This is a genomic window from Pseudomonas sp. G5(2012) (assembly GCF_000408945.1).
GTDB lineage: Bacteria > Pseudomonadota > Gammaproteobacteria > Pseudomonadales > Pseudomonadaceae > Aquipseudomonas > Aquipseudomonas umsongensis.
Map to the genome: position 1 here is coordinate 1 of NZ_APIO01000096.1, position 56,345 is coordinate 56,345.

Here is a 56,345-nt window from a genome sequence, read left to right on the forward strand (position 1 = left end):
AAGGGCGAAACCATAAGCAGTCGTTACCGCAGCAACGGATATGCACACGATCAACCGGCCTCTCACATCCGACTTTGCTTACGCCGCCGCCACTGCCGCGCCACCCACCAGCGCCAATACATCATCACCAGGCAATAAGCCAACGCCCCAAGCACAACGCCTACCACTACCGACCCCAACAAAAATGGCTGCCACAGGGTCGATAGTTCACCGCTGATCCATTCCCAGGTCAGCTCGTCCGGCAGATGCCGTGCGGGAACATCCATCAACCAGGCACCGGTCTGATAAGTACAGAAGAACACCGCCGGCATGGTGATCGGGTTGGTCAACCAGACCAGGCTGACCGCAATCGGCATGTTGCCGCGCACGATGATCGCGAGAACCGCAGCGACCAGCATCTGCATCGGAATCGGCAGGAATGCCGCGAACAAGCCGACTGCCATGGCCCGGGCGACGGAATGGCGATTGAGGTGCCAGAGGTTCGGGTCATGCAGCAGGGTGCCGAGAAAGCGTAAGGACTTGTGTTCCCTGATGCTGGTCGGGTCTGGCATGTAGCGTTTGAATAAGCGCCGGGGCATAAGGCTTCTCGGTCGATCAAGGTGGCAAGTATGTCTGGATTCCATGAGGCACCCATTCAGACTTTGTGACAATTGTTAACGACGGACGTGCGTCGGGCCGACTATGCCTAGGGACTGGACTCTCAAGGACGGGCTTATGCGCACAGGGATGATGGCGCTGGCGTTGGGCTTGCTGGCCTTGCGTTTTTTACCGGTGTTACCGCCGGTCTGGTTGTGGTTGTTGATGCCGGTGGCAGGCTTGATGTTGCTGCCGTTCAGGACGTATCCGGCTGCGTTTTTCCTGTTCGGCTTGAGTTGGGCCTGTGCCCATGCCCAATGGGCCCTGGATGATCGGCTGTCGCCGGCCCTCGACGGGGAAACGCGTTGGGTCGAAGGGCGTGTCAGCGGGCTGCCACAGAATGGTGAGGGGGTGGTGCGTTTCGAACTGACTGACAGTCGGTCACGCCGTACCGACCTGCCGCGACAGTTGCGTCTGGCCTGGTATGACGGTCCGCCGGTAAACAGCGGCGAACGCTGGCGGCTCGCGGTCAAGCTGAAGCGACCCGTGGGGTTGCTCAATCCGCATGCCTTCGACTATGAGGCCTGGCTGTTGGCGCAACGCATCGGTGCGACCGGGACGGTCAAGGCCGGGGAGCGGCTTGCACCAGCCCGGTGGGCCTGGCGCGACGGTATCCGCCAGAGGCTGCAGGCCGTGGATGCGCAAGGTCGAACTGGCGTGCTGGTTGCGCTGGTGCTGGGAGACGGCGCGGGGCTCAGCCGCGAAGACTGGCAGGTGTTGCAAGACACTGGCACCGTGCACCTGTTGGTGATTTCCGGGCAGCACGTCGGCTTGTTGGCGGGACTGGTTTATCTGTTGATCGCCGGGCTTGCCCGTTACGGCTTGTGGCCAGCCCGTCTACCATGGTTGCCTTGGGCCTGCAGCCTGGCTTTCGTGGCCGCCCTTGGCTATGGGCTGCTGGCTGGCTTCGAAGTGCCGGTCCGCCGAGCCTGCCTGATGATCGGCCTGGTGCTGCTATGGCGCCTGCGTTTTCGCCACCTGGGTGCCTGGTGGCCACTGTTGCTGGCGCTCAATGGCGTCTTGCTGATGGACCCGTTGGCGAGTCTGCAACCGGGGTTCTGGCTGTCCTTCGCGGCGGTGGCGGTGCTTATCTTCACGTTCGGTGGGCGCCTGGGGCCTTGGCCATGGTGGCAAACCTGGACCCGTGCCCAGTGGCTGATCGCTATTGGCCTTGGACCGTTTTTGCTGGTCCTGGGATTGCCGATCAGCCTTAGCGGGCCGCTGGTCAATCTGCTGGCGGTACCCTGGATCAGCCTGGTGGTGCTGCCCCCTGCATTGCTCGGGACACTTTTGCTGCCGGTGCCCTACGTCGGCGAGTGGCTGCTGTGGCTGGCGGGCGGCTTGATAGACTGGCTGTTCACCGGGTTGGCATTGGTCGCCGGCAAGGTTCCCGCCTGGGTGCCCGCGGCCATCCCGCTATGGGTCTGGGCCATCGGCACGTTGGGCGCCTTTTTGTTGCTGCTGCCGCGTGGCGTACCGATGCGACCGTTAGGCTGGCCTTTGCTGTTACTACTGGTTTTTCCTCCGCGGCCGGTGCTGCCCGAAGGCATTGCCGAGGTCTGGCAGCTGGATGTGGGCCAAGGGCTGGCGATCATGGTGCGCACGCGCCATCACACACTGTTGTATGACGCCGGTCCGCGTTTGCGTGGTCTTGACCAGGGTGAACGGGTGGTCCTGCCCGCACTGCGCAAGCTGGGTGTGAAGGCGCTCGACCTGATGTTGATCAGCCATGCCCATGCCGATCATGCCGGTGGCGCCCGGGCAGTGGCCAATGGATTGCCGGTGAAACGGGTGCTCAGTGGCGAACCTGCCGACCTGCCTGGCGAGTTGCAGGCCGAGGGCTGTGAGAGCGGTCGGCAGTGGACGTGGGACGGGGTCAACTTTCAACTGTGGCACTGGCCGCAGGCCAGGGACAGCAACCAGAACTCCTGTGTGTTGCAGATCGAAGCCAATGGCGAGCGATTGCTGCTCAGCGGTGACATCGACACCCACGCCGAGCGCGCGTTGCTCGCCAGCCCATTGGCCGTGCCTACCGATTGGTTGCAGTCACCGCACCACGGTAGTCGCAGTTCGTCGTCGATGGCGCTGCTCAACGTTCTACAGCCCAAGGCAGCACTGATTTCCCGTGGACAGGGCAACTCCTTCGGTCATCCTCATCCGGTGGTGATTGAGCGCTATCGACATCGCGCGATGGACATCTACGACAGTGCGCAGCAAGGCGCCGTTCATCTGCAACTGGGGCGTTTCGAACCACCGCGCTCGATGCGTCAAGAACGGCGCTTCTGGCGCGATCCGCCACCCTCGGGCAAATAACCTTGGGTGATCAAAGGCCGACCGGATGCGACATCACAGTCTTCGGTGAGCCCACCCCCTATGTTAGAGTGGCGCACTTTTTCGAGGGGACTGTCACTGTGTGGGAATTGGTCAAATCCGGCGGCTGGATGATGCTGCCGATCATCCTGAGTTCCATCGCGGCAATGGCTATCGTTGCCGAACGTCTGTGGACCCTGCGGGCCAGTCGCGTGACCCCGGAGCATTTGCTCGGGCAGGTCTGGGTCTGGATCAAGGACAAGCAACTTAACAAGGAGAAGCTCAAGGAACTGCGCGCCAATTCGCCGTTGGGCGAGATCCTGGCCGCTGGCCTGGCGAACTCCCGGCATGGTCGCGAGATCATGAAGGAGTGCATCGAAGAGGCCGCCGCGCGGGTCATCCATGAGCTGGAACGCTACATCAATGCCCTCGGTACCATCGCTGCCATGGCGCCATTGCTGGGGCTGCTGGGTACGGTGCTGGGCATGATCGATATTTTCAGTGCGTTCATGGGCACGGGCATGACCACCAATGCGGCGGTACTGGCCGGGGGTATCTCCAAAGCGCTGATCACCACGGCCGCCGGCTTGATGGTCGGTATCCCGTCGGTATTCTTCCACCGTTTCCTGCAACGCCGGATCGATGAACTGGTGGTCGGCATGGAGCAGGAAGCGATCAAGCTGGTCGAAGTCGTGCAGGGTGACCGTGACGTGGACCTGGCGGGGGGCAAAGCGTGAAATTCCGCCGCAAGCAACGGGAGAATGTGGACATCAACCTCGCGTCACTGATCGACGTGGTGTTTATCCTGCTGCTGTTTTTCGTCGTGACCACGACGTTCACCCGTGAAACCCAGTTGCGCGTCGATCTGCCCGAAGCGGTCAGCGGAGCGCCTTCCGATGACCAGCCCCGGCAACTGGACATCGCGATCAGTGCCGATGGCATATTCTCGGTGAACAACCAGGTATTGCCCAAGAGTGACCTGGCAACGCTGATGGATGCCCTGCAGAAACAGTCCAATGGCGATACCAGTCGACCGCTGTCCATCAGCGCCGACGGAAAATCCCAGCATCAGTCGGTCATCACCGCCATGGACGCTGCCGGCAAGCTCGGCTTCAGCCATCTGCGCATGACCACAGTCGAGGCGGCGCCGCCCGCGCCTTGAAAAGCATGTCCGAACGCTTGCTCGCTGCCTGGTACCGGGGGCATCCGGCCCTGAAGCTATTACAGCCGCTGGAGTGGTTGTACCGCCGCGTGGTCAACAACAAGCGCAAGCGCTTTCTGGCGGGCGAGGGCGAGATCTATCAACCACCGGTACCGCTGATCGTGGTGGGTAACATCACCGTGGGCGGCACCGGCAAGACACCGCTGATCCTGTGGATGATCCAGCACTGTCAACGCAGTGGCCTGCGGGTCGGCGTGGTCAGCCGGGGTTACGGTGCCAAGCCAGCGCAATTGCCGTGGCGGGTCGAGGCGGATCAAAGCGCCGACATCGCTGGCGATGAGCCGCTGTTGATCGTGCAGCGCACCGGCGTGCCGTTGATGATCGATCCGGATCGCAGTCGCGCGGTCAAAGCCCTACTTGACAGTGAGTCGCTGGACCTGATCCTGTCCGATGATGGCATGCAGCATTACCGCCTGGCGCGGGATCTGGAGCTGGTACTGATCGACGCGGCCCGCGGATTGGGCAACCGCCGCTGCTTGCCGGCCGGGCCGCTGCGTGAACCGGTCGAGCGTCTGCAAAGTGTCGATGCGGTGCTCTACAACGGCGCAACGGCTGACAGCGGCGACGGCTTTGCCTTCCAGTTGCAACCGACGGCGCTGGTCAACCTGCAAAGCGGCGAACGGCGCCCGCTCGATCACTTTCCCGCGGGCCAGGCGTTGCATGCGGTGGCCGGGATCGGTAACCCGCAGCGTTTCTTCAGGACCCTCGAAACGCTACACTGGCAGCCAGTCCCGCATGCATTCGCCGACCACGCCGAATACAGTGCGCAGGCCTTGAATTTCAACCCGTCATTGCCATTGGTGATGACCGAAAAGGATGCGGTGAAGTGCCGTGCCTTCGCCGCCCCCGACTGGTGGTACCTGGCGGTCGACGCCGTGCCGTCGCCAGCCTTCACGGCCTGGTTCGATACCCAGTTGATGCGCCTGTTGCCGGCGCGTCTTTTGCCTTAACTCCGTTTCTATCCAGGGAATGATCATGGACACAAAATTGCTCGATATCCTCGCTTGCCCGGTCTGCAAAGGTCCGCTCAAGCTCAGCGCTGACAAGACCGAGCTGATCAGCAAGGGCGCTGGCCTTGCGTACCCGATTCGCGACGGCATCCCGGTGATGCTCGAATCCGAAGCCCGTACCCTGACCACCGACGAGCGTCTGGATAAATGACTTCAGCCTTTACCGTTGTTATTCCTGCGCGCTACGCCTCCACCCGCTTGCCGGGCAAGCCGCTGCTGTCGATCGCTGGCAAGCCGATGATCCAGCACGTTTGGGAACAGGCGTGCAAAAGTAGCGCAGAGCGCGTGGTGGTTGCCACGGACGATGCGCGCATCGCCCAGGCCTGTGAAGGTTTTGGTGCCGAAGTGGTGATGACTCGCGAAGACCACAACTCCGGAACCGATCGCCTGGCTGAAGTCGCGGCAAAGCTGGGCCTGGCGCCAGACGCGATCGTGGTTAACGTCCAGGGTGACGAGCCGTTGATACCGCCGAGTGTCATTGACCAGGTGGCCGTCAACCTGGCTGCCCACACCGAAGCGCGCATGGCCACGTTGGCCGAGCCGATCGAAGACGTGGAGAGCCTGTTCAACTCCAACGTGGTCAAGGTCGTCAGTGACCTCAATGGCCTGGCGCTGACCTTCAGTCGCGCCACGTTGCCGTGGGCACGGGACACGTTCGCCAAGAGCCTCGAGCAAATGCCCGAAGGCGTGCCGTATCGCCGCCACATCGGCATCTATGCCTACCGCGCCGGTTTCCTGCATGACTTCGTCAGCTGGGGCCCTTGCTGGCTGGAAAACACCGAGTGCCTGGAACAACTGCGTGCCTTGTGGCACGGGGTACGGATCCACGTCGCCGATGCACTGATCGCGCCGCCTGCCGGCGTCGATACCGTTGAAGACCTTGAGCGCGTTCGTCGCCTGCTGGAGGCCTGATGCGGGTTCTGTTTGTCTGTCTGGGCAATATCTGTCGTTCACCCACGGCCGAAGGCGTTCTGCGGCATAAACTGCGTGAAGCGGGGCTGGCCGATCAAGTCGAAGTGGCCTCTGCCGGCACCGGCGACTGGCACGTGGGCAGCGCGCCGGACAAGCGCAGCCAGGCGGCGGCAAAACGCCGTGGTTACGATTTGTCCGCCCAACGCGCCCAACAGGTCACCCGTGCCGATTTCGCCACGTACGACCTGATCCTGGCGATGGACAACAGTAACCTGCGCAACCTCATGGATCTGCAACCGCCCAAGTGCAAGGCGGAGCTGGACCTGTTCCTGCGCCGCTACCCGTCGCAGGTCGAGGAAGTCCCGGACCCGTACAACGACAGTGAACATGGCTTCGAGCACGTGCTGGACTTGATCGAGCGCGCCAGTGACCTGCTGGTGATCGAACTGAAGGAACGGTTATGAGTTTGCAACTGCGATCCCAGGTTTCGCTCAAGCCGTTCAACAGCTTTGGAGTGGATGTCCAGGCCCGTCTTTTTGCCGAGGCCCATAGCGACGCCGATGTGCGTGAGGCCCTGGCCTATGCGCGGGAACACCAGGTGCCCTTGCTGGTGATCGGCGGTGGCAGCAACTTGCTGCTGACCGCTGACATTGAGTCGATGGTACTGCGCATGGTCACCCGCGGAATACGCGTGATCAGCGACGATGGCAGCAAAGTCGTGATCGAGGCCGAGGCGGGCGAGCCCTGGCATCCATTCGTGCAACACACCTTGGTGCAGGGCTTGTCAGGCCTGGAAAACCTCAGCCTGATTCCTGGCACCGTTGGCGCGGCCCCCATGCAGAACATCGGCGCCTATGGCGTCGAAATCAAGGATGTGTTCGCCGGCCTGACCGCCCTGGATCGCCAGACCGGCGAACTGCGCGACTTCAGTCTGCAAGAGTGCAACTTCGCTTACCGCGACAGCGTGTTCAAACAGGAGCCTGGGCGCTGGTTGATCCTGCGCGTGCGTTTCACCCTCGATCGCACCGCCCACCTGCATCTGGAGTACGGTCCTGTACGTCAGCGCCTGACCGAGCAGGGCATCGATCATCCGACGGCCACGGACGTCAGTCAGGCCATTTGCAGCATTCGCAACGAGAAGCTTCCGGACCCGGCGGTGCTCGGCAATGCCGGCAGCTTTTTCAAAAACCCCTTGGTCCCAGCGGCACTGGTCGCACAGCTCAAGGGTGAATACCCGGACCTGGTGGCCTACGCGCAACCCGACGGGCAGATGAAGCTGGCTGCCGGCTGGTTGATCGAGCGGGCAGGGTGGAAAGGCTTCCGCGATGCCGATGCAGGCGTGCATAAAATGCAGGCACTGGTGCTGGTCAATTACGGCAGTGCGACGGGGCTGCAATTGCTGCACCTGGCGCAGCGGATCCAGAAAGACATTTCAGAACGTTTCCATGTCGACCTGGAAATGGAGCCGAACCGCTATTGAGGCTACGCTTTCAAGGTGGACTTCAAAGCCCTGCACTGATGAAAAGTGCAGGGCTTTTTTGTTAATGCTGGGTTAACTGAGCGAGCTAACGATACATTGCATTTGTTCCATCAAAGGCCCGGTGCAGACGTCTCCGTCCGGCATAAGAGAGCCCTATTAGCCTGAGTAGATCTGCGTTATGCCAACCGCCGACCTCCCGGTGGCAGATTGCTCGACCCCATGACCTTTATAACTATGCGGGCGTGCCCATGATTACCCTGAAACTCAACGGTCAAGACCATCCACTCGATGTCACCGAGGATATGCCCTTGCTCTGGGCAATTCGCGACGTGGCCGGTTACAACGGCACCAAGTTTGGCTGTGGCATGGGCCTTTGCGGCGCCTGCACGATTCATATTGAAGGTGCTCCGGCGCGCAGTTGCATCACGCCGGTTGGCTCGGTCGTCGGCCAGAATGTCACCACCATCGACAACCTTCACGCCGACCCGGTCGGCAAAGTCGTGCAGCAAGCCTGGCTCGATACGGCCGTGGCTCAATGCGGTTACTGCCAGGGTGGGCAGATCATGTCCGCCACTGCGCTGCTCAAGACCAATCCCGACCCCAGCGATGAACAGATCGAAGAGGCGATGGTTGGCAACATCTGCCGCTGCGGCACCTACAACCGTATCAAGACCGCCATTCGCCAGGCATCCACTCACCTGAAGGAGGCCAAGGCATGAGCCGGTTACCGAATGATTTCGCCCTGAGCAACCTCAGTCGGCGGGGCTTCCTCAAGGGCGTGGGCGCCACCAGTGCGCTGGTGGTTGCCGCGAGTTGGGGCTGGCAAGACGCGTTTGCCGAAGAGGCGCAGAAAAAGTTTGGTGCCGATGGCATGCCCAATGGCTGGATCGACGATCCCAAGGTTTATGTGAGCATCGCCACTGATGGCACGGTGACGGTTGTCTGCAACCGTTCGGAAATGGGCCAGGGCGTACGGACCAGCCTGACCATGGTGGTGGCCGACGAGCTGGAAGCCGATTGGGCGCGGGTCAAGGTGCAACAGGCGCCGGGCGATGAAGTGCGGTTCGGCAACCAGGACACCGATGGTTCGCGCAGCATGCGTCACTGGTACGAACCGATGCGCCGCTGTGGCGCCGCCGCCCGGACCATGCTGGAACAGGCCGCCGCCGACCAGTGGAAAGTGCCGGTTGGCGAATGCCATGCGCAGCTGCATAAAGTCATCCATAAGCCTTCCGGTCGCGAACTGGAGTATGGCGCTCTGGCCGCCGCAGCCGGCGCCTTGGCCGTGCCGGCCCGGGACAGCTTGCGACTCAAGCAGCCCTCGGAGTTTCGCTACATCGGCAAGGAAGGCACCAGGGCCATCGATGGCGACGATATCGTCAACGGCCGCGCGGTATACGGCGCAGACGTGCATTTCGATGGCATGCTGTTCGCCGTCATTGCCCGGCCGGCGGTATATGGCGGCAAGGTCAAGAGCTTCGATGGCAGCGCTGCGATGAAAGTGCCGGGAGTGGTCAAGGTCATCCAGATTGAAAGCCGTCCACTGCCCTCGGAGTTTCAACCCCTGGGCGGCATCGCGGTGGTGGCCAACAACACTTGGGCGGCGATCAAGGGTCGCGATGCGTTGAAAATCGAATGGGACGACGGCCCCAACGCCAGCTACGACTCGATCGCCTACCGCAAGGAACTCGAGGCCGCTTCGCTCAAGCCGGGCAAAGTGGTGCGCAATACCGGCAATATCGACGACGCCATGGCCAATGCCGCCAGCATGCTGGAAGCCTCCTACTATTTGCCACACCTGTCACAATCGCCAATGGAGCCGATGGTTGCCATCGCTCGCTACAAGGACGGTGTGTGCCAAGCCTGGGGGCCAAGCCAGGCGCCACAGGTCACCCGCGAGCGGATCGGCGAACGCCTGGGCGTGCCATTCGATAAAGTCACCTTCAACGTGACGTTGCTGGGCGGGGGCTTCGGGCGCAAGTCCAAACCTGACTTCATTATCGAAGCGGCCATCCTGGCCAAGGAGTTCCCCGGCAAGGCGGTGCGGGTGCAATGGACCCGTGAAGACGATATTCACTGTTCCTATTTTCACACGGTGTCGGCCGAATACCTCAAGGCCAGCCTGAACAAGGACGGCTTGCCCTCCGGCTGGCTGCACCGCACGGTGGCGCCGAGCATTACCGCGTTGTTCGCGCCGGGCATGAACCATGAGGCCGCCTTCGAACTGGGGATGGGCTTCACCAACATGGCCTACGCAATTCCCAACATTCGCCTGGAAAACCCCGAGGCCACCGTCCATACGCGGGTTGGCTGGTATCGCTCGGTATCGAACATACCCCACGGTTTTGCGATTCAGAGCTTCATCGATGAACTGGCGCACAAGGCCGGAGAAGACCCGCTCAAGTACCAGGTCAGAATGCTCGGCCCGGACCGCCAGATCGATCCGCGCACCTTGAGTGAAGAATGGAACTACGGTGAATCGCCCGAGCGTTATCCGATCGATACCGCTCGCCTGCGCACGGTACTGGAAACTGCCGCGAAGGCCGCCGGTTGGGGACGTGAGTTGCCCAAGGGCCGAGGCTTGGGCCTGGCGGTGCATTACAGTTTCGTGACCTACGTGGCGGCAGTGATTGAAGTCGAAGTCAAGGACGATGGCACCTTGATCGTGCACAAAGCTGACATTGCCGTGGATTGCGGGCCGCAGATCAACCCCGAGCGGATTCGTTCGCAGTTCGAAGGTGCCTGCGTCATGGGCCTGGGCAATGCGGTGCTGGGCGAAATCAGCTTCAAGGATGGCAAGGTCCAGCAGGACAACTTCCACATGTACGAGGTGGCGCGCATGTCCCTGGCGCCCAAGGAGGTCGCGGTGCACCTGGTAACGCCGCCGGGCAATGTGCCGTTGGGCGGTGTCGGTGAACCGGGTGTGCCACCGATTGCGCCGGCGCTGTGCAACGCGATCTTTGCCGCCACCGGCAAGCGTATCCGCAGCCTGCCGGTCCGTTATCAATTACAGGGTTGGCAGAAGGTCGAGGCGTGATGGACAGTGCCGATCTGAATGTCCTGCGCAGCGTGCTGGAATGGCGTCGCGCCGGCCAGCGGGTGATGTTGTACAGCGTCGTGCAGACCTGGGGTACTGCGCCCCGGGCGCCTGGCGCAATGCTGGCATTGCGCGAGGACGGCGTGGTGATTGGCTCGGTGTCCGGTGGTTGTGTCGAAGACGACCTGATTGCCCGTTTGCATGACGGTCGCATTGCGGCCGACGGACCGCCGGTGCAACTGATCACCTATGGCGTCACCCGTGAGGAGGCGGCACGCTTCGGTTTGCCCTGCGGCGGCACTTTGCGTTTGACCGAGGAGCGCGTTGGCGATCCTGCGTGGGTCGCGGAGTTGCTGGCGCGCTGCGAAGGCCATGAAATCGTCGCGCGTTCGCTGGATATCGCGACCGGGGACGTCATTTTGCGGCCCGCCGCCAAGACCGATGTGCTGGCTTTCGATGGCCAGACCCTGCGGGCCATTTATGGCCCGCGTTGGCGCTTGTTGTTGATTGGCGCCGGGCAGTTGTCTCGCTTTGTCGCCGAGATGGCGCGGCTGCTGGATTTTGAAGTGCTGATTTGCGATCCGCGCAGCGAATTCGTCTACGGCTGGGAGGAACAGCACGGTCGATTTGTCTCGGGCATGCCCGATGAGGCGGTGCTGAACATCCAGACCGACGAGCGCACGGCTATCGTTGCGCTGACTCATGATCCGCGCCTGGATGATATGGCCTTGCTGACGGCTCTCGACTCCCGGGCCTTTTATGTTGGCGCACTCGGCTCCCGGGTCAACAGCCAAAAGCGCCGGGACAACCTGGCTCTGCTCGGTCTGTCGCAACAGGCCATCGGGCGGTTGCACGGCCCGGTCGGCTTGCACATTGGCAGCCACAGCCCGGCGGAAATCGCCTTGTCGCTGATGGCAGAGATTGTGGCGATCAAGAATGGTATCGAGCTCAAGCAGAAGAAACCGCTGCGGGAGGGTGTATGAGTCAATCCATCGGGGTGATCGTGTTGGCGGCGGGGCAGGGCAATCGTTTCCGACAAGTCGCGGGCGACGACAAGGACAAGCTGCTGGCTGACTGCATGGGGCGTGATGGCGCGGTTCGATCGGTCATCGAGCAAGTCCTGGTGAATCTACCTTCCGCGCTGGATAAGCGCTTTCTGGTGACCACGGCCGATCGTCCGCAAGTAAGTCGCATGGGCAAGGCCTATGGCTGTGAGATTGTCCTGATCGAAACGACCGGAATGGGCGACAGCATTGCGACAGGGGTGGCGGCAGGCGCTCAACTTGATGGTTGGCTGATGGTGCTGGGAGATATGCCGTTCATCCTGCCATCGAGTATCGAACGCGTTGTGGATCAGATAGCCGATGACTGCGTCAGCGTGCCGGTACAGGAGGGTGAGTACGGGCATCCGGTGGGCTTTGGACGCAGTTTTGCTCCGGGATTGATGGCGTTATCAGGCGATCGCGGCGCCAAGGGGTTGTTTGCTCAGGGACGGGTGGTGGAAGTGAGGGTGGATGACCCCGGTGTGTTGTGGGATGTGGATGTGCCTGAGAAGCTGACCTTCAAATAATCGCAGATTCTCTGTAGGAGCGAGCATGTCGAATCGTCGCACCGTCGCGATGGACGTCAACGATGACGCGGGGAACCTGGATACACGCGGTGCATTTGAGATCATCGCGAACATGCTCGCTCCTACAGAGGTATAAACGATCATGTTTCCCAGGGTTGTGTGAAGAACCAAAAAAAAAGCCCCGCCCGGGTTCACCGGGCGGGGCTTTTCAATGGCCGAGGGAATCAGACGAGAGGTTTAGGCTCGTGCTCTTTTTCCTGGGCTTTCTCGTGTTGCTCAACCGCTTCCTGAACGGAGCGAGGTGCTTCGGCAATCACCGACTCAACCGGCTCGGCAGCGACTTCAGCAGCCGGGGCAGATGCCTCGACCACTTCGGCGGCAACCGGAGCTGGCTCGGCAGCAACAACCTGGGCAGCAGCGGCCGCCAGTTCGGCTTCCTTCTGCAGACGCTCTTCTTCACGCTTGCGGCGACGCACTTCACGTGGGTCGTTCGGTGCGCGGCCACTTGGCGTCAGGGCGCTGATTGGCGCGGCTTCAACCACTGGAGCAGGCGTTGGGGCAACAACCGGCGCTTCAACCACTGGAGCTGGCTCGGCAGCGGCAACCACTGGCTCGGAGACCAACGCTTGCGCCACCTCGGCTTCAGCAACCGGCGCTGGAGCAGGGGTTTCGGCTACGGCTGGCTCGGCAACCCAGTTGAACGCGGTTTGCTCTTCGCGAACTTCACGAACGGCCTCGGTCACGGTTTCAGTCACGGTGTCGGCAACCGGTTCTGCAACCACGGCTGGCTCAGCTGCAGCTTCAACCACTGGCTGTGCTTCTGGCGCTGCTGCCACTTCGATTTCCGGCGAAGCTGTGGTTTCGACCGGAGTCGTCGCTTCCACCACTGGCGCTTCGGCCGGGGCCGTTTCCAGGGTGGCGGCGGTGGCGCGTTCGGCTTGCTCGTTGGCCTGTGCTTCGGCCGGAGCGCTGATCACGCTGCTGGCAACGGCTGCGGTAACAGCCAGGCCGGCGGCCAGGTCAGCAGTGCTTGGCGCTTCAGTGTTATCGCCGGCTTCGGACTCATCCGAACCTTCGATCACGTTGCCGTTGGCATCACGCTGACGCTCGCGGCGGTTGCTACGACGACGCTGGCCACGGGAGCGGCGGCGTGGACGATCGCCTTCGGCGCCTTCCTGACCCTCTTCCTGCAGTTGCTCTTCGTTACCGGTCAGCTCTTCTTCGGCTACGGCAGCCGCTTGCTCGGCACGCGGTTGACGTTCTTCACGCGGTGGGCGTGGAGCGCGTTCTTCGCGTGGCGGGCGGGCCGGGCGTTCTTCAGTGGTCGCGGCAGCGACAGCAGCGGCAGCAGGAGCGACAGCGTCCAGCGGCTCGCGCAGTTCACGCACACGCTCCTCACGCTCGCCACGTGGCTTGCGATCTTCGCGCGGGGCACGCGGAGTACGCTCTTCACGTGGCGCGCGCGGAGCGCGTTCTTCACGTGGAGCACGTTCTTCGCGGGCTACGACTGGCGTTTCTTCGCGGGTTTCGCGTGGTTCACGTACTTCGCGTGGCTGGCGCTCTTCGCGCGGCTCGCGTGGGGCGCGTTCTTCGCGGGGCGCGCGCTCTTCACGAGGCTTGCGCTCTTCATCGCGGCGACCGTTACGGGTGCGGCTCTGCTGGCGGCCGGTACGACGTTGTTCCTCGTTGCTGCGTGCGGGACGCTCGGTGGTAGCCGGTTTCTCAACCACGGTCGGAGCGACAGGCTCTTCCTTGGACGCGAACAGGCTGACCAACGACTTCACCAGGCCTTTGAAAAGGCTTGGCTCTGGCGCGGCGACAGGTGCGGGAACCGGTGCGGCGACGACTTCGGTCGGCACCGGAGCGTTGGCGCGGGCGGGAGCCGTCTTGACCGCGGCTTCCTGGCGTACCAGGGTGCGGGTCGCGGCAGCTGGCTGCACTTCTTCCACTTCGGCAGCGGCAGCGGCGATTTCGTAGCTGGACTGGTTGATCGCCGCTTCCGGGCTGTCATCACGCAGGCGCTGAACTTCGAAGTGCGGCGTTTCGAGGTGATCGTTCGGCAGGATGACGATGCGGGCACGGGTACGCAGTTCGATCTTGGTGATCGAGTTACGCTTTTCGTTGAGCAGGAACGCGGCCACCGGGATCGGCACTTGTGCACGAACTTCGGCGGTGCGGTCTTTCAGGGCTTCTTCTTCGATCAGGCGCAGGATCGCCAAAGACAGCGATTCAACGTCACGGATGATGCCGGTGCCGTTGCAGCGCGGGCAAACGATGCCGCTGCTTTCACCCAGGGATGGGCGCAGGCGCTGACGGGACATTTCCAGCAGGCCGAAGCGCGAGATGCGACCGACTTGCACGCGGGCGCGGTCGGCTTCCAGGCATTCGCGGACTTTCTCTTCCACGGCACGCTGGTTCTTGGCCGGGGTCATGTCGATGAAGTCGATGACGATCAGGCCGCCGATGTCGCGCAGGCGCAACTGGCGGGCGATTTCTTCGGCGGCTTCAAGGTTGGTCTGCAGCGCGGTTTCTTCGATGTCGCTACCTTTGGTGGCGCGCGCCGAGTTGATGTCGATGGACACCAGGGCTTCGGTCGGATCGATCACGATGGAGCCGCCGGAAGGCAGTTCGACGACGCGCTGGAAAGCGGTTTCGATCTGGCTTTCGATCTGGAAGCGGTTGAACAGCGGAACGCTGTCTTCGTAGAGCTTGATCTTGCTGGCGTACTGCGGCATCACCTGGCGAATGAAGGTCAGGGCTTCGTCCTGGGCTTCAACGCTGTCGATCAGCACTTCGCCGATGTCCTGGCGCAGGTAGTCGCGGATCGCGCGGATGATCACGTTGCTTTCCTGGTAGATCAGGAACGGCGCGGAACGATCCAGCGAAGCTTCTTTGATGGCGGTCCACAGTTGCAGCAGGTAGTCGAGGTCCCACTGCATTTCTTCGCTGCTGCGACCCAGGCCGGCAGTGCGCACGATCAGGCCCATGTCGGCCGGGGCAACCAGGCCGTTCAGCGCTTCACGCAATTCATTGCGCTCTTCGCCTTCGATGCGACGGGAGATACCGCCGGCACGCGGGTTGTTCGGCATCAGCACGAGGTAACGACCGGCCAGGCTGATGAACGTGGTCAGGGCGGCGCCCTTGTTGCCACGCTCTTCTTTTTCGACCTGAACGATGACTTCCTGGCCTTCGCTCAGGACGTCCTTGATGTTGACGCGGCCTTCAGGGGTTTTCTTGAAGTATTCGCGGGAGATTTCTTTGAGGGGCAGGAAGCCGTGGCGCTCAGAGCCGAAATCGACAAAGGCAGCCTCCAGGCTTGGTTCGATGCGAGTAATCCGGCCTTTATAGATGTTGGCCTTCTTCTGCTCGCGTGCACCGGATTCGATGTCCAGGTCGTAGAGGCGCTGGCCATCTACCAGTGCAACACGCAACTCTTCGGGTTGAGTTGCGTTAATCAGCATTCTTTTCATGTAGTACCGTCGGTTTCCGGGCTGCCGGAAACGGCGTTCGGCACACACGACTTCTCATGGTCGGTGTCAGGTGCGTCGGGAGTGGTTGGCCATTCCCGTGTCCAGCGATGTCCGGCCAATGTGGGCCTTCGTCGCGACGTACGCGTCCTGCTTGCTGTGGCTACTTAAGCACTCAGTCAGGAGGAGGAATCAACCGGCGGCTGTGGACGAGATGAAGCGTCTTGATAAAGCCTATTGCTACACAGGCCAGCGGTTGTGCATCTCCACCCTACACGTATCCCTGATAATTCGGGTGCTGCCGCGCGCAGAATCCGCAGCGGGTTGGCATTTACCGTGAGCTCCGAAAGGGGAGGTCACGCATCATGGCTAATTTAGGCGTTGTTTCCGAAGCGTTTCGCTCGGGGTCATCCGCAGCTGACTGCACTTTGTGAACTGGCCATGAATATTGGCTCGAAAAGCGAGTGGAAACTCTGCTTTGCGGTTTGATTCAGGCCTCATGTCACCTGCGCTTGTTACAGTTGCAAACTCCACCGTTACGTAGCGAAAACCCCGTAGGACGGCCTCGCGTCCTGGTGAATTGCGTTGGTCAGGGCCGGTTTTTGACCGTTGGTCCGCTGGCCAGGCCGCTTTTGGCGGCGTTCGCGACTATAGCAGCAATGATTAAGTGCTTCAATTCCATAAAAAATTGTTATCATCCGCGCCATGACGACGACTACCCCCCCGACTCCAGGCGTACAACTGCTTGAGGTCTCGCCGGAATATGCCGGCCAACGTATTGATAACTTCCTTCTCGCTCGGCTCAAAGGCGTGCCCAAGACCTTGATTTACCGCATTTTGCGTAAAGGCGAAGTGCGAGTGAACAAGGGTCGGATCAAGCCCGAATACAAGCTGCAGGCGGGCGATATCGTGCGCGTGCCGCCGGTTCGCGTGCCTGAGCGCGACGAGCCGGTGCCGCTGGCCCAGGGGCTGTTGCAGCGCCTGGAAGCCTCGATTGTCTTTGAAGGCAAGGCCCTGATCGTGATCAACAAGCCTGCCGGCATTGCGGTTCACGGTGGTAGCGGCCTGACGTTCGGGGTGATCGAAGCCTTCCGTCAGCTGCGCCCCGATTGCAAGGAGCTTGAGCTGGTTCACCGTCTCGACCGTGATACGTCCGGCCTGTTGATGATCGCCAAGAAGCGCAGCATGTTGCGCCACCTGCACACCGCATTGCGCGGTGATGGCGTCGACAAGCGCTACATGGCGCTGGTGCGCGGTAACTGGGCGAGCTCGATCAAGCAGGTTCGTGCGGCGTTGGGCAAGAGCAACCTGCGCTCCGGCGAACGCATGGTCGAGGTCGACGAAGAGGAGGGCAAGGAGTCCGTGACCGTGTTCAAGGTCCTGCGCCGCTTCGGTGACTTTGCCACCCTGATCGAAGCCAAGCCGATCACTGGCCGGACTCACCAGATTCGTGTGCACACCTTGCACGCCGGGCATTGCATCGCTGGCGACAGCAAGTATGGTGACGAAGGTTTCAGCAAGGAAATTCGCGATCTGGGCGGTAAGCGCCTGTTCCTGCATGCCTACATGCTGACTGTACCGTTGCCGGATGGTGGCGAATTGAAATTGCAGGCGCCTGTCGACGAAATGTGGGCTAAAACCGTGGAGCGCCTGAGTGCACCCATCTGATTACAAGCTGCTGATTTTCGATTGGGACGGCACGCTGGCCGATTCCATTGGTCGGATTGTCGAGGCGATGCACGTGGCGTCGCAGCGGTCCGGGTTCGAGCAGTGCGATGATCTTGCGGTCAAGGGCATCATCGGCCTGGGTCTGCCGGAGGCGATTCGTACCCTGTATCCGGAAATCGGCGATGCCGAACTTGTAGCGTTTCGTCAGCACTACGCCGATCACTACATCGCCTCGGAAGCGGTACCTTCGCCCTTGTTCGAGGGCGTGGTCGAGTCGCTCGAGGCGTTTCGTGCCGAGGGTTATCACCTGGCCGTGGCCACGGGCAAGGCCCGTCGCGGGCTGGATCGGGTGCTGAAGTCTCACGGTTGGGAAAATTACTTCGATATCACCCGGGCTGCCGACGAGACAGCCAGCAAGCCCCATCCGCTGATGCTTGAGCAGATACTGGCGCATTGTGATGTGCGTGCGGATCAGGCCCTGATGGTTGGCGACTCGTCCTTCGATCTGCAGATGGCGCGCAATGCCGGCATGGATTCGGTGGCGGTCAGCTACGGCGCGCAATCGATTGAAGCGCTGAAGCTGTTCGAGCCACGACTGGCTATCGATCGTTTTTCACAATTGCACGCCTGGCTGGGTCAGCGGGCCTAATACGTTATTGCTGGGGTAAATGGCATGGCCGACGAATGGAAAGCGCCCGCCAAGGCGAGCGCAGAGAGCGGTGACGAAAAAAGCTGGAAGCTGTTGGAGAAGACCCTGCTGGCCGGTGTGCAGGAGCAGCGTCGCTCCCGGCGTTGGGGGATTTTCTTCAAGTTGTTGACCTTCGTGTACCTGTTTGTCGCGTTGGCGCTGTTTACGCCTCTGATGGATATCGAGAAGGCTGCAACCCGCAGTGGTAACTACACCGCGTTGATCGAGATCGACGGCATGATCGCCGACAAGGAGCCGGCCAGTGCCGACAACATCGTCGGTAGCCTGCGAGCCGCCTTCGAAGACGACAAGGTCAAGGGTGTCATCCTGCGCATCAATAGCCCGGGCGGCAGTCCGGTGCAGTCAGGCTATGTCTATGACGAGATTCGCCGTCTGCGTGGACTGCATCCGGATACCAAGCTTTACGCGGTGATTTCCGACCTGGGTGCTTCCGGCGCGTATTACATTGCCAGTGCGGCGGACCAAATCTATGCCGACAAGGCGAGCCTGGTGGGCTCCATCGGGGTAACGGCGGCCGGCTACGGGTTTGTCGGCACCATGGAGAAGCTGGGAGTGGAGCGTCGCACCTACACTTCGGGCGAGCACAAATCCTTCCTCGACCCGTTCCAGCCGCAGAAGCCTGAAGAAACGGCGTTCTGGCAGGGTGTGCTCGATACCACCCACAAACAGTTCATCAGCAGCGTCAAGCAGGGTCGTGGCGATCGCCTGAAGGACAAGGAGCATCCGGAGCTGTTCTCCGGGCTGGTCTGGTCGGGTGAGCAGGCGCTGCCGCTGGGCTTGATCGACGGCCTGGGTAATGCCAGTTATGTCGCGCGGGATGTGATCGGCGAAAAAGAGCTGGTGGACTTCACCGTTCAGGAATCGCCGTTCGATCGCTTCTCGAAAAAGCTCGGCGCCAGCGTGGCTGAGCACTTGGCAATGTGGATGGGGTTCAACGGTCCGTCGTTGCGCTGATTCTGTAGGAGCGAGCATGCTCGCGATGGTCTACAGAGCGCCGCGTTCACCCAGGAATCCCGCGTTTGCGTTGACGTCCATCGCGAGCATGCTCGCTCCTACAGAGTTATGCGGTCAGGGGATTTGCACGCCTTCGGTTAGAAGCATATCGACAAGGCGAATCAACGGCAGGCCGACAAGGCTGGTAGCGTCGGGGCCCTCGGTGCTCTGAAACAGGCTTACCCCCAAGCCTTCGGCCTTGAAACTGCCAGCACAGTCGTAGGGTTGTTCGGCGCGCAGGTAGCGTTCGATGCGTTCACTGTCGAGTGTGCGCATGTGCACCGTGAAGGGTACGCAGTCCACCTGGCAATGGCCGGTCTGGCTATTCAGCAGGGCGAGCCCGGTCAGGAACGTCACGCTGGCGCCGCTTGCAGCCAGCAGTTGCTCGCGGGCCTTTTCGAAAGTGTGGGGCTTGCCGACGATTCGCTCGCCAAGCACCGCGACCTGGTCTGAGCCGATAATCAGATGAGCGGTATGGCTGGCGGCCAGTGCGCGTGCTTTCTCTTCGGCGAGGCGTTTGACCAGCTCGACGGCGGATTCACCGAGGCGATGGCTTTCATCGATGTCCGGCGAGCTGCAGCTGAATGGCAGCTGCAAGCGGGCCAGCAAATCCCGGCGATAAACCGAGCTTGAAGCGAGTAATAAAGGCAGCATGCGCAACTCCAAATGGCAGGCGTGAATTCTATCGGGGCTTCCAAGTGACGGACAGGGCTGAATTTCCTTTGACATGGGCGGGTGCATCCCTATAATGCTGCGCCTATGTTGAATGACCCGATTCCACCTCACGTTGACCCGCGCAAATTGGCTGATCGTGGCACCACCCTCCAAGGTGAAATGCTGCTGGCCGATTTGGAGAGACTCTGCGACCCGCTTTCCGACAATGTCGGTACGGTGCAGGCTAAATTCGTTTTTGAACGAGATGAACGTAAATCTGTGGTCATCCACAGCTTTATCGACACTGAAGTCAAAATGGTTTGCCAGCGTTGTCTTGAGCTGGTCACCCTGCCGATCCATAGCGAATGCAGTTACGCTGTGGTGAAGGAGGGTGCGAATACCCAGTCGTTGCCGAAAGGTTATGACGTGCTGGAACTGGGCGAAGATCCATTGGATCTGCAGTCACTGATCGAGGAGGAGCTTCTGCTCGCCTTGCCCATTGTGCCTGCTCATCATCCGGAAGAATGCCAGCAGCCGGCGGGAGCAGATGAGCCCGAACCGAGCGAGGACGAGGTAACGCGGTCCAACCCGTTCAGTGTATTGGCGCAGTTAAAGCGTGACCCAAACGTTTAGGAGTTAATCAATTATGGCTGTTCAGCAGAACAAAAAATCCCGCTCTGCCCGTGACATGCGCCGTTCGCACGACGCTCTCGAGGCTAGCACCCTGTCTGTAGAAAAAACCACCGGTGAAGTTCACCTGCGTCACCACGTATCGCCAGAAGGCGTATACCGTGGCCGTAAAGTGATCGACAAGGGCGCTGACGAGTAATCACTTGTCCGCTCAAGTCATCGCGATTGACGCAATGGGCGGGGACTTCGGTCCCCGCAGCATTGTCCAGGCCAGTCTTGCTTGCCTGTCTGCTACGCCCTCGCTGTACCTGACCCTCGTCGGTCAACCCTCCCTCCTTGAAGAATTGATCGCTGGCCAATCGGTTGTGGATCGCGCGCGCCTGTCGATTACTCCGGCGTCCGAAGTCATCACCATGGACGAAAAACCTGCCCAGGCCCTGCGCGGCAAGCCCGACTCGTCGATGCGCGTGGCGCTTGAGTTGCTGCGCGATGGCAAGGTCCAGGCTTGTGTCAGTGCCGGTAATACCGGGGCGCTGATGGCGCTGTCGCGCTTTGTGCTCAAGACCTTGCCGGGCATTGATCGGCCGGCCATGGTAGCGGCGATCCCGACGCAGAAAGGTTATTGCCAGTTGCTCGACCTGGGCGCCAATGTCGATTGCAGCGCCGAGCATCTGTTGCAGTTTGCAGTGATGGGCTCGGTTGCGGCCGAGACCCTGGGTATCGTGCGTCCGCGCGTCGCATTGCTAAACATCGGCACCGAGGACATCAAGGGCAATCAGCAGGTCAAGCTGGCTGCAACCTTGCTGCAAAGTGCCCGTGGCATCAACTACATCGGTTTTGTCGAGGGCGACGGGTTGTACCGTGGCGAAGCGGATGTGGTGGTCTGCGACGGTTTTGTCGGCAACATCCTGCTCAAGTCCAGCGAGGGGTTGGCCACCATGATTGCCGGGCGCATCGAGGCGTTGTTCAAGAAAAACCTGCCGTCACGCATGGTGGGAGCCTTGGCCCTGCCCCTGATGAAGCGTTTGCAAGCTGACCTGGCGCCGGCGCGACATAACGGCGCGAGCTTTCTTGGTTTGCAGGGCATCGTGGTCAAGAGCCACGGTTCTGCGGGGGTGCAGGGGTTTCAGAGTGCAATTTCCCGTGCCTTGATCGAGATCCAGGAAAACCTGCCGGAGCGCATCCACGGTCGTCTGGAGGATTTGTTGCTTTAGGCGTTTTCGTCGGACAATGCTTAAATGTGACCGCTTGGTTCAAATGGCCATCCAACTCTCAGTTTCTTGCGTCCCCCTGAGCGGGACGTCAATTCTCCGACGACAAGATCATTAGGGGCTTGTTACATGTCTGCTTCCCTCGCATTCGTCTTTCCGGGACAGGGTTCGCAGTCCCTCGGCATGCTGGCCGAGTTGGGCGCGCAACACCCGGTCGTCCTCGACACGTTCAAAGAAGCTTCCGATGCCCTGGGTTACGACCTGTGGGCGCTGACCCAGCAAGGGCCGGAAGAACAACTCAACCAGACCGATAAGACCCAGCCGGCCATTTTGACCGCTTCGATCGCCCTGTGGCGTCTGTGGTTGGCTGAAGGCGGCGCGCGCCCGGCGTATGTGGCTGGTCACAGCCTGGGCGAATACAGCGCCTTGGTGGCTGCTGGCAGCCTGAGTCTGGCTGACGCGGTGAAGCTCGTCGAGCGTCGTGGCCAACTGATGCAGGAAGCCGTTCCTGCAGGGCAGGGCGGCATGGCGGCCATCCTCGGCCTGGAAGACGCTGACGTACTGGCTGCCTGTGCCGAAGCGGCACAAGGCGAAGTGGTCAGCGCGGTCAACTTCAACTCCCCAGGACAAGTGGTGATTGCCGGTGCCAAGGCAGCGGTCGAGCGTGCCATTGAAGGCTGCAAGGCACGTGGCGCCAAGCGCGCCATGCCTTTGCCGGTCAGCGTGCCGTCGCATTGTGAACTGATGCGTCCGGCGGCCGAGCGTTTCGCCGAATCGATCGCCGCGATCGATTGGCAGGCTCCGCAGATCCCGGTGGTACAGAATGTCAGCGCCCAGGTGCCGGCGGATCTGGAAACCCTCAAGCGTGATCTGCTCGAGCAATTGTACAAGCCAGTACGCTGGGTAGAATCCGTACAGACCCTGGCCGCCAAGGGCGCGACCAATCTAGTGGAATGCGGCCCGGGCAAAGTACTGGCCGGTCTGAACAAGCGCTGCGCCGAAGGCGTATCGACTTCCAATCTCAATACCCCAGACGCTTTCGCTGCCGCCCGTGCAGCGCTGGCCTGAATCAGGAGAAGCTTGCATGAGTCTGCAAGGTAAAGTTGCACTGGTCACCGGCGCGAGCCGCGGCATCGGCCAGGCTATCGCCCTGGAATTGGGTCGTCAGGGCGCCATCGTTGTGGGCACCGCGACCTCCGCTTCTGGTGCCGAGCGCATTGCCGCCACTTTGAAGGAAAACGGCATTCAGGGCACTGGCCTTGAGCTCAATGTCACCAGCGACGAGTCCGTGGCGGCTGTCCTGGCGACCATTCAGGCGCAGTTCGGTGCCCCGGCGATCCTGGTCAATAATGCCGGCATCACCCGCGATAACCTGATGATGCGCATGAAAGACGACGAGTGGCATGACGTGGTCGATACCAACCTGAACAGTCTGTTCCGCCTGTCCAAGGGCGTTTTGCGCGGTATGACCAAGGCCCGTTGGGGACGAATTATCAGTATTGGCTCGGTTGTGGGTGCCATGGGCAACGCAGGCCAAGTAAACTACGCTGCCGCCAAGGCCGGCCTGGAAGGTTTCAGCCGCTCTCTGGCGCGTGAAGTCGGTTCGCGTTCGATTACGGTAAACTCGGTAACCCCTGGGTTCATCGATACCGATATGACCCGCGAACTGCCCGAGGCACAGCGTGAAGCCTTGCAGACGCAGATTCCGCTGGGTCGTCTGGGGCAAGCTCAAGAGATCGCGTCCGTGGTCGCTTTTCTTGCGTCGGACGGTGCGGCTTACGTTACTGGGGCTACAATCCCGGTGAACGGCGGGATGTACATGAGTTAAATGTGACGGATCGTTTCAAAAAAATGTCATACGAGCTGTCTAAAATCCGTTATAAAGCTGCAATCTATTTATAGGCAGTGGGTCACCGGGTTTGAGGAGTGAAGCTTTCAGTTGAAAAGCTGAAAAGTCTTTCTATACACTTACCCACTGGCCAGCTGCCTGAATTTGTCCATTAGGAGTGAAAACAAGGTATGAGCACCATCGAAGAGCGCGTCAAGAAAATCGTTGCCGAGCAACTGGGCGTTAAAGAAGAAGAAGTGGTCAACACTGCTTCCTTCGTTGAAGACCTGGGTGCTGACTCCCTTGACACCGTTGAGCTGGTGATGGCTCTGGAAGAGGAATTCGAGACCGAAATCCCTGACGAAGAAGCTGAGAAGATCACTACCGTACAAGCTGCAATCGACTACGTAACTAGCCACCAGGCGTAATAGTTTGTAATCGTTGCTCGCTGTCATGGAAAAACCGCACTGCCATCATGGCGTGCGGTTTTTTCTTTAGGCCTGATGCAAAGTCGTCATTTGAAAAAAAGGAGAGTGCTGTGTCGCGTAGACGCGTCGTAGTCACCGGTATGGGTATGTTGTCGCCACTGGGCACGGATGTGCCGAGCAGCTGGCAGGGCATTCTGGCTGGCCGCAGTGGCATTGGTCTGATCGAACACACCGACCTTTCTGCCTATTCCACCCGTTTTGGCGGCTCGGTAAAGGACTTCAAAGTCGAGGATTACCTGTCGGTCAAGGAAGCTCGCAAGCTCGACCTGTTCATTCAGTACGGTCTGGCCGCAGGTTTTCAAGCAGTGCGCAATGCCGGTCTGGAAGTGACCGACGCCAATCGCGAGCGCATCGGCGTGGCCATGGGTTCGGGTATCGGTGGACTGACCAACATCGAAGAAACCAGTCGTACCTTGCATGAGACCGGCCCGCGACGGATTTCCCCGTTCTTCGTGCCTGGCTCGATCATCAATATGATTTCCGGCTTCCTGTCCATCCACCTGGGCGCACAGGGGCCTAACTATGCCATCGCCACGGCGTGTACCACCGGTACGCACTGCATCGGCATGGCTGCTCGCAACATCATGTACGACGAAGCCGACGTGATGATCGCCGGCGGTGCCGAGATGGCAGCCTGCGGACTGGGCATGGGTGGTTTCGGCGCTTCACGCGCGCTATCGACCCGCAACGACGAGCCGACCCGCGCCAGCCGCCCATGGGACAAGGGCCGTGATGGCTTCGTATTGTCCAATGGCGCCGGTGCGCTGGTGCTGGAAGAGCTGGAACACGCCAAGGCCCGTGGCGCTACCATCTATGCCGAACTGATCGGTTTCGGTACCAGTGGCGATGCCTACCACATGACTTCGCCGCCAGCCGATGGCGCGGGGGCTGCACGTTGCATCACCAATGCGCTGCGTGATGCCAGGATCAATGGCGATCAAGTGCAGTACATCAACGCCCACGGCACCTCGACGCCGGCTGGCGACCTCGCTGAAGTCAATGCGATCAAGTCGGTGTTTGGCGAGCACGCCTACAAGTTGGCCGTCAGCTCGACCAAGTCGATGACCGGTCACTTGCTGGGTGCGGCGGGCGCGGTCGAGGCCATCTTCAGCGTGCTGGCGATCAACAGCCAGGTGGCGCCACCGACCATCAACCTCGATGAGCCGGACGAAGGCTGCGACCTCGACTTCGTGCCGCACACCGCGCGCAACATGGATATCGATGTGGTCGTGTCCAACTCCTTCGGTTTTGGCGGCACCAACGGCTCGCTGGTGTTTCGCCGGTTTGCAGGCTGATGGACAGCTGGGTCGACGGTCAGCCGGCTGACGCATTGTCGCTGAAGGATCGCGGCCTGGCCTACGGCGACGGTCTGTTCGAGACCATCGCCGTGCATGATGGCTTTCCGGTCCTGCTGGATCGTCATCTGGTGCGGCTGGCCAAGGGGTGCCGGCGGTTGGCAATCAATCTGGATCATGCTGCCGTGGTTTCGGAGGTGTTGACCTATGCCGAGCAACTGAACGACGGCGTACTCAAACTGATCATTACCCGCGGCGACAGCCTGCGCGGTTATGCTTTCGATCCTTCGGCCCAGGCCCGTCGTATCCTGACGGGTAACCCTCCTGCGGTTTACCCGCAGGCTCATGCGGAGCAAGGCATTCGCCTGTTCCCGTGTACCACGCGACTTTCCTTTCAACCCCTTCTTGCAGGTCTCAAGCACTTGAACCGTCTTGAGCAGGTGATGGCGCGTGCCGAATGGCAGGACACCGAACATGCTGAAGGCTTGATGCTCGATCAAGCCGGTCGCGTGATCGAGGGCGTGTTCAGTAACGTGTTCCTGGTGCATGACGGCGTGTTGATCACCGCAGATTTGAGCAGCTGCGGCGTAGAAGGTGTGATGCGTGCCGAATTATTGTCTCAGGCGGAATCTTTAGGTATCCCCCTGCAAATCACCGATATCACGCTTGAGCAGCTGCAAGGCGCTGACGAAGTTTTTGTCTGCAACAGCGTGTATGGCGTTTGGCCGGTGCGCGCCTATGCCGCACTGAGCTGGCCGGTTGGGCCGCTCACCCGTAAACTCCAAACCATTGCCCGCGCGCTACTGGATGCTTGATACGTGAGACGTAAATTCTTGCTGCTGCTGGAAACCGGACTGGTTCTGGCGGGGCTGATGTTAGGTGCTTCTGCCTGGAAAATTCATTCGGCGCTGGTACAGCCGCTGAATATCAAACAGGAAGAATTGCTGGAGGTGCCCAAGGGCACTACCCCGAACCGCACTTTCCTGCGAATGGAAGCCGACGGCGTCATCAAGGACGCGTTCTGGCTGCGCGTCTACTGGCGCTTCAATTTGCCCAAGCAGCCGTTGCACAGCGGCGAGTACCGCATGACGCCCGGCATGACCGTCGAAGGTCTGATCGATCTTTGGAAGCGCGGGGAAATGGTGCAATACAGCCTGACCCTGGTCGAAGGCTGGAATTTCCATCAGGTCCGTGCGGCCCTGGCCAAGGAAGAAAAGCTCGAGCAAACCTTGAAAGGCCTGAGCGACAGCCAGGTCATGGACAAGCTCGGCCATAGCGGGATTTTTCCCGAGGGGCGATTCTTTCCCGACACTTACCGCTTCGTGCGTGGCATGACCGACGCCGAATTGCTCAAAACCGCTTACCAGCGCCTCGACGACGTGCTGGCCAAGGAGTGGAGTCAGCGTGCCGCCGACCTGCCTTACTCCGGTCCCTATCAAGCCCTGATCATGGCCTCGCTGGTGGAGAAGGAAACCGGCGTGCCACAGGAGCGCGGGCAAATTGCCGGCGTGTTCGTGCGTCGGATGGAGATCGGCATGCTGTTGCAAACGGACCCAACGGTGATCTATGGCCTGGGTGACCGTTACAACGGCAAGCTGACTCGCGCCCATCTCAAGGAAGCGACCCCCTACAACACCTATATGATTTCCGGCTTGCCGCCGACACCGATTGCCATGGTCGGCCGCGAAGCCATCCACGCGGCACTCAATCCGGTGGAAGGCACCAGCCTCTACTTTGTCGCTCGCGGCGACGGCAGCCATGTGTTCTCCGATGATCTGGACGCGCACAATAATGCCGTGCGAGAGTTCCAGCTCAAGCGTCGCGCCGATTATCGCTCCAGTCCGGCACCGGTGGGCTCGCCCGAAACGCCGGATTCCGAGGCGTCGCCAACCGATGCACCGCCAATGGAGGTGCCGCAAACCGAAACGACGCAGCCCGAGGCTTCCGAAGCCCAGCCCCCTGTCCCGGCGGCTTCGCCCGACTCAGCGCCAGACTCAGCGCCAGACTCAGCGTCAGACTCAGCGCCCGAGGCTGCACCTGCGGTGCCCGCGCAAGATCCCGTGCCTGAACCTGCTGCAACGCCGGAACCGCAATCCGAACCGAACACAACACCACCGCAAAGCCCGCAATGAATCTGACTAAGGACTGCCTGTGACTGGCTTGTTTATTACGCTGGAAGGCCCGGAAGGCGCCGGCAAGAGCACCAATCGCGAATACCTGGCCGAACGCCTGCGCGCTGCCGGTATCGAGGTGCTGCTGACCCGCGAACCGGGCGGCACGCCGCTGGCCGAACGCATTCGCGAAGTGCTGTTGGCGCCGGTCGATGAGGTCATGAACCCGGACACTGAACTGTTGCTGGTGTTCGCGGCGCGCGCCCAGCACTTGGCCGAAGTCATACGCCCGGCGCTGGCCCGCGGTGCCGTAGTGTTATGTGATCGCTTCACCGATTCGACCTACGCCTACCAGGGCGGTGGCCGCGGCTTGTCGCTGGAACGTATTGCGACGCTGGAAACCTTTGTCCAAGGCGATCTGCGCCCTGACCTGACGTTGATTTTCGACCTGCCGGTGGAAGTGGGGCTGGCGCGCGCCAGTGCCCGTGGACGTCTGGATCGCTTTGAGCTGGAGGGCCGGGCCTTTTTCGATGCCGTGCGCAGTGCCTTCCTCAAGCGCGCAGCAGCGGAGCCTGCGCGGTACGTGCTGATCGACGCCGCACAACCGTTGGCACAGGTCCAGCAATCCCTGGATGCCCTGCTGCCACGCCTGTTGGAGCTGAGCCGTGGCTGAAGCCTATCCATGGCAAGACAGCCTCTGGCAGCAACTGGCGGGTCGTGCGCAACACGCCCATGCTTATTTGCTGCATGGCCCGGCCGGAATCGGCAAGCGGGCCCTGGCCGAACGCTTGATGGCCAGTTTGCTGTGCCAGCGTCCGACCCCGCAGGGCGCTTGTGGCGAATGCAAGTCGTGCCTGTTGCTCAAGGCCGGCAGTCATCCCGACAACTACATCCTGGAGCCGGAAGAAGCCGACAAGGCAATCAAGGTCGACCAGGTGCGCGACCTGGTCAGTTTCGTGGTGCAGACCGCGCAACTGGGTGGGCGTAAAGTAGTGTTGATCGAACCGGTCGAGTCGATGAACATCAACGCCGCCAACGCCTTGCTCAAAAGCCTGGAAGAACCGTCTGGCGACACGGTATTACTATTGGTCAGCCACCAGCCCAGTCGGCTGTTGCCGACCATCAAGAGTCGCTGTGTGCAGCAAGCCTGTCCGCTGCCGGGCGAGGCCATGAGTCTGGACTGGCTGGCCACGGCCTTGCCGGACTGTTCGCCGCAAGAGCGCATCGAGTTGCTGACGCTGGCAGCCGGTTCGCCTCTGGCCGCCGTGAACCTGAGCGCCCAGGGCGTGCGCGAGCAGCGCGCGCAAGTGGTCGATGGGGTGAAGAAGTTGCTCAAGCAGCAACAATCGCCGACACAGTTGGCCGAAGGCTGGAATGCGATTCCGTTGTTGCTGCTGTTCGACTGGTTCTGTGATTGGTCGAGCCTGATCCTGCGCTATCAGCTGACCCAGGATGAAGAAGGGTTGGGGCTGACGGACATGCGCAAGGTGATCCAGTACCTGGCGCAAAAAACCGCTCAGGACAAAGTCCTGAATATCCAGGACTGGATTCTCGCCCAGCGCCAGAAGGTATTGAGTAAAGCCAACCTCAACCGGGTGTTGTTGCTGGAGGCGCTGCTGGTGCAATGGGCGACGCTGCCTGCCCAGAGGTGACCGCCTGCGCCTGGAGTCTGCGCATCAGCCGTCATTGAAGGCGATAATACTGCATGCAGTCGAATCGAAACCTACCTGGCCGGACCACTGAAATCCGACCGTCCCACTCATACGATGTAAGTTGCAGCCCTTTATGCTCGTAGATTCCCATTGTCACCTTGATCGCCTCGACCTTGCCGCCCATGACGGCTCGTTGGATGCCGCCCTGGATGCGGCCCGCCAGCGTGGGGTAGGGCACTTCCTGTGTATCGGCGTCAGCGCTGACAACGCGGCCGATGTCAAAGCCCTGGCCGAGCGCTATGACGATGTCGATTGTTCAGTCGGCGTGCATCCGCTGGATGTGCAGCCGGGGGCGGCGCCTGCCTTGGACTGGCTGTTGCACGAGCTCAACCATCCGCGCGTGGTGGCGATCGGTGAAACAGGTCTGGATTATCACTACGAGCCGGAAGCGGCGGAGTTGCAGCAGCAATCTTTCCGATTGCACCTGCAAGCAGCGCAACAGACCGGCAAGCCGGTGATCATCCACACTCGAGGCGCACGCGCCGATACCTTGAACCTGCTGCATGAGGCGGCGCTGCCCCAGGCAGGCGTGCTGCACTGCTTCACCGAGGACTGGGACATGGCGAAAGCCGCCCTGGACATGGGTTACTACATTTCCCTGTCCGGGATTGTCACATTCCGCAACGCCGACGCGTTGCGCGATGTGGCAAGCAAGGTGCCGGCCGATCGTTTGCTGGTGGAAACCGACTCACCGTACCTGGCGCCGATCCCTTACCGTGGCAAGCCGAACCTGCCGCAGTACGTGCGCGAAGTAGCGGAATTTCTGGCAATGTTGCGGGGTGAGCCCTACGAGCGATTTGCCGAGCAGACCACTGAGAACTTCAAGCGGTTGTTTCCGTTGGCGCATGTAAAAGGCTAAATCGCAGGCAAAAAAAACCCGGGTTCTGGGGGGTGAATCCGGGTTAAGACCATTAGGAGTAAAACAATGGCACGCGGTCCGTTGGTACCAATATCGGCGTGACACTTGGGGGAGATGCCCCGCCGACAGTTCAAGTATTGATCAGTATTTCGCACCGTCCAGTTTGTAGGCCGTGGTTTTTAAACATATTTGGAATACGGGCGCTTCAGAAGAGTTCTCATCAACAGACGATGTTGCGAGAAATCATCAAGAAACACAGATATGGTCGGATGATCCGTGCATTTTTGCGCAATTTAGGCATAATACGCGGCTTCGAATTTTGACCCCTACAGACCTTTTCTTATGCATAAAGAACCTCGTAAGGTCCGTGAGTTTCGTCGCCGCGAGCAAGAAATTCTCGATACCGCGCTCAAGCTGTTCCTCGACCAGGGTGAAGACAGTGTCACCGTCGAGATGATTGCTGATGCTGTCGGTATCGGCAAAGGCACGATCTACAAGCACTTCAAGTCCAAGGCCGAAATCTATCTGCGCCTGATGCTCGACTATGAGCGCGATTTGAACGAGCTGTTGCATTCGGCCGATGTCGACAAGGACAAGGAGGCCCTGTCCCGCGCCTATTTTGAATTCCGCATGCGCGACCCGCAGCGGTACCGGTTGTTTGACCGCCTGGAAGAAAAGGTCGTCAAGGGCAACCAGGTGCCGGAGATGGTCGAGGAGCTGCACAAGATCCGCGCCTCGAACTTCGAACGCTTGACCTTGCTTATCAAGGGCCGGATCAGCGAAGGCAAGCTTGAAGACGTGCCACCTTATTTCCATTACTGCGCGTCCTGGGCGCTGGTGCACGGAGCCGTGGCGCTCTACCACTCGCCGTTCTGGAGCAATGTGCTGGAAGACCAGGAAGGCTTCTTCCAGTTCCTGATGGACATCGGCGTGCGCATGGGCAACAAGCGCAAGCGGGACAGCGATACCCCGAGCAGCTGAGCCATTCAGCCACCTTATTGCTCGTTATTTCGCTACATGGCGCAGCAGCGCAGGAATATACTCAGGCAGAGGGCTTGCTAAAACTTGATTTGTGAGTCAAGTTTTAGCAAGCCCGAATATTCTTGCGCCGGAGTGATCATGATCGTTGACCGACAAGGCAGGCGTTTTCGCAATTTGCGAGTCAGCCTGACCTCAGCCTGCAATTACGCTTGTACCTACTGCGTGCCCAACGGCAAGCGGCTGGTGGCTGCGCAGGATGAATTGTCGGCCGAAGCCATGGCGCGTGGCGTCGCGTACCTGATCGAAGCGGCGGGTATCGAGCGCTTGCGCATCACCGGTGGCGAACCGCTGGTCAGTCCGAAACTCGAAGCCTTCATGGCGGCCGTCGGCCAGATGGGGCTGCAGGACATCAGCCTGACCACCAACGGCCAGCTACTGGCGAAGAAGCTGCCGATCCTGGTGGATGCCGGCATTCGACGCATCAACGTTTCCCTCGATACCCTCGACGCTTCTGCGTTTCGCGGCATTGCCCGTGGCGGTGATCTGGCGACGGTGCTTGATGGCATGGACCAGGCCCGTGCAGCGGGCATGAAGGTCAAGGTCAACATGGTGCCGCTGCGCGGCCAGAACCTCGATCAGGTGATGCCGCTGCTCGATTACTGCCTGGAACGCGGTTATGAACTGCGCTTCATCGAGTTGATGCGCATGGGCCACCTGGCCAGCGACTCCAATGCCTTCCTGCAGCAGTTTGTCAGCCTGCAACAGCTGCTGGGCCTGATCGGCGAGCGCTATGAATATCTCCAGGCCGATGCGCCTGTCGATGCCACCGCTGTGCGTTATGAAATTCCGGGGCTGGGGCATTTCGGCGTGATCGCCAATGAAAGCGTGCCGTTCTGCCGCACCTGCTCGCGGTTGCGCCTGTCGTCCACGGGCTGGCTGCATGGCTGTTTGTCGTCAAGCAATCGCCACTATGTTGGCGATCTGCTGGACAAGCCGCGTCATCAGGCGCTTCCGGCGTTACAGCGGTTGTTGGTCAAGGCGTTGGGCGACAAGCAGGAAGTGGCGTTTTCCGGTGGTGCTACCGTCATGAAGATTATCGGCGGCTGAGTCGGTCTCTTCGCGAGCAGGCTCGCTCCCACAGGTATGGCGCCAACCCTTGTGGGAGCGAGCCTGCTCGCGAATGCGATTTATCAAGCGGCGACGCACTTGAGCTGGCGCAAAAGCTGCATCCTACGGCCATTCGCCGGTTTTCCGTCACCGGCCCCTGGAGGATAGGATGCGTAGCCTGGTTTTGCTGCTGGCCATTATGGCGCTCGGTGGCTGCATGAATGTCAGCGAGATGGCCGAAGGGACTCGCTACCACATGAGTGATGCCGGCCTGCTGGACCACAGCGACAGCCGCCGGGTGAATAACCTGCGTATCCAGCCAGACTCGTTCGTCTACATTGCCCAGGGCGCCTTTATGCCGCCGGGCAGTGCCGTCTACCCGCGCCCCAATGTGATCGCCGAAGTCGCCTTCGATGGTTTCGTCGAGTATTTCCCGATGGTCCGCCGCGCCCGCACACCGCAAGGCCTTGACCAGGCCATGGGCGAAGCCCGTGCCGTCGGTGCCCATTACCTGCTCTATACCCGTTTCGCCAAGTCCGATGACCGCATTGGCAACTCGGATGAATGGCTGGATCAGGAGGCCGTGGATCGCCTTGGTATCGATACCGGCGTGATTCAGATCATGTTGATCGAGACCAGCACCCAGTATTTGATTGATACTGCACGTATCAACAGTCGTGGCGGTCTACTGACATTCCACGACGAAAAACCCGAAGACCTGATGGGCCCGCCGCTGCAGCAGTACGCGCGTAGCCTGTTGGGGCTCAGCGACCAGTAATTTCAAGGAGAGCACCATGAGTGGCCCGCAAAAAGCCAATGACCTGCTGGGGCAAATCCCCAAGACCCAAGGCTTGCCACCGGTCCACTTGTGGAACCCCGATTTTTGCGGCGACATCGACATGCGCATCGCCCGCGACGGCACCTGGTATTACCTGGGCACGCCGATCGGACGCAAGCCGATGGTCAAGCTGTTCTCCACCATCATTCGCCGCGACGGTGATGATTACTTCCTCATCACTCCGGTCGAGAAGGTCGGGATCAAGGTCGACGATGCGCCCTTCGTGGCGATTGCGGTGGACGTGGAAGGCGAGGGCGAGGCGCAAGTGTTGCGCTACACCACCAATGTCGACGAAACCACCGAGGCCGGTCCCGATCACCCGATTCGCGTGGTCATCGACCCGGTCACTCAAGAGCCGGCGCCTTACGTGCATGTGCGCACCAATCTCGAAGCACTGATCCATCGCAATGTGTTCTACCAATTGGTAGAGCTGGCGGTGCCGCGGGAGATCGACGGGCAGCGTTGGCTGGGCGTGTGGAGCGGTGGAGAGTTCTTCCCCATCGGCCTCGAGCCCTGACACTACCCCCACAATGAATTTCGGCAGTTCCTCACAAAATCAATTTGACAGCCAATCATATGATGATTAGCGTGGACACCCATCACAAACGGTTTTGAGGTGTCCATGTCCAGCAGTTTTCACGCCTCGACGGTCGATTGGCTGGGCTGCTGGATCGCTGCCCGGCACGTCAAGCCGGGGGAGACGCTCAAGGTCGAAGCTGACCTCGGCGAACAACTGGGTGTCAGTCGCACCGTTATCCGCGAAGCCATCAAGACCCTGGTTGCCAAGGGCATGCTCGAAGTCGGGCCGAAAGTCGGTACGCGGGTGTTGCCGGTACGGCGCTGGAACCTCTTCGATCCACAGGTCGTAGGTTGGCTGTCACGCAGCGGCTTGCCGGAAAACTTCGTCGATGACTTGCTCGACTTGCGCCGCACCATCGAACCGATGGCCGTGCGCTGGGCTTGCGAGCGTGCGACCGCCGAACAGCTCGATGCCATTTTACGAGCCTACAACGCATTGGCGCGAGCGGTGGACAGCGGAGTCGATTACAACCGCGCCGACCAGCTCTTCCACGAGTGCATTCTCGCTGCCAGCCACAATCAATTCATCGAGCAAATGGTCCCGGCCCTGGGCGCGCTGTTGGCAGTGTGTTTCGAAGTGTCCGCCGCCAACCCCGACGAGCTGCGCCGCACCTTGCCCATTCATAAAGACCTGGCCGACGCCATCGCCGCCCGGGACACCGCGCGGGGTGTGTGGGCCTGCATGACCCTGATCGATAACGCCGACCTGGCGATCAAGCGCTATTACCCGCAGGTCATGGCCGGAAAAAAAGCCGGCTGACAACCTGTAGAAGCTGGCTTGCTGGCGATGCGGCTCTTGAAGGACGCTATCGCCAGCCAGCCGGCTCCTACCGAAAAACAATAAAAAAGCAGGAGGTTTCATGACGTTGACTGCGGTTACCGAGCACCGGGCGCAACTCGGCGAAGGTCCGTTCTGGGATGCGCCGACCCAGGCGCTTTACTGGGTGGACATTGCCGGCAAACAGGCGCTGCGGTTGATCGGCGCCAACGTGCAGATCTGGCAGATGCCGGAGCATGTGTCGGCGTTCATCCCCTGTGCGAGCGGTGATGCGCTGGTGACCTTGAGCAGCGGCGTGTATCGGCTTGACCTTGATTCCCCGGGGTTGGAACCGCGACTGAGCTTGTTTTGCGTCGCGGATCCGCAGCCTGGTAACCGCGCGAACGAAGCCCGCTGCGATGCCCAGGGCAGGCTGTGGCTTGGCACCATGCAGAACAACATCGGCGAGCAGGGCGAAGACCTGCCCGTCGAACGGCGTTGCGGTTGCCTGTTCCGAATCGATAGCGATGCGCGGGTCACGCCACTGCTGCGTGGACTGGGTATCCCCAATACATTGTTGTGGAGCGACGACGCCACTACCGTCTATTTCGGTGACAGTCTCGACGGCACGTTGTGCAGATACTTTATTCGTGCCGATGGCCATCTTGACCCGGCACAGGCCTGGTTCGGTCCTCATCCACTCGGCGGCCCGGACGGCTCGGCAATGGACGCCGAGGGTTTTGTCTGGAATGCCCGATGGGACGGCAGTTGCCTGCTCAGGCTGACACCTGACGGGCAGGTCGATCGGGTAATCGAACTGCCCGTCAGCCGTCCGACCAGTTGCGTATTTGGCGATGCGGACTTGAAAACCCTGTACATCACCAGCGCCGCGAGCCCCCTTGGGCATCCGCTGGATGGGGCAGTGCTGGCGATTCGCGTCGACGTTGCAGGAAAGTCCTGTAGCCGATTTTCAGGTTAAATCCCTAAATATGGGATGCGAATATATATATTGAGATTTCCTGCGCGTCGGGTTTATAGTCGGCGCCATCAGTTACACGCATTCACACTTACAAAAACAAAACAGGTGAAGTGATGCAGCGATATTCCCCCGCACTCCCTCGTGGAGTCCGCGTTTCAAAGCACCCCGATGCTGAAACGTTTCGCGCCTGCCTGTTGCTTCCTCAACGCCCTTTTGACCGGACCTGACGTCCGGTTTTCGTCGTGCTTTCGAACAGGAGTCCTGATCCATGGCTGAACCTCTTTCGTTACCACCGGTGCCCGAGCCACCCAAGGGCGAGCGCCTGAAAAACAAAGTCGTACTGTTGACCGGCGCCGCCCAGGGCATCGGTGAGGCGATCGTAGCGACCTTCGCTTCCCAGCAGGCCAAGCTGGTCATCAGCGATATCCAGGCCGAAAAAGTCGAAAACGTCGCGGCACAGTGGCGGGGCAAAGGGGCTGACGTAGTGGCGATCAAGGCCGACGTTTCCCAGCAGCAGGACTTGCAGGCGATGGCCAGGCTGGCGGTTGAGCTTCACGGGCGGATCGACGTGCTGGTCAACTGCGCCGGGGTCAACGTGTTCCGAGATCCGTTGGAAATGACCGAGGAAGACTGGCGTCGCTGCTTCGCCATTGACCTGGACGGTGCCTGGTACGGTTGCAAGGCTGTATTGCCGCAGATGATCGAGCAAGGCATCGGCAGCATCATCAACATCGCTTCCACCCATTCCACCCACATCATTCCAGGCTGCTTCCCTTATCCGGTAGCCAAGCACGGCCTGCTCGGCCTGACCCGCGCCCTGGGTATCGAATACGCACCCAAGGGCATTCGCGTCAACGCCATCGCGCCGGGCTACATCGAAACCCAATTGAACGTCGACTACTGGAACGGCTTTGCCGACCCCCATGCCGAACGTCAGCGCGCCTTCGACCTGCACCCGCCGCGGCGCATCGGCCAGCCAATCGAGGTGGCCATGACCGCGGTGTTCCTGGCCAGTGATGAAGCACCGTTCATCAACGCTTCGTGCATCACCATCGATGGCGGGCGCTCAGTGATGTACCACGACTAGGTCATCCGGGTCTCAGGTGCAAAACTGCGCCTGAAATTCAATCATCATACGATATGACTATTGGCACTACGCTCAACAAAAACAACAAGGAGTCAGCTTATGAATCGTCGTCATGCCATCCGTTCCCTATGCTGCGCCGCCGTGGCGGTCAGCGCGTTCAGCCTGAGCAGCACGCTGCTGGCGGCTGAGGAAGTGAAAATCGGATTCCTGGTCAAGCAAGCGGAGGAGCCCTGGTTCCAGACCGAATGGGCCTTCGCTGAAAAGGCTGGCAAGGAAAAGGGCTTCACCCTGATCAAGATCGCCGTGCCTGACGGTGAGAAAACCCTGTCGGCCATCGACAGCCTGGCGGCCAACGGTGCCAAGGGTTTCGTGATCTGCCCGCCGGACGTGTCCCTGGGCCCTGCAATCATGGCCAAGGCCAAGCTCAATGGCTTGAAAGTGATCGCCGTGGATGACCGCTTCGTCGATGCCAGCGGCAAGTTCATGGAGGACGTCCCTTACCTGGGCATGGCCGCCTTTGAAGTCGGCCAGAAGCAGGGCAGCGCCATGGCCACCGAGGCGAAGAAGCGCGGCTGGGAGTGGAAAGACACCTATGCGGTGATCAACACCTTCAACGAACTCGACACCGGCAAGAAACGCACCGACGGCTCGGTCAAGGCGCTGGAAGATGCCGGCATGCCCAAAGACCACATCCTGTTCACGGCCCTGAAAACCCTCGACGTACCGGGCAGCATGGACGCCACCAACTCGGCACTGGTGAAGCTACCGAGCGCGGCGAAGAACCTGATCATCGGCGGCATGAACGACAACACCGTGCTGGGCGGCGTGCGTGCCACGGAAGCCGCCGGCTTTGCCGCGGCGAACGTGATCGGCATCGGCATCAACGGCACCGACGCCATTGGCGAGCTTAAGAAACCCGACAGCGGCTTCTACGGGTCGATGCTGCCAAGCCCGCACATCGAGGGCTACAACACCGCCAGCATGATGTACGAGTGGGTCACCAGCGGCAAAGAACCGGCGAAATACACCGCCATGGACGACGTGACACTGATCACGCGAGACAACTTCAAGCAGGAACTGGAAAAGATCGGCCTGTGGAACTGAGGGCCGGTTGATTTCATCGGTGACCCTGGCAACGGGGTTGCCTGATCTGTGCGATGAGGTGGTTATGGCGCAAACACAAGTACAACAACACACCGGCAGCTCTTTGAGTGGCAGTGGCAGCTTGCGCTTCAACGGGATCGGCAAAACCTTTCCCGGTGTGAAGGCGCTGGACAACATTAACTTCGTCGCCCATCCGGGGCAGGTTCATGCCTTGATGGGCGAGAACGGTGCCGGCAAGTCGACCCTGCTGAAAATCCTCGGCGGCGCCTACACCCCGAGCAGTGGCGACCTGCAGATAGGCGGCCAGACGATGGCGTTCAAGTCCACGGCCGACAGCATTGGCAGCGGGGTCGCGGTGATTCATCAGGAACTGCACCTGGTGCCGGAAATGACCGTGGCGGAAAATCTGTTTCTCGGTCACTTGCCGGCCAGTTTCGGTTTGATCAATCGCGCAACTTTGCGCCAGCAAGCCCTGGCCTGTCTCAGGGGGCTGGCCGACGAAATCGACCCGCAGGAGAAAGTCGGGCGCCTGTCGCTCGGTCAGCGGCAGCTGGTCGAGATCGCCAAGGCCTTGTCCCGTGGCGCGCATGTCATTGCTTTCGACGAGCCCACCAGCAGTCTTTCGGCGCGGGAGATCGACCGCTTGATGGCGATCATCGGTCGGCTGCGCGATGAAGGCAAAGTGGTGCTCTACGTCTCCCATCGCATGGAGGAAGTGTTCCGCATCTGCAACGCGGTGACGGTGTTCAAGGACGGCCGTTACGTGCGCACCTTCGAAGACATGAGCGAGTTGACCCATGATCAGTTGGTCACCTGCATGGTCGGTCGGGACATTCAGGACATCTACGATTACCGCCCGCGCCAGCGCGGCGCGGTGGCGTTGAAGGTCGACCGCCTGCTCGGGCCAGGCCTGCGCGAACCGGTGAGTTTCGATGCGCACAAGGGCGAGATCCTTGGCTTGTTCGGCCTGGTCGGCGCGGGGCGCACGGAATTGTTTCGCCTGCTTAGCGGGCTGGAACGCAACAGCGCCGGCCGTCTTGAACTGCGCGGCCATGAACTGAAACTGCGCTCGCCCCGGGATGCGATTGCGGCCGGGATCCTGCTCTGTCCCGAAGACCGCAAGAAGGAGGGCATCCTGCCGCTGGCAAGCGTCGCCGAGAACATCAACATCAGCGCCCGTGGTGCGCATTCAACCTTTGGTTGCCTGTTGCGTGGCCTGTGGGAGAAGGGCAACGCCGACAAGCAGATCAAGGCGCTGAAGGTAAAAACGCCACACGCCGGGCAACAGATCAAGTTCCTGTCCGGTGGCAACCAGCAGAAGGCCATTCTCGGTCGCTGGCTGTCGATGCCAATGAAAGTCCTGCTGCTCGACGAGCCCACCCGTGGCATCGACATCGGCGCCAAGGCCGAAATCTACCAGATCATCCATAACCTGGCCGCCAGCGGCATTGCGGTGATCGTGGTGTCCAGCGACCTGATGGAAGTGATGGGCATTTCCGACCGCATCCTGGTGTTGTGCGAAGGCGCACTGCGCGGCGAACTGAGCCGCGAACAGGCCAATGAATCCAACCTGCTGCAACTGGCTTTGCCGCGCCAACGCGCTGACGGCGTGGCGAACTGAGAGGTGACTATGATGACAACCCAAAACGAAACCCTGCCGACTGCACGCAAACCCCTGGACCTGCGGCGCTTTCTCGATGACTGGGTGATGCTGCTGGCGGCCGTCGGTATCTTCGTGCTCTGCACCTTGCTGATCGACAACTTCCTCTCGCCATTGAACATGCGCGGCCTGGGCCTGGCGATTTCCACCACCGGGATCGCGGCATGCACCATGTTGTACTGCCTGGCGTCCGGGCATTTCGACTTGTCGGTGGGGTCGGTGATCGCCTGCGCCGGGGTGGTTGCCGCCGTGGTGATGCGCGACACCGACAGCGTCTTTCTCGGTGTCAGCGCGGCGCTGGCGATGGGGCTGATCGTCGGCCTGATCAACGGCATCGTGATTGCCAAGCTGCGAGTCAATGCGCTGATCACCACGCTGGCGACCATGCAGATCGTGCGCGGCCTGGCCTACATCTTTGCCAATGGCAAGGCGGTGGGGGTGTCCCAGGAGTCGTTCTTCGTGTTCGGCAACGGCCAGTTGTTCGGCGTTCCGGTGCCGATCCTGATCACCATCGTCTGCTTCCTGTTCTTTGGCTGGTTACTCAACTACACCACCTACGGGCGCAACACCATGGCCATCGGCGGCAACCAGGAAGCGGCGCTGCTGGCGGGGGTCAACGTTGACCGGACCAAGATCATCATCTTCGCCGTGCACGGCCTGATCGGTGCACTGGCCGGGGTGATCCTGGCATCGCGCATGACCTCGGGCCAGCCGATGATTGGCCAGGGTTTCGAGCTGACGGTGATCTCGGCCTGCGTGCTCGGCGGCGTGTCGCTCAGTGGCGGGATCGGCATGATCCGGCATGTGATTGCCGGGGTGTTGATCCTGGCGATCATCGAGAACGCGATGAACCTGAAGAACATCGATACCTTCTATCAGTATGTGATTCGCGGTTCGATCCTACTGCTGGCCGTCGTCATCGACCGCCTCAAGCAGCGTTAACCCCACAACTGATCATTCCCACGCTCCGCGTGGGAATGCCTCAAGGGACGCTCCGCGTTCCAGCTCTCGAAAGGGACGCAGAGCGTCCCGGGCTGCATTCCCACGCAGAGCGTGGGAACGATCAAGCCGCACTCCCTTCTGTCATCTCCCGTAAATATTCCTTGCCCGTCGCAACTCGTTTCGGGTATCAATTTGTACATGATTAGACAGGTACGATTCGACAAGAAACAACGGGTGGTCGACGAACTCATCCGGCGCATCGAAAGCGGCCTCATGGAGGACGGTTTTCATCTGCCGGGCGAGCATCAGTTGGCTCAAGAATTCAAAGTCAGCCGAGGAACCTTGCGTGAAGCGCTAGCCGAGTTGAAACGGCGCAACTACATTGCGACGCAAAGCGGGGTCGGTTCAATCGTCACCTTCGACGGGGTGGTACTGGATCAGCGCAGCGGCTGGGCGCAGGCCCTTGCCGACAGCGGCGCACTGGTCAATACCGAAGTGTTGCGGCTGGAAGCCGTGAGCCGTCCCGACCTGCTACCGCGTTTCGGCACTGACCAGTTCATCACCCTGGACCGTCGCCGCCGCTCCAACGATGGCACGCTGGTCTCCCTTGAACGCTCATTGATGCCTGCTACCGGCGGCCTGGAAAGCCTGCCGCGGGTTGGCTTGATCGATAACTCGCTGACCATCACGTTGGCCGCCTATGGCTATATCGGCGAGCGCGGTGATCAATGGATCGGCGCCGAGCCGTTGAACGCCACCGATGCCGAACTGTTGGGGCGGCCGGTCGGCACGGTTTTCCTCAAGGCCTTGCGCACCACCTATGACCGGAAAAACCGTTTCATGGAACAGGTGGAAAGCCTGCTCGATCCTGTGCATTTTCGCCTGCACCTGCAATTCGGACCATCGAAATGACTGCGCTCAATCGTGCGCTAGGCGCGTTCTACGGCCTGGCCCTGGGCGATGCGCTTGGCATGCCGACCCAATCCCTTAGCCGCAGCCAGATTCGGGCGCGCTTTGGCGAGATCACCGGCCTTGAAGATGCCGGTCCCGATCAGCCGATCGCCGCCAATATGCCCAAGGGCTCGATCACCGACGACACCGAACAAGCCATTCTGGTCGGTCAATTGTTGGTCGAAGGTCAAGGCAACATCCAACCCGCGGTACTCGCACAGCGCTTGATCGAATGGGAAGCCGTGATGCAGGCCAAGGGCTCGCAGGACTTGCTCGGCCCTTCGACCAAGCGCGCGATCGAAATGATCCTCGCCGGCCACTCGCCCGAAGAAGCCGGTCGGTACGGCACTACCAATGGCGCGGCGATGCGGATCACGCCGGTCGGGATTGCCGCGGATGTGTCCAAAGCCGAGCGCTTCATCGATGCCGTGGTGCAGGCCTGCCAGGTCACCCACAACACCACGCTGGGCATTTCCAGCGCAGCGGCGGTGGCGGCGGTGGTTTCCGCCGGCATCAACGGCATGGACCTGGGCGAGGCGCTGAACCTCGGCCAGCAAATCGCCCAGCAAGCCGAAGGCCATGGTCACTGGGTAGCCGGCGGACGAATCGCTTCGCGCATCAGTTGGGCGCGCAGCATCAGCGTCGACAGTGACAAGGCGTTGCTCGCCGATGTGCTGTACGACGTGATCGGCACCTCGGTGGCTTCCCAGGAGTCGGTGGTGGTGTCGTTTGCCCTGGCCCAGCAAGTGGCCATAGGTGAAATGAATGCCTTTGATGCACTGTGCATGGCCGCCAGCCTGGGTGGCGACACCGACACCATCGCGGCGATTCTGGGGGCGATGCTCGGGGCTTGCCTTGGGTTGGAGAGTTGGCCGGTGGTGATGATCGAGAAGGTCAAGGCGGTCAATGATCTGGAACTTGAACCCCTCGTCAAAGGACTCCTCACCCTGCGCTGAGGAGCCCCTGTAGGAGCTGCCGCAGGCTGCGATCTTTTGATCTTGGCGGCCTTGAGGTCGCTGAAAATCAAGGTCAAAAGATCGCAGCCTGCGGCAGCTCCTACAGGGGATTGTCGCGGGCCACCCAATATCTGAATTGCCCACAACCACAAAAATGGCAACAGGAGCATTTTTCATGAGTTCATCGAACGCCGGGCAACTGGAAACCCGCGGCATCGAACCGGTGCCGGAGGCCGAGTGCAATGGTTATCCGCTGCAGCTGTTCTGGGTCTGGTTCGCTGCCAACATTTCCATTCTCGGCCTGCCGCTGGGCGCGACCCTCGTGGCGTTTCGCGGGTTGGCGATCTGGCAGGCAGTCATCGTCGCGATCCTCGGTGCCGCCGGTTCCTTCGCGGTGGTCGGGATCATATCCATCGCCGGTCGTCGTGGCCGCGCGCCAAGCCTGACCCTGTCCCGCGCCATCTTCGGCGTGCGCGGCAATATCGGCCCGACCCTGGTATCGCTGATGTCGCGCCTGGGCTGGGAAACCGTCAATACCACCACTGCCGCGTTCGTTCTGCTGTCGCTGTGCTCGATCCTTTTTGGTTCGCCGGTAGAGGCCAAAAGCGCGCCACTGCTGACCCTTGTGTTCATCGCGATTTTCGTGCTGCTGACCTTGTCGGTTTCCGGCCTCGGTCACGCCACATTGCTGGTGATCCAGAAGTGGGCGACCTACGTGTTCGGGGCACTGAATATCCTGGTCGGCGGCTTTCTTTGCGCCACCATCGACTGGAGCGCGGTGTTCAACGCCACACCGGCACCGATGAGCGCGATGATCATCGGTATCGGCACCATGGCGGCCGGCACCGGGATCGGCTGGGCCAACGCTGGCGCGGACATGTCGCGCTACCAGCACCGCAGCGTGGAGGCCGTGCGCCTGGTGGCGTCAGCGGCGTTCGGCGCGGGCATTCCACTGGTGCTGTTGATCACCGTCGGAGGCCTGTTGTCGGTGGGCAACAACGACCTGGCCCAGGCCGCCGACCCGATCATCGCCATCCGCGACATGCTGCCGACCTGGATGGCCGTGCCCTACCTGATCACCGCGTTCGGTGGCCTGCTGCTGTCGAACAACCTGTCGGTGTACTCCGCCGGCCTGACCACGCTGACCCTCGGTCTTAAAGTCAAGCGCGTCTACGCCGTGGTGGTAGACATCGTGGCGATTTTCGCCGGTTCGATTTACTTCATGTTGATCGCCGACAGTTTCTACGGCCCGTTCATCACCTTCATTTCCCTGTTGGCGGTGCCGATCACGGCATGGGTAGGGATCTTCGTGGTCGATCTGATTCATCGTCACTATTACAGCCCCAAGGACCTGCTGGACGTCAGCCCGCTTAGTGCCTACTGGTATCACGGCGGCGTCGAGTGGCGCGCGTTCGGTGCCTGGGCGGTGGCGATCGTGCTCGGTTTCAGTTTCACCACCATCGGCACCACGGCAGAAAACGTCTGGTTCAAAGGCTTCCTGTCCGACTCGTGGCTGGGGCATAACGGTCTCGGCTGGATCGTGACCTTCGTGGTCGCCGGTGGCATTTATCGGGTACTTGGCGGGGCGAAGGATCGTCGGGCCGCGTTGATCGAGAATGCTCATGCCTAAGTTGCTGCACACCGGCCAGGTCATCATCGACCTGGTGATGGCCGTGGATAAACTGCCGCAAGCGGGGGGCGATGTATTGGCGCAGTCCGCGAGTTTCCAGGCTGGCGGCGGTTTTAATGTGATGGCAGCCGCCCAGCGCAATGGTCTTTCGGTGGTCTACCTCGGTCGCCACGGCACCGGGCGATTCGGCGACCTGGCGCGTGAAGCAATGAACGCCGAAGGCATCCGGATCGGCATTGCTGAGCGCGCCGAGCGCGATACCGGGTTATGCGTCGCCATCACCGACGCCTCGGCCGAACGCAGTTTCGTTTCCTACATCGGTGCCGAAGGCGAATTGACTGCGCAAGACCTGGGCAGCGTGCCGGTCGAGGCGGGCGATTATGTCTATGTCAGCGGCTACAGCCTCCTGCAGGCGGGGAAGGCGCGGGCGCTGGTGGATTGGGTGCTGGCGTTGCCGAACGGGATCAATGTGGTGTTCGATCCGGGGCCGTTGGTGGATTCCCCGGATGCGCCGCTGATGCAGGCGTTGCTGGCGCGCATCGACGTGTGGACCAGTAACAGCGCCGAAGCGTTGAAGATTACAGGCGCGACGAAAATCGACCAGGCGTTGGATCGTCTGGTCGAATATTTGCCGCGCGATGTGCTCATGGTCGTTCGCGACGGGCCGCAAGGATGCTGGATTCAGCAGCCGGGCGAACGTCGACATGTACCAGGCTTCAAGGTGCAGGCGGTAGACAGCAATGGCGCCGGCGATGCCCATGCCGGGGTGTTCGTGGCGGGGTTGGCGCAGGGGTTGTCTGCGCTTGATGCCGCGCAACGGGCCAATGCGGCCGCGGCGCTGTCGGTGACCCGGTGGGGGCCGGCGACTTCGCCTGGGGCTGCTGAGGTGGATGAGTTGATCCGCAAGAGTATCGGCGCCTGATCTACCGCTTTCGTCGGAACGCCTTCGCGAGCAGGCTCGCTACCACATTTCGACCGGATTCTACCTGAAGAAACGCGATCAAATGTGGGAGCGGGCTTGTTCGCGAAGAGGCCCTGGAATTCAACATATATCAGCCAGCCTTGCGCAACGCCTCGATCAACTCCTGCTTGCGCATGCTGGACCGGCCCGGAATATTCTTCGCCCGGGCTTCTTTCATCAGGCTGTCGACGGTCTGCACCTCGCGCGAAGCCTTGCTGTTGCGCGAATGACCTTCACGGCTGAGCACCGCACGTCGCGACGATTCCTCTCGATCTTGCGCTTTGGCGCGGGCCGGCTTCTTGCGCCCTGAACCACCGGCACGCTCACCACCGCCGGACTGTTTGTTCACGGTCGCCCAGGCACGCGCTTCGGCTTCGTCCTTAGACACGCCTTTGCGCTCGTAACTGTCTTCGATATGTTCAGCCTTGCGTTTCTGCTCGGCGGTGTATTTGTCTTTGCTTCCACGAGGCATGGGATTTCTCCTGGCTTCTTGGTGGGTTCAAACATCCAGCTTGCGTGCCGCTTCAACGCCGGCAGCGCTGAGTTTGATCGGCAGGTTCAGCGAGTGTTCGCCGGCTTCGTTGCATTGCACGTTGCCGTGCTGGATCAGTCCACGCTCCTGCAGTGCAGCGAGGGTACTGGCCACGACTTTCTCCCCACGGTAATTGTCCAGCACCTCCTTGCCCAGACCGCTGGGGTGGGCGTGCAGCAGGCGGGTCAGGACTTCTTTTTCCAGGTTTTTATCGGCGTTCATGGTTACCTCTTCGTTGTGATGAGTCGGTAGAGTGGCGAGCTACTGGCTTGCGCCACCTATTGAGCCCGGGCTTTCGGTGGTGGTAGAACCTATGCCGGGGCTGGCTTTATCGGGCGTCTTGGTATCGGGCAGGTTCAGGCCGCCCTGGCGGCCTGCATCGTTGCCCTGGATCCGCGGATCGGTGCCGGTCGACGGCGGCAAGTTGCTGTCGACGCCCGTGCCGTTGATGTTGATCACGGGGGCGCTCTGGAGGGCGGGAACTCTGGGTGTTTCGACCGGGTTGGTCGGGCCGGTGCCGGACGCGGTCGTGGCAGCGATGACAAGCGGGGACATCAGGACAGCGAGGGCGAGGGCGGTCAACCTGGTCGGGAGCATGGCGCGGTGTCTCCATTGATTAAGAGTCCTTACCTGATGTTGGTCCGCCCCCGTTTTGAATTGGTGCCTGATCAGCGACGAACGGTCTAGACTCGTTGCATCGCCTGGGTTGAGCAGACGTGACGCCAGATCAATCGGCCCAGGGTGATCAGCCAATTGAGCAGGGCGATCGCGATGACGGTAAGTAGCAGGTTGGCCATGCCTTGTTCGACGATGATTTTCCCGGCGAGCAACGGAAAGCCGAACACGCCGATGAAGTACGACAGGCTGAACAAAAGCAAGGATTGCGCAGTGGTCCCGGTCGGCGCTTCATTGGCGGCGAGGCCATTGATCACCGAGTAAGTCAGCCCGTAGCCGACCCCGAGCATGGCCGCCGCGACCACGTAGCTCAAGCCATCATCGACCACGAAGCCGAACAGCAGGATCGAGCCCAGCATCAGGCCTGACAGCAGGCAGGAAGCGCGCAACGGATCACGCTTGACCACGAAACCTGCGATCAGCATGCGGCTGCTGATCGCCGCGCCCATGAAGCCCAGGAAGAACAGCGAATAGTCGAGCGAGCGCGCCGCTGCGTAGCTGGTCTGGAAACTCGACAGGCCACCGAAAACGCAACCGCCGAGGCCGACCATGATGATTGGAAACACCGCTCTGGAGGACAGCACCTGGGCCGTTGCACGCCAGGAAATCCGCGAAACCGCCGTCGATTCCAGCGATGCATTTTTCAGATGCCGATCGAGCTGCCAGAACAGCAAAACCCCGATCAGGCTGGCCAGTGCAGCGAGATAAAACGCGGCTGTCACCGGGAAGCCGAGGGCGCTTGCGACGCGACCCAGCAAGGGCCCGCTGCCGATCCCGGTCATCATGCTGCCCGACAGCAGTGCGAAGTATTTGGCCCGTTGCACGGGAGTGACCAGGCTCGCGACAATGATCGGCCCGAGGGTGTAGAACACCCCCCAACCCAACCCCAGCAATAGCCCGAAAAACAGCAGGAGATGGCCCAAGCCCGGCGTCAAGGCGAAGCCCAGGCTGGCCACCACCAGCAATAGGCCGAACAGCGCGACCGAACGTGCGGCACCGAGCAGGTCGGACAAGTGACCGGACGCAATCACCGCAGCAAAGGTGCTCAGCATCGCCGCCGAAATTACACTGCCGGCGTCGTGTTCGTTGCCGCCGCGCGAGCCGATCAGCAGCGACAGCAAAAAGGTCGAACCGTAGGACAGCGAGAGCAGGTAACTGGCCAGGCAAAAGAGGCCGAACAATTTGCTGGAGACTGGGGGTGTGGCAGTGGACATGTCGCGGTTCCTTGACCCGATAAATACGCAGGTCATCTATCTATCATGCAAGGCGTTCATGTTAGGTCTCAGGTTCGCGATGCCAGGGTTAGCGTGGACCGGAGTAAGGTGCATGGGGGTCGAGGGAGCCTGCTCCCTCGCCACAATTCTCGCGGCGCCTTAGTATGGCGTTTTCAACTTCTGACAAGGCACGTCCATGACGATCGAAATCCGCCCGGCAACCCCCAGTGACGCGCCGCAAATCCTCGCGTTCATCACTGAACTGGCCGACTACGAACGTGCTCGCCATGAAGTCATCGCCAGTGTCGCCGACATCGAACGCAGCCTGTTCAGTGAAGGGGCGACGGCCCATGGCCTGATCTGCCTGCGCGAGGGTGTGCCCATCGGTTTTGCGGTGTTTTTTTTCAGCTACTCCACGTGGCTGGGCAGCAACTGCCTGTACCTCGAAGATTTGTACATCACACCTGAACAGCGCGGTGGCGGTGCGGGTAAAACCTTGTTGCGTCACCTGGCGAAAATCGCCTGTGCCAACGACTGTGGGCGCTTCGAATGGAGCGTGCTGGAGTGGAACACCCCGGCTATCGACTTCTACAAATCCCTAGGCGCGCAGCCGCAGGAAGAGTGGGTGCGCTACCGCATGGACGGGGCCGTCTTGCGGGATTTTGCCGAGGGTAATTGATACCGTTTAAAAGATCGCAGCCTTCGGCAGCGCCATGAATCGCGTGTAAACCCGATTCTGTAGCTGCCGAAGGCTGCGATCTTTTTTTGTCTTGTCTCAATATATGGGATTGATATTTATATATTGAGATTTTGCGGCACCAAGGTTTATAGTCCGCCTCACTCACTGCCAAAAACAGAACAGGTGAAGCGATGCAGGCGCAATTAATCGCGCTCGATTGGGGGACAACCTCATTACGTGCCTACAAACTTGCCGCGGGCGGCCAGGTGCTCGAACAGCGCTCGCTGTCGTCGGGGATCATGCAGTTGCCCAAGGCTGCGCGAATGATCAACGGCCGAGAGTGCGTCGATGGTTTTGAACTGGCTTTTGACCAGGCCTGTGGCGATTGGCTCGACGAACAGCCCGACTTGCCAGTGATCGCCTGCGGCATGGTGGGCAGCGCCCAGGGCTGGCGCGAGGCGGCTTATCGCGACACGCCGGCGAACGTCGCCAATCTCGGCACTTCCCTGCAAACCGTTCGCAGTCTTCGCGGTGTCGATGTACACATCGTGCCGGGGGTGATCCAGCGTTCGCGCTTGCCGAACGTGATGCGCGGCGAAGAAACCCAAGTGCTCGGCGTACTGCAGAACATCGCAGGCGAGGCGGGCACCGATCTACTGATCGGCCTGCCAGGCAGCCATTCGAAATGGGTGGAAGTGGCCGACGGCTGCATCGTGCATTTCGATACCTTCATGACCGGTGAAGTCTTCGCCGTGCTCAGCGAACACAGCATTCTGGGGCGTACCCAGCAGCGCGGCGCGTCATTCGATGGCGAGGCGTTCGATCGCGGCGTACAGGTGGCGTTGTCGACAGACGGCGAAATAGGCCCCTTGTCGACCTTGTTCAGCGCCCGCAGCCTCGGCCTGACCGGCGAGCTCAGCGCCACGGCGCAAGCGGATTACTTGTCCGGCCTGTTGATCGGCCATGAACTGTCGGCCCTGGCCTGCGTGCAGCGGCGTCGACGCAACAGTGTGCACCTGCCTTCGATCATCCTGATTGGCAATTCCCAACTGTGCAGCCGCTACAGCCGCGCACTCGATGCCTGCGGTTTTGCGCGGGTGACGTTGGCCGAACAGGCCACCGAACGCGGGTTGTGGCAGCTGGCACTGGCTGCCGGCCTGATCTCGCCCACGCCACATCGTTAACCCTGACTGGAGTCCTGACATGCTCAAACACGCACTGGCGCAAAACGGGCTGATCGCGATCCTGCGTGGCCTGCGCCCGCAAGAAGCCGCTGCTATCGGCGAAGTCCTGTATGAAGCCGGATTTCGCGTCATCGAAGTGCCGCTCAACTCCCCGGAGCCGTATGAAAGCATTCGCATCCTGCGCAGTACGTTGCCCGCCGATTGCCTGATTGGCGCGGGCACGGTGCTGACGCCGCAACAGGTCGAGCAAGTGAAAGCGGCCGGCGGCCAGGTGATCGTCATGCCCCACAGCGATCCGAAGGTTTTGCGCGCGGCGAAAGCGGCTGGCCTTTATCTGTCGCCCGGTGTCGCCACCCCGACCGAGGCCTTCGCGGCACTGGCCGAGGGCGCTGATGTGCTGAAGATGTTCCCGGCCGAGCAAATGGGCCCGGCGGTCGTCAAGGCCTGGCTCGCGGTGCTGCCGGCGGGAACGATCCTGGCGCCCGTCGGTGGCATTACCCCGGACAACATGCAGGTGTTTATCGACGCGGGCGTCAAAGGCTTCGGCCTCGGGTCCGGGTTGTTCAAGCCGGGCATGACCCCTGAGCAAGTGGCGGCCAATGCCAAGGCCTACGTGGCTGCCTGGAAAGCCCTTCGCTAAGACTTTTTTGGCGCTGCGAGCGCTGGATCTAACAAGAGAGACCGACAGATGAAAATCACCAAACTGACCACCTTCATCGTTCCGCCACGCTGGTGCTTCCTCAAGGTCGAGACCGATGAAGGCGTGACCGGCTGGGGCGAGCCCGTAGTCGAAGGCCGCGCTCACACTGTCGCGGCTGCCGTTGAAGAATTGTCCGACTACCTGATCGGCAAAGACCCACGCAATATCGAAGACATCTGGACCGTGCTGTACCGCGGTGGCTTTTACCGTGGCGGCGCCATCCACATGAGTGCCCTGGCCGGCATCGACCAGGCGTTGTGGGACATCAAGGGCAAGGCGCTGGGTGTGTCGGTCAGTGACCTGCTGGGTGGACAGGTGCGGGACAAGATCCGCGTGTATTCGTGGATCGGCGGCGACCGCCCGGCAGACACTGCGCGAGCGGCGAAAGAAGCGGTCAGTCGGGGTTTCACCGCAGTGAAAATGAATGGCACCGAAGAGCTGCAGTTCCTCGATACCTTCGACAAAGTCGACCTGGCCCTGGCCAACGTCGCTGCCGTGCGTGATGCGGTCGGGCCGAACGTCGGCATTGGCGTCGACTTCCATGGCCGGGTGCACAAGCCCATGGCCAAGGTGCTGATGAAGGAACTCGATCCGTACAAGCTGATGTTCATCGAAGAACCGGTGCTCAGCGAAAACTACGAAGCGCTTAAGGAGCTGGCACCGCTGACCAGCACGCCGATTGCCCTGGGTGAGCGGCTGTTCTCGCGCTGGGATTTCAAGCGCGTGCTCAGCGAGGGCTACGTCGACATCATCCAGCCGGATGCTTCACATGCGGGCGGCATCACCGAAACCCGCAAGATCGCCAATATGGCCGAAGCCTACGACGTGGCGTTGGCGCTGCATTGCCCGCTGGGTCCGATTGCCCTGGCGGCGTGCCTGCAACTGGACGCTGTCTGCTACAACGCGTTCATCCAGGAGCAGAGCCTGGGCATCCATTACAACGAGAGCAACGACCTGCTCGACTATGTGAAGGATCCACGGGTGTTCGACTACGACCAAGGCTTCGTGAAAATCCCGAACGGCCCGGGTCTGGGCATCGAGATCAACGAAGAATATGTGATCGAACGCGCCGCCGTCGGCCACCGCTGGCGCAACCCGATCTGGCGCCATGCCGACGGCAGTTTTGCCGAGTGGTAATGCCTGCGCGGTGATTGTTCCCACGCTCTGCGTGGGAATACCTCACTGGACGCTCTGCGTCCGCTTTTGGGACGCAGAGCGTCCCTGGCTGCATTCCCACGCAGAGCGTGGGAACGATCACGACCTCAATAAACATAAAAAGAGGCACTCCCCATGCAACCGCAAACCCTCACCGGGCAGGCGTCGTTGGCGGCGCCCAGCCGCAAGCGTTTTTTCATCATGGTCCTGTTGTTCATCACCGTGGTGATCAACTACCTGGACCGCAGCAACCTGTCGATCGCTGCGCCAGCGCTGACCAGCGACCTGGGCATCGATCCAATACACGTCGGCCTGATCTTCTCGGCCTTCGGCTGGACCTACGCCGCCATGCAGATTCCCGGTGGCTGGCTGGTGGACCGGGTGCCGCCGCGCATTCTGTATACCGCTGCACTCCTGTTATGGTCGATTGCCACGGTCATGCTCGGTTTCGCGGGCAGCTTCATCGCCCTGTTCGTATTGCGCATGGCGGTCGGTGCCCTGGAAGCGCCGGCCTATCCGATCAACAGTCGCGTGGTTACCACCTGGTTCCCGGAGCGTGAGCGTGCCACGGCCATCGGTTTCTACACGTCTGGACAGTTCGTCGGCCTGGCTTTCCTGACGCCGGTATTGGCCTGGCTGCAGCATGAATTCGGCTGGCACATGGTGTTCGTGGCCACCGGCGCAGTGGGCATTCTCTGGGCGGTGATCTGGTACGCGGTGTATCGCGAGCCCCGGGATTTCAAAGGCGCCAACGACGCCGAAATCGACTTGATCCGCGAAGGCGGCGGGCTGGTGGACATCCAGGCCGAACAAGCCAGGGTCAAAGCCAAATTCAGCTGGACCGACCTGGGGATTGTCCTCACCAAGCGCAAACTTTGGGGCATTTACCTCGGCCAATTCTGCCTCAACTCGACCCTGTGGTTTTTCCTGACGTGGTTCCCGACCTACCTGGTGAAATACCGCGGCATGGATTTCATCAAGTCCGGACTGCTGGCATCGCTGCCGTTTCTCGCGGCGTTCGTCGGCGTGCTGTGCTCCGGTTTCTTCTCGGACTTTCTGATTCGTCGTGGTTACTCCGTGGGCTTCGCCCGCAAGTTGCCGATCATCAGTGGCCTGCTGATTTCCACTTCGATCATTGGCGCCAACTTCGTTGAGTCGACGCCGCTGGTAATTGCCTTCCTCGCGCTGGCGTTTTTCGGCAACGGCCTGGCTTCGATCACCTGGTCGCTGGTGTCGACCCTGGCTCCCGCGCGACTGCTTGGGCTGACCGGTGGGGTATTCAACTTCATCGGCAACCTGTCGGCCATCGCCACGCCGATCGTCATCGGCTTCCTTGCCAGCGGTGATTCCTTTGCCCCGGCCATTACCTATATCTCGGTCCTGGCGTTGATCGGTGCACTTTCCTACATCTTGCTGGTGGGCAAGGTCGAGCGTATCAAGTTGTAGTCGTGACCCGCGGGCGACCATAATGCCGCCCGTTCACTCGCTCAACGGTAAAGGCTGGATATGCAGGAAGACGCCCCAAAAATCGCCAAGGACGCCGCACCGACCGGCACCCAGACCCTGCTTCGCGGGTTGGGTGTGGTTCAGGCCGTGGCCAGTGGCGCCCGCGATCTCAAGGAAATCGCCCGGTTGATCGGCACCACGCGCAGCACCACCCATCGCCTGGCCAGTTGCCTGGTGGACGAGCGATATCTGCGGGTGGTGCCGCAGGTCGGTTACCTGTTGGGGCCCAAGTTGATCGAACTGGGTTTTCAGGCGCGTGAGGAGTTGCCGCTGGTGGCCCTGGCCGGGTCATATCTGGATGAGCTGTCGGCGTTGACCGGCGATACCATTCACCTGGCTATCCGCGAAGGCGATGAGGTGCTGTACCTGCACAAGAACCCGGGGCGCAACGGTCCGGAGATGCGCTCGCGGGTCGGCCATCGCATGCCCTTGGCACGTACGGGAATCGGCAAGGCATTGATGCTCGATGACTCGCCGCAAGAGTGGCAGCGCTTGTACGAAATCAGCCTGCCGGTGGGTGGGAAAAACCAGTTCTGGCCGCAGCACCCCGAACAGTCGTGGGAACAGTTCCAGCAGCGCATGATCGAGTACGTGGCCGGCGGTTATGCCTTCGACCTGGAAGACAACGAACCGTCGATCCGCTGCGTGGCGGCACCGATCCGCGATGCCAGCAAACGCATCGTCGCCGGCATCAGCATCGCCAGTACCGTGCCGTACATGCCGCTGGAAAAAATGGCCGAGCTGATTCCTTTGATCAAAGGGGTTACGGCCCGGCTGTCGGCGGAGCTGGGCGCCAAAATCTGACGGTATGCGGTAATCCTTGTGGGAGCGAGCCTGCTCGCGAAAGCGATTTATCATTCGATATGGGTATCGACTGACACACTGCTTTCGCGAGCAGGCTCGCTCCCACATTGGTTTAATGGTGTTGCCTAAATTGCAGGCAACAAAAAGGCCCCCATTCGGGAGCCTTGATGTTCAGTGGTTCGGCTTACATGTTCGGGTAAGTCGGGCCGCCAGCACCTTCCGGTGTCACCCAGGTGATGTTCTGTGCAGGGTCCTTGATGTCGCAGGTCTTGCAGTGAACGCAGTTCTGGGCGTTGATCTGGAAGCGCTTCTCACCGTCTTCCTTGGTCACCACTTCATACACGCCGGCCGGGCAGTAACGCTGGGCCGGTTCGTCGTAAAGCGGCAAGTTCTTGCTGATCGGGATGCTCGCGTCGGCCAGTTTCAGGTGGCAAGGTTGCTCTTCTTCATGGTTGGTCCCGGAAATGAACACCGAGCTCAGTTTGTCGAAGCTGATCTTGCCGTCCGGTTTCGGGTAGTCGATCTTCTTGCAGTCGGCCGCCAGTTTGAGGCACGCGTAATCCGGCTTGGTGTCGTGCAGGGTGAACGGCAGTTTGCCGCCGAAGATGTTCTGGTCCAGCCAGTTGAAACCACCGCCGACGATGGCGCCGAACTTGTGGATCGCCGGGCCGAAGTTGCGGCTCGCGAACAGTTCTTCGTACAGCCAGCTGTTCTTGAAGCTTTCGACGTAATTGGTCAGTTCATCGCCACCTTCGGACTCGGCGAACAGGCGATCGGCCACGGCGTCAGCCGCCAGCATGCCGGACTTCATCGCGGTGTGGCTGCCCTTGATCTTGGCGAAGTTCAGGGTGCCGAGGTCGCAGCCGATCAGCGCGCCGCCCTTGAAGACCATCTTCGGCAGCGAGTTCAGGCCACCCTTGCAGATGGCGCGGGCGCCGTAGCTGACGCGCTTGCCGCCTTCCAGGTACTGCTTGAGCACCGGGTGATGCTTGAGGCGCTGGAACTCGTCGAACGGCGACAGGTAGGTGTTGCTGTACGACAGGTCGACGATCAGGCCCACGACCACCTGATTGTTTTCCAGGTGGTAGAGGAACGAGCCACCGGTGTTCTCGGTGCCCATGATGTCCATCGGCCAACCGGCGGTGTGCACCACCAGGCCTGGCTGGTGCTTGGCCGGGTCGACTTCCCAGATTTCCTTCAGGCCGATGCCGTAGTGCTGGGCGTCGGCATCGCTGGCGAGGTTGAAGCGCTTGATCAGTTGCTTGCCGATGTGGCCGCGGCAACCTTCGGCGAACAGCGTGTACTTGCCGCGCAGTTCCATGCCTGGGGTGTACAGGCCTTCTTTTGGGTTGCCTTCGCGGTCAACGCCCAGATCGCCGGTGATAATCCCGCGGACCACGCCATTCTCGTCGAACAGCGCTTCCTGGGCGGCGAAGCCTGGGTAGATCTCCACGCCCAGGTTCTCGGCCTGCTGGGCCAGCCAGCGGCACAGGTTGCCCAGGGAAATGATGTAGTTGCCTTCGTTGTGCATGGTCTTGGGCACAAAGAAGTCTGGAATTTTTTGCGCGCTTTCGGCGTTTTTCAGCACGAAGATGTCATCGCGGGTGACCGGCGTGTTCAGCGGCGCGCCGAGTTCTTTCCAGTTCGGGAACAGTTCGTTCAGGGCGCGGGGTTCGAATACCGCACCGGACAAGATGTGAGCACCGACTTCGGAGCCTTTTTCGACCACGCAGACGCTGATTTCCTTACCGGCTTCGGCGGCCTTCTGCTTCAATCGGCAGGCAGCGGAAAGACCAGCGGGGCCGGCACCGACGATGACCACGTCGAATTCCATGTATTCGCGTTCCACAGGTTATCTCCTACTCAAGGCTCAACAGTTTTTTTTCTAATATGGAGGTTGGGTGTCGCATCCATGAATCCCTGCGCAACGCCGGGAGAGGACAATCGATTAACCACCTTTCTCTTTGGTGGCGCATTATATCTACACCACTCTCAGCGTCCAATACAAACGTTTGTTTGAAATGGCTCAAAGCCAGAGAAATCAAAGTCACCCGCCTTATGAACGGCCATTTTGGCGTATTGACCGGAATAGGTGTTCCGGTCAAGATACGGGCGGTTTTGCGCTCGCCGTAGGCTGACTGTTGGTTTCAAGAGCACCTCTAAAGACAGGGCGATGGCAGTAGAAGGTGATGCGCCGCGCGGGTTTGATGCGCAGTCTACACGTCACGATATTGAATGACTCGTCAGTCACTGCTGACAAACGGTCATCAGCATCATGAACGATGGTCACTTGACACTTTTGCCGGCGTTTTTGGAGGTGCCCTTGCGCCCGATGAGCATTATCCGCCAGGTTCGCCTAGGCGACTTTCTTTTCACCGGAGAGTAACGAGGAATCCATGAAGGTTCTTGTAGCTGTCAAACGCGTTGTGGATTACAACGTGAAAGTTCGCGTCAAGGCGGACAATTCCGGCGTCGACCTTGCCAACGTCAAGATGTCGATGAACCCGTTCTGCGAGATCGCCGTGGAAGAAGCCGTACGCCTGAAAGAGAAGGGTGTTGCGACTGAAATCGTCGTCGTCTCCGTAGGCCCGTCCACCGCTCAAGAGCAACTGCGCACCGCGCTGGCTCTGGGTGCCGACCGCGCCATCCTCGTCGAGTCCGCCGAAGACCTGACTTCCCTGGCCGTTGCCAAACTGTTGAAAGCTGTTGTCGACAAGGAACAGCCTCAGCTGGTGATCCTTGGCAAACAAGCCATCGACAGCGACAACAACCAGACTGGCCAGATGCTGGCGGCACTGAGCGGTTACGGTCAGGGCACGTTCGCCTCCAAAGTCGAAATCAGCGGCGATAGCGTAGCTGTTACCCGTGAAATCGACGGCGGCGCGCAGACAGTTTCCCTGAAGCTGCCGGCCATCGTCACCACCGACCTGCGTTTGAACGAGCCGCGCTACGCGTCCCTGCCAAACATCATGAAAGCCAAGAAGAAGCCTCTCGAGACGCTGACTCCGGACGCTTTGGGCGTTTCCACCGCCTCCACCAACAAGACCGTGAAAGTCGAAGCGCCTGCTGCACGCAGCGCGGGTATCAAGGTCAAGTCGGTGGCTGAACTGGTCGAGAAACTGAAAAACGAAGCGAAGGTAATCTAAATGACTATCTTGGTTATTGCTGAACACGACAACAAAGTAGTGGCCCCGGCCACACTGAACACCGTTGCTGCCGCTGCCAAGATTGGCGGTGACATCCACGTGCTGGTTGCCGGCCAGGGCGCTGGCGCCGTGGCTGAAGCCGCTGCGAAAATCGCTGGCGTGGCTAAAGTGCTGCTGGCCGACAACGCCGCTTACGCGCATCAGTTGCCGGAAAACGTTGCGCCTCTGGTTGCAGAGTTGGGCAAGGGCTACAGCCACATCCTGGCTGCCGCTACTTCCAACGGCAAAAACATCCTGCCGCGCGTTGCCGCTGCACTGGACGTTGACCAGATCTCCGAGATCATCTCGGTCGAAAGCGCTGACACCTTCAAGCGTCCGATCTACGCCGGTAACGCTATCGCTACCGTTCAATCGAA

General features: G+C 60.7%; 57 protein-coding genes and 1 pseudogene (1 of these 58 running past the window's edge). 50 read left to right on the forward strand and 8 right to left on the reverse strand.

What is annotated here, in order from left to right; all coding sequences use genetic code 11:
• Positions 1-62: 62 nt before the first annotated feature.
• Positions 63-578, reverse strand: coding sequence for a DUF2062 domain-containing protein (locus tag PG5_RS25300; protein WP_020799916.1), 516 nt, complete (start codon positions 576-578; stop codon positions 63-65).
• Between the two features lie 136 nt (positions 579-714).
• Between PG5_RS25300 and PG5_RS25305 the strand changes: the two genes are divergently transcribed.
• The 12 genes from PG5_RS25305 to PG5_RS25360 all read left to right on the forward strand — a co-directional run bounded on the left by PG5_RS25305 (position 715) and on the right by PG5_RS25360 (position 12,177).
• Positions 715-2,949, forward strand: coding sequence for a DNA internalization-related competence protein ComEC/Rec2 (locus PG5_RS25305; RefSeq protein WP_020799917.1), 2,235 nt, complete (start codon positions 715-717; stop codon positions 2,947-2,949).
• Positions 2,950-3,047: 98 nt separating this feature from the next.
• Positions 3,048-3,683, forward strand: a complete 636-nt coding sequence (locus PG5_RS25310; RefSeq protein ID WP_020799918.1) for a MotA/TolQ/ExbB proton channel family protein — start codon at positions 3,048-3,050, stop codon at positions 3,681-3,683.
• The gene (locus PG5_RS25315) at positions 3,680-4,108 is read left to right on the forward strand and encodes a biopolymer transporter ExbD (RefSeq protein WP_020799919.1); all 429 of its coding nucleotides are present in this window, start codon (positions 3,680-3,682) and stop codon (positions 4,106-4,108) included. Before PG5_RS25310 ends, PG5_RS25315 begins: the two co-directional genes overlap by 4 nt.
• A gap of 5 nt (positions 4,109-4,113) precedes the next feature.
• Positions 4,114-5,118, forward strand: a complete 1,005-nt coding sequence (gene lpxK / locus PG5_RS25320) for a tetraacyldisaccharide 4'-kinase (protein WP_020799920.1) — start codon at positions 4,114-4,116, stop codon at positions 5,116-5,118.
• Positions 5,119-5,143: 25 nt separating this feature from the next.
• Entirely contained in the window at positions 5,144-5,329 is a 186-nt protein-coding gene (locus PG5_RS25325) for a Trm112 family protein (protein ID WP_003179363.1), read from the forward strand.
• Positions 5,326-6,090, forward strand: a complete 765-nt coding sequence (gene kdsB / locus PG5_RS25330; RefSeq protein ID WP_020799921.1) for a 3-deoxy-manno-octulosonate cytidylyltransferase — start codon at positions 5,326-5,328, stop codon at positions 6,088-6,090. Before PG5_RS25325 ends, kdsB begins: the two co-directional genes overlap by 4 nt.
• A complete protein-coding gene (locus PG5_RS25335) occupies positions 6,090-6,554 on the forward strand; it encodes a low molecular weight protein-tyrosine-phosphatase (RefSeq protein ID WP_020799922.1) in 465 nt (154 codons plus the stop codon). The genes kdsB and PG5_RS25335 overlap by 1 nt, the downstream gene beginning before the upstream one ends.
• The gene (murB, locus tag PG5_RS25340) at positions 6,551-7,570 is read left to right on the forward strand and encodes a UDP-N-acetylmuramate dehydrogenase (protein ID WP_020799923.1); all 1,020 of its coding nucleotides are present in this window, start codon (positions 6,551-6,553) and stop codon (positions 7,568-7,570) included. Before PG5_RS25335 ends, murB begins: the two co-directional genes overlap by 4 nt.
• Positions 7,571-7,818: 248 nt before the next feature.
• Positions 7,819-8,289, forward strand: coding sequence for a (2Fe-2S)-binding protein (locus tag PG5_RS25345; RefSeq protein WP_020799924.1), 471 nt, complete (start codon positions 7,819-7,821; stop codon positions 8,287-8,289).
• Positions 8,286-10,607 (forward strand): xanthine dehydrogenase family protein molybdopterin-binding subunit, encoded by a 2,322-nt coding sequence (locus PG5_RS25350; RefSeq protein WP_020799925.1) that lies wholly within the window; start codon positions 8,286-8,288, stop codon positions 10,605-10,607. The genes PG5_RS25345 and PG5_RS25350 overlap by 4 nt, the downstream gene beginning before the upstream one ends.
• Positions 10,607-11,590, forward strand: a complete 984-nt coding sequence (locus tag PG5_RS25355; RefSeq protein ID WP_020799926.1) for an XdhC family protein — start codon at positions 10,607-10,609, stop codon at positions 11,588-11,590. The genes PG5_RS25350 and PG5_RS25355 overlap by 1 nt, the downstream gene beginning before the upstream one ends.
• Positions 11,587-12,177 (forward strand): NTP transferase domain-containing protein, encoded by a 591-nt coding sequence (locus PG5_RS25360; RefSeq protein ID WP_020799927.1) that lies wholly within the window; start codon positions 11,587-11,589, stop codon positions 12,175-12,177. The genes PG5_RS25355 and PG5_RS25360 overlap by 4 nt, the downstream gene beginning before the upstream one ends.
• Before the next feature lie 224 nt (positions 12,178-12,401).
• Here the strand turns inward: PG5_RS25360 and rne are convergent, their stop codons facing one another.
• Positions 12,402-15,647: a ribonuclease E gene (gene rne, locus PG5_RS25365; protein WP_042955732.1), complete on the reverse strand. Its 3,246-nt coding sequence runs from the start codon at positions 15,645-15,647 to the stop codon at positions 12,402-12,404.
• Between the two features lie 702 nt (positions 15,648-16,349).
• Here rne and rluC point away from each other — a divergent pair.
• Genes rluC through PG5_RS25380 form a run of 3 tightly spaced genes read left to right on the forward strand, consistent with a single transcriptional unit; the run spans position 16,350 to position 18,975 of the window.
• Positions 16,350-17,312, forward strand: coding sequence for a 23S rRNA pseudouridine(955/2504/2580) synthase RluC (gene rluC / locus PG5_RS25370; protein ID WP_020799930.1), 963 nt, complete (start codon positions 16,350-16,352; stop codon positions 17,310-17,312).
• Positions 17,299-17,961, forward strand: a complete 663-nt coding sequence (locus tag PG5_RS25375) for an HAD-IA family hydrolase (RefSeq protein ID WP_020799931.1) — start codon at positions 17,299-17,301, stop codon at positions 17,959-17,961. Before rluC ends, PG5_RS25375 begins: the two co-directional genes overlap by 14 nt.
• A gap of 24 nt (positions 17,962-17,985) precedes the next feature.
• The gene (locus PG5_RS25380; RefSeq protein ID WP_020799932.1) at positions 17,986-18,975 is read left to right on the forward strand and encodes a S49 family peptidase; all 990 of its coding nucleotides are present in this window, start codon (positions 17,986-17,988) and stop codon (positions 18,973-18,975) included.
• A 114-nt stretch (positions 18,976-19,089) separates the two neighbouring features.
• Here the strand turns inward: PG5_RS25380 and PG5_RS25385 are convergent, their stop codons facing one another.
• The gene (locus PG5_RS25385; RefSeq protein ID WP_020799933.1) at positions 19,090-19,668 is read right to left on the reverse strand and encodes a nucleoside triphosphate pyrophosphatase; all 579 of its coding nucleotides are present in this window, start codon (positions 19,666-19,668) and stop codon (positions 19,090-19,092) included.
• A 105-nt stretch (positions 19,669-19,773) separates the two neighbouring features.
• Between PG5_RS25385 and PG5_RS25390 the strand changes: the two genes are divergently transcribed.
• From PG5_RS25390 to PG5_RS25515, 27 genes and pseudogenes are all read left to right on the forward strand, one after another.
• The gene (locus tag PG5_RS25390; RefSeq protein ID WP_007942001.1) at positions 19,774-20,301 is read left to right on the forward strand and encodes a YceD family protein; all 528 of its coding nucleotides are present in this window, start codon (positions 19,774-19,776) and stop codon (positions 20,299-20,301) included.
• Between the two features lie 13 nt (positions 20,302-20,314).
• Complete coding sequence (gene rpmF / locus PG5_RS25395; RefSeq protein WP_003179396.1) at positions 20,315-20,497, forward strand: 50S ribosomal protein L32; 183 nt, start codon at positions 20,315-20,317, stop codon at positions 20,495-20,497.
• Positions 20,498-20,501: 4 nt separating this feature from the next.
• Positions 20,502-21,512, forward strand: a complete 1,011-nt coding sequence (gene plsX / locus PG5_RS25400) for a phosphate acyltransferase PlsX (protein WP_020799934.1) — start codon at positions 20,502-20,504, stop codon at positions 21,510-21,512.
• Positions 21,513-21,638: 126 nt separating this feature from the next.
• Complete coding sequence (gene fabD, locus PG5_RS25405) at positions 21,639-22,577, forward strand: ACP S-malonyltransferase (RefSeq protein WP_033043587.1); 939 nt, start codon at positions 21,639-21,641, stop codon at positions 22,575-22,577.
• 16 nt (positions 22,578-22,593) lie between these two features.
• Entirely contained in the window at positions 22,594-23,337 is a 744-nt protein-coding gene (gene fabG / locus PG5_RS25410; protein ID WP_020799936.1) for a 3-oxoacyl-ACP reductase FabG, read from the forward strand.
• Between the two features lie 191 nt (positions 23,338-23,528).
• The gene (gene acpP / locus PG5_RS25415; protein WP_003175607.1) at positions 23,529-23,765 is read left to right on the forward strand and encodes an acyl carrier protein; all 237 of its coding nucleotides are present in this window, start codon (positions 23,529-23,531) and stop codon (positions 23,763-23,765) included.
• A gap of 110 nt (positions 23,766-23,875) precedes the next feature.
• Positions 23,876-25,120, forward strand: coding sequence for a beta-ketoacyl-ACP synthase II (fabF, locus tag PG5_RS25420; RefSeq protein WP_033043585.1), 1,245 nt, complete (start codon positions 23,876-23,878; stop codon positions 25,118-25,120).
• Positions 25,120-25,935 (forward strand): aminodeoxychorismate lyase, encoded by an 816-nt coding sequence (gene pabC / locus PG5_RS25425; RefSeq protein WP_020799938.1) that lies wholly within the window; start codon positions 25,120-25,122, stop codon positions 25,933-25,935. The genes fabF and pabC overlap by 1 nt, the downstream gene beginning before the upstream one ends.
• 3 nt (positions 25,936-25,938) lie before the next feature.
• The gene (gene mltG, locus PG5_RS25430; protein WP_042955735.1) at positions 25,939-27,252 is read left to right on the forward strand and encodes an endolytic transglycosylase MltG; all 1,314 of its coding nucleotides are present in this window, start codon (positions 25,939-25,941) and stop codon (positions 27,250-27,252) included.
• A gap of 19 nt (positions 27,253-27,271) precedes the next feature.
• Positions 27,272-27,904, forward strand: coding sequence for a dTMP kinase (gene tmk / locus PG5_RS25435; RefSeq protein ID WP_020799940.1), 633 nt, complete (start codon positions 27,272-27,274; stop codon positions 27,902-27,904).
• The gene (locus PG5_RS25440) at positions 27,897-28,883 is read left to right on the forward strand and encodes a DNA polymerase III subunit delta' (RefSeq protein WP_020799941.1); all 987 of its coding nucleotides are present in this window, start codon (positions 27,897-27,899) and stop codon (positions 28,881-28,883) included. Before tmk ends, PG5_RS25440 begins: the two co-directional genes overlap by 8 nt.
• 36 nt (positions 28,884-28,919) lie before the next feature.
• Positions 28,920-29,003: pseudogene (locus PG5_RS34305) on the forward strand (pilus assembly protein PilZ); the annotation flags it as partial.
• Positions 29,004-29,016: 13 nt separating this feature from the next.
• Entirely contained in the window at positions 29,017-29,802 is a 786-nt protein-coding gene (locus PG5_RS25445) for a TatD family hydrolase (protein ID WP_020799942.1), read from the forward strand.
• A gap of 342 nt (positions 29,803-30,144) precedes the next feature.
• Positions 30,145-30,783, forward strand: a complete 639-nt coding sequence (locus tag PG5_RS25450; protein WP_007945721.1) for a TetR/AcrR family transcriptional regulator — start codon at positions 30,145-30,147, stop codon at positions 30,781-30,783.
• A gap of 138 nt (positions 30,784-30,921) precedes the next feature.
• Positions 30,922-31,890: a GTP 3',8-cyclase MoaA gene (locus PG5_RS25455; protein ID WP_020799943.1), complete on the forward strand. Its 969-nt coding sequence runs from the start codon at positions 30,922-30,924 to the stop codon at positions 31,888-31,890.
• 169 nt (positions 31,891-32,059) lie between these two features.
• Positions 32,060-32,668: a DUF4823 domain-containing protein gene (locus PG5_RS25460; protein ID WP_020799944.1), complete on the forward strand. Its 609-nt coding sequence runs from the start codon at positions 32,060-32,062 to the stop codon at positions 32,666-32,668.
• Positions 32,669-32,684: 16 nt separating this feature from the next.
• A complete protein-coding gene (locus PG5_RS25465; protein WP_020799945.1) occupies positions 32,685-33,245 on the forward strand; it encodes a DUF1285 domain-containing protein in 561 nt (186 codons plus the stop codon).
• Between the two features lie 105 nt (positions 33,246-33,350).
• Positions 33,351-34,067, forward strand: a complete 717-nt coding sequence (locus PG5_RS25470) for a FadR/GntR family transcriptional regulator (RefSeq protein WP_020799946.1) — start codon at positions 33,351-33,353, stop codon at positions 34,065-34,067.
• Between the two features lie 100 nt (positions 34,068-34,167).
• A complete protein-coding gene (locus tag PG5_RS25475) occupies positions 34,168-35,043 on the forward strand; it encodes an SMP-30/gluconolactonase/LRE family protein (protein WP_020799947.1) in 876 nt (291 codons plus the stop codon).
• Between the two features lie 268 nt (positions 35,044-35,311).
• Positions 35,312-36,130, forward strand: a complete 819-nt coding sequence (locus tag PG5_RS25480; protein ID WP_020799948.1) for an SDR family oxidoreductase — start codon at positions 35,312-35,314, stop codon at positions 36,128-36,130.
• Positions 36,131-36,229: 99 nt separating this feature from the next.
• Complete coding sequence (locus PG5_RS25485) at positions 36,230-37,234, forward strand: substrate-binding domain-containing protein (protein ID WP_020799949.1); 1,005 nt, start codon at positions 36,230-36,232, stop codon at positions 37,232-37,234.
• A 64-nt stretch (positions 37,235-37,298) separates the two neighbouring features.
• Positions 37,299-38,855: an L-arabinose ABC transporter ATP-binding protein AraG gene (gene araG / locus PG5_RS25490; RefSeq protein ID WP_033043754.1), complete on the forward strand. Its 1,557-nt coding sequence runs from the start codon at positions 37,299-37,301 to the stop codon at positions 38,853-38,855.
• Between the two features lie 12 nt (positions 38,856-38,867).
• Positions 38,868-39,836, forward strand: a complete 969-nt coding sequence (gene araH, locus PG5_RS25495; RefSeq protein WP_032832152.1) for an L-arabinose ABC transporter permease AraH — start codon at positions 38,868-38,870, stop codon at positions 39,834-39,836.
• Between the two features lie 198 nt (positions 39,837-40,034).
• The gene (locus PG5_RS25500; RefSeq protein WP_020799951.1) at positions 40,035-40,748 is read left to right on the forward strand and encodes a GntR family transcriptional regulator; all 714 of its coding nucleotides are present in this window, start codon (positions 40,035-40,037) and stop codon (positions 40,746-40,748) included.
• Complete coding sequence (locus PG5_RS25505) at positions 40,745-41,743, forward strand: ADP-ribosylglycohydrolase family protein (RefSeq protein ID WP_020799952.1); 999 nt, start codon at positions 40,745-40,747, stop codon at positions 41,741-41,743. The genes PG5_RS25500 and PG5_RS25505 overlap by 4 nt, the downstream gene beginning before the upstream one ends.
• Positions 41,744-41,918: 175 nt before the next feature.
• A complete protein-coding gene (locus PG5_RS25510; RefSeq protein WP_020799953.1) occupies positions 41,919-43,373 on the forward strand; it encodes a cytosine permease in 1,455 nt (484 codons plus the stop codon).
• Positions 43,366-44,295, forward strand: coding sequence for a PfkB family carbohydrate kinase (locus PG5_RS25515; RefSeq protein WP_020799954.1), 930 nt, complete (start codon positions 43,366-43,368; stop codon positions 44,293-44,295). The genes PG5_RS25510 and PG5_RS25515 overlap by 8 nt, the downstream gene beginning before the upstream one ends.
• A 130-nt stretch (positions 44,296-44,425) precedes the next feature.
• Here PG5_RS25515 and PG5_RS25520 read toward each other — a convergent pair whose 3' ends face one another.
• The 4 genes from PG5_RS25520 to PG5_RS25535 form a co-directional block, all read right to left on the reverse strand.
• Positions 44,426-44,806 (reverse strand): Rho termination factor N-terminal domain-containing protein, encoded by a 381-nt coding sequence (locus PG5_RS25520; protein WP_020799955.1) that lies wholly within the window; start codon positions 44,804-44,806, stop codon positions 44,426-44,428.
• Positions 44,807-44,833: 27 nt separating this feature from the next.
• On the reverse strand, positions 44,834-45,088 hold the full coding sequence (locus PG5_RS25525) for a hypothetical protein (RefSeq protein ID WP_020799956.1): 255 nt from the start codon (positions 45,086-45,088) through the stop codon (positions 44,834-44,836).
• A 39-nt stretch (positions 45,089-45,127) separates the two neighbouring features.
• Positions 45,128-45,463, reverse strand: coding sequence for a hypothetical protein (locus PG5_RS25530; RefSeq protein ID WP_033044175.1), 336 nt, complete (start codon positions 45,461-45,463; stop codon positions 45,128-45,130).
• 86 nt (positions 45,464-45,549) lie between these two features.
• Positions 45,550-46,755, reverse strand: coding sequence for an MFS transporter (locus PG5_RS25535; protein WP_020799958.1), 1,206 nt, complete (start codon positions 46,753-46,755; stop codon positions 45,550-45,552).
• A gap of 196 nt (positions 46,756-46,951) precedes the next feature.
• On the opposite strand from PG5_RS25535, the gene PG5_RS25540 reads away from it, so the two are divergent.
• The 6 genes from PG5_RS25540 (at position 46,952) to PG5_RS25565 (ending at position 52,783) form a co-directional block, all read left to right on the forward strand.
• Positions 46,952-47,434: a GNAT family N-acetyltransferase gene (locus PG5_RS25540; protein WP_008065853.1), complete on the forward strand. Its 483-nt coding sequence runs from the start codon at positions 46,952-46,954 to the stop codon at positions 47,432-47,434.
• A gap of 191 nt (positions 47,435-47,625) precedes the next feature.
• Positions 47,626-48,618: a 2-dehydro-3-deoxygalactonokinase gene (locus PG5_RS25545; RefSeq protein WP_020799959.1), complete on the forward strand. Its 993-nt coding sequence runs from the start codon at positions 47,626-47,628 to the stop codon at positions 48,616-48,618.
• A 19-nt stretch (positions 48,619-48,637) separates the two neighbouring features.
• Positions 48,638-49,258: a 2-dehydro-3-deoxy-6-phosphogalactonate aldolase gene (locus tag PG5_RS25550; protein WP_020799960.1), complete on the forward strand. Its 621-nt coding sequence runs from the start codon at positions 48,638-48,640 to the stop codon at positions 49,256-49,258.
• Between the two features lie 48 nt (positions 49,259-49,306).
• A complete protein-coding gene (dgoD, locus tag PG5_RS25555) occupies positions 49,307-50,455 on the forward strand; it encodes a galactonate dehydratase (RefSeq protein WP_020799961.1) in 1,149 nt (382 codons plus the stop codon).
• A gap of 153 nt (positions 50,456-50,608) precedes the next feature.
• On the forward strand, positions 50,609-51,919 hold the full coding sequence (locus tag PG5_RS25560) for an MFS transporter (RefSeq protein ID WP_020799962.1): 1,311 nt from the start codon (positions 50,609-50,611) through the stop codon (positions 51,917-51,919).
• A 60-nt stretch (positions 51,920-51,979) separates the two neighbouring features.
• Entirely contained in the window at positions 51,980-52,783 is an 804-nt protein-coding gene (locus tag PG5_RS25565; RefSeq protein ID WP_020799963.1) for an IclR family transcriptional regulator, read from the forward strand.
• Positions 52,784-52,967: 184 nt separating this feature from the next.
• Here the strand turns inward: PG5_RS25565 and PG5_RS25570 are convergent, their stop codons facing one another.
• Positions 52,968-54,632 carry an electron transfer flavoprotein-ubiquinone oxidoreductase gene (locus PG5_RS25570; protein ID WP_020799964.1) on the reverse strand — a complete coding sequence of 555 codons (1,665 nt, stop codon included), beginning with the start codon at positions 54,630-54,632 and terminating at the stop codon, positions 52,968-52,970.
• Between the two features lie 547 nt (positions 54,633-55,179).
• Here PG5_RS25570 and PG5_RS25575 point away from each other — a divergent pair.
• Entirely contained in the window at positions 55,180-55,929 is a 750-nt protein-coding gene (locus PG5_RS25575) for an electron transfer flavoprotein subunit beta/FixA family protein (RefSeq protein ID WP_008017740.1), read from the forward strand.
• Positions 55,930-56,345 carry the 5' portion of an electron transfer flavoprotein subunit alpha/FixB family protein gene (locus PG5_RS25580; RefSeq protein ID WP_020799967.1) on the forward strand. 514 nt of this gene lie beyond the right edge of the window, so 416 of the gene's 930 nt are visible here — the first part of the coding sequence; it begins with the start codon at positions 55,930-55,932; its stop codon lies beyond the right edge, outside the window.

Bases quoted from the DNA above. Each gene is read 5' to 3' on its own strand.
- kdsB (WP_020799921.1), top strand. From the start codon at position 5,326: ATGACTTCAGCCTTTACCGTTGTTATTCCTGCGCGCTACGCCTCCACC.
- murB (WP_020799923.1), top strand. From the start codon at position 6,551: ATGAGTTTGCAACTGCGATCCCAGGTTTCGCTCAAGCCGTTCAACAGC.
- pabC (WP_020799938.1), top strand. From the start codon at position 25,120: ATGGACAGCTGGGTCGACGGTCAGCCGGCTGACGCATTGTCGCTGAAG.
- PG5_RS25390 (WP_007942001.1), top strand. From the start codon at position 19,774: ATGTTGAATGACCCGATTCCACCTCACGTTGACCCGCGCAAATTGGCT.
- PG5_RS25385 (WP_020799933.1), bottom strand. From the start codon at position 19,668: ATGCTGCCTTTATTACTCGCTTCAAGCTCGGTTTATCGCCGGGATTTG.
- PG5_RS25300 (WP_020799916.1), bottom strand. From the start codon at position 578: ATGCCCCGGCGCTTATTCAAACGCTACATGCCAGACCCGACCAGCATC.
- PG5_RS25355 (WP_020799926.1), top strand. From the start codon at position 10,607: ATGGACAGTGCCGATCTGAATGTCCTGCGCAGCGTGCTGGAATGGCGT.
- PG5_RS25550 (WP_020799960.1), top strand. From the start codon at position 48,638: ATGCTCAAACACGCACTGGCGCAAAACGGGCTGATCGCGATCCTGCGT.
- PG5_RS25575 (WP_008017740.1), top strand. From the start codon at position 55,180: ATGAAGGTTCTTGTAGCTGTCAAACGCGTTGTGGATTACAACGTGAAA.
- PG5_RS25505 (WP_020799952.1), top strand. From the start codon at position 40,745: ATGACTGCGCTCAATCGTGCGCTAGGCGCGTTCTACGGCCTGGCCCTG.
- PG5_RS25565 (WP_020799963.1), top strand. From the start codon at position 51,980: ATGCAGGAAGACGCCCCAAAAATCGCCAAGGACGCCGCACCGACCGGC.
- PG5_RS25460 (WP_020799944.1), top strand. From the start codon at position 32,060: ATGCGTAGCCTGGTTTTGCTGCTGGCCATTATGGCGCTCGGTGGCTGC.
- PG5_RS25530 (WP_033044175.1), bottom strand. From the start codon at position 45,463: ATGCTCCCGACCAGGTTGACCGCCCTCGCCCTCGCTGTCCTGATGTCC.
- PG5_RS25485 (WP_020799949.1), top strand. From the start codon at position 36,230: ATGAATCGTCGTCATGCCATCCGTTCCCTATGCTGCGCCGCCGTGGCG.
- PG5_RS25345 (WP_020799924.1), top strand. From the start codon at position 7,819: ATGATTACCCTGAAACTCAACGGTCAAGACCATCCACTCGATGTCACC.
- PG5_RS25540 (WP_008065853.1), top strand. From the start codon at position 46,952: ATGACGATCGAAATCCGCCCGGCAACCCCCAGTGACGCGCCGCAAATC.
- rne (WP_042955732.1), bottom strand. From the start codon at position 15,647: ATGAAAAGAATGCTGATTAACGCAACTCAACCCGAAGAGTTGCGTGTT.
- acpP (WP_003175607.1), top strand. From the start codon at position 23,529: ATGAGCACCATCGAAGAGCGCGTCAAGAAAATCGTTGCCGAGCAACTG.
- PG5_RS25560 (WP_020799962.1), top strand. From the start codon at position 50,609: ATGCAACCGCAAACCCTCACCGGGCAGGCGTCGTTGGCGGCGCCCAGC.
- PG5_RS25480 (WP_020799948.1), top strand. From the start codon at position 35,312: ATGGCTGAACCTCTTTCGTTACCACCGGTGCCCGAGCCACCCAAGGGC.
- PG5_RS25515 (WP_020799954.1), top strand. From the start codon at position 43,366: ATGCCTAAGTTGCTGCACACCGGCCAGGTCATCATCGACCTGGTGATG.
- PG5_RS25510 (WP_020799953.1), top strand. From the start codon at position 41,919: ATGAGTTCATCGAACGCCGGGCAACTGGAAACCCGCGGCATCGAACCG.
- PG5_RS25520 (WP_020799955.1), bottom strand. From the start codon at position 44,806: ATGCCTCGTGGAAGCAAAGACAAATACACCGCCGAGCAGAAACGCAAG.
- PG5_RS25335 (WP_020799922.1), top strand. From the start codon at position 6,090: ATGCGGGTTCTGTTTGTCTGTCTGGGCAATATCTGTCGTTCACCCACG.
- fabD (WP_033043587.1), top strand. From the start codon at position 21,639: ATGTCTGCTTCCCTCGCATTCGTCTTTCCGGGACAGGGTTCGCAGTCC.
- lpxK (WP_020799920.1), top strand. From the start codon at position 4,114: ATGTCCGAACGCTTGCTCGCTGCCTGGTACCGGGGGCATCCGGCCCTG.
- PG5_RS25380 (WP_020799932.1), top strand. From the start codon at position 17,986: ATGGCCGACGAATGGAAAGCGCCCGCCAAGGCGAGCGCAGAGAGCGGT.
- fabG (WP_020799936.1), top strand. From the start codon at position 22,594: ATGAGTCTGCAAGGTAAAGTTGCACTGGTCACCGGCGCGAGCCGCGGC.
- PG5_RS25535 (WP_020799958.1), bottom strand. From the start codon at position 46,755: ATGTCCACTGCCACACCCCCAGTCTCCAGCAAATTGTTCGGCCTCTTT.
- PG5_RS25500 (WP_020799951.1), top strand. From the start codon at position 40,035: ATGATTAGACAGGTACGATTCGACAAGAAACAACGGGTGGTCGACGAA.
- PG5_RS25475 (WP_020799947.1), top strand. From the start codon at position 34,168: ATGACGTTGACTGCGGTTACCGAGCACCGGGCGCAACTCGGCGAAGGT.
- PG5_RS25545 (WP_020799959.1), top strand. From the start codon at position 47,626: ATGCAGGCGCAATTAATCGCGCTCGATTGGGGGACAACCTCATTACGT.
- PG5_RS25305 (WP_020799917.1), top strand. From the start codon at position 715: ATGCGCACAGGGATGATGGCGCTGGCGTTGGGCTTGCTGGCCTTGCGT.
- PG5_RS25525 (WP_020799956.1), bottom strand. From the start codon at position 45,088: ATGAACGCCGATAAAAACCTGGAAAAAGAAGTCCTGACCCGCCTGCTG.
- PG5_RS25360 (WP_020799927.1), top strand. From the start codon at position 11,587: ATGAGTCAATCCATCGGGGTGATCGTGTTGGCGGCGGGGCAGGGCAAT.
- PG5_RS25465 (WP_020799945.1), top strand. From the start codon at position 32,685: ATGAGTGGCCCGCAAAAAGCCAATGACCTGCTGGGGCAAATCCCCAAG.
- dgoD (WP_020799961.1), top strand. From the start codon at position 49,307: ATGAAAATCACCAAACTGACCACCTTCATCGTTCCGCCACGCTGGTGC.
- araG (WP_033043754.1), top strand. From the start codon at position 37,299: ATGGCGCAAACACAAGTACAACAACACACCGGCAGCTCTTTGAGTGGC.
- rluC (WP_020799930.1), top strand. From the start codon at position 16,350: ATGACGACGACTACCCCCCCGACTCCAGGCGTACAACTGCTTGAGGTC.
- PG5_RS25450 (WP_007945721.1), top strand. From the start codon at position 30,145: ATGCATAAAGAACCTCGTAAGGTCCGTGAGTTTCGTCGCCGCGAGCAA.
- PG5_RS25325 (WP_003179363.1), top strand. From the start codon at position 5,144: ATGGACACAAAATTGCTCGATATCCTCGCTTGCCCGGTCTGCAAAGGT.
- rpmF (WP_003179396.1), top strand. From the start codon at position 20,315: ATGGCTGTTCAGCAGAACAAAAAATCCCGCTCTGCCCGTGACATGCGC.
- araH (WP_032832152.1), top strand. From the start codon at position 38,868: ATGACAACCCAAAACGAAACCCTGCCGACTGCACGCAAACCCCTGGAC.
- PG5_RS25350 (WP_020799925.1), top strand. From the start codon at position 8,286: ATGAGCCGGTTACCGAATGATTTCGCCCTGAGCAACCTCAGTCGGCGG.
- PG5_RS25445 (WP_020799942.1), top strand. From the start codon at position 29,017: ATGCTCGTAGATTCCCATTGTCACCTTGATCGCCTCGACCTTGCCGCC.
- PG5_RS25470 (WP_020799946.1), top strand. From the start codon at position 33,351: ATGTCCAGCAGTTTTCACGCCTCGACGGTCGATTGGCTGGGCTGCTGG.
- PG5_RS25455 (WP_020799943.1), top strand. From the start codon at position 30,922: ATGATCGTTGACCGACAAGGCAGGCGTTTTCGCAATTTGCGAGTCAGC.